This is a genomic window from Geomonas sp. Red276 (assembly GCF_054784495.1).
The window spans coordinates 1-57,454 of the sequence record NZ_BLXW01000010.1 but is presented as its reverse complement, the minus strand read 5'-3'; the positions used below and the strand labels follow the sequence as shown (position 1 = coordinate 57,454).

Here is a 57,454-nt window from a genome sequence, read left to right as displayed (position 1 = left end):
ATCACCGATCTTGTTTCCGAGATCTTCATCTAACCGCCAACTAACGACAGGGGGTATTCACAATGGCACTGTTACCCAAGACGCCAGGCGTGTACATCGAAGAGATACCGCGGTTCCCGCCCTCCATCGCCCCGGTTGAGACCGCCATCCCGGCCTTCATCGGCTACACGCAGAAGGCCGACCTCGTGACGGCGGGGGACCTGATCCTCAAGCCGACCCGGATCGCCTCGCTCGTCGAGTACGAGACCTACTTCGGACTGCCGCAGGACGAGGAACACGTCCAGGTGGCGGTCCAGCAGACGACCCAGGGAACCAGCGTGAGCCTCGACAAGGTGACCGCGACCCTGGCGGAGAACGCCCGTTCCAAGCACCTCATGTACTACTCGCTGCAGCTCTTCTTCGCCAACGGCGGCGGCCCCTGCTACATCGTCTCGGTAGGTCTCTACAAGGCGAACCTGGGGGATGCCCTGGTGGAGAGCGAGCTCTCCGCCGGCCTGGACGTGCTCGTGAAGCAGGACGAGCCGACCCTGATCGTCTTCCCCGAGGCGCAGTCGCTCTCCATCGCCGACTTCAAGACCCTGCACGATGCGGCCCTCGCCCAGTGCGAGCTCCTCAAGGACCGCTTCGTGATCATGGACGTCCACGGCGACACGATCTCGCTCTCCGATCCGGGTGCCAACCTGGTGACCGCGGTGGACAACTTCCGAAACAGCGGGGTCGGGACCAACAACCTGAAGTACGGTGCGGCCTACGCCCCCAACATCGACACCGTGCTCGATTTCGCCTTCGACGAGACCAAGACCGACGTGACCATCACCACCGACGGCACCGCCGCGAGTCCCGTCAAGCTCAACACCCTGAGCGGCGGCGCCGGGGCCAACAGCCGGGTCTACGAGGCATCCAAGGCCGCCATCCGCAACATCGCCTGCAAGATGCCCCCCTCCTCGACCATGGCCGGGATCTATGCCGCCGTGGACAACAGCCGCGGGGTCTGGAAGGCGCCGGCCAACGTCAGCGTGAGCTCGGTGGTCGGGCCGTCGATCCAGTTCTCCAACGTCCAGCAGGACCTGATGAACGTGGACGTGACGGCGGGGAAATCGGTCAACGCCATCCGCGCCTTCACCGGGAAGGGGACCCTGGTCTGGGGAGCTCGGACGCTGGCCGGCAACGACAACGAATGGCGCTACGTGAACGTCCGGCGATTCTTCATCTTCGTCGAGGAGTCGACCAAGAAGGCGACCGAGCAGTTCGTCTTCGAGCCCAACGACGCCAACACGTGGGTGCGGGTGCAGGGGATGATCGAGAACTTCCTGACCGTCCTCTGGCGGCAGGGGGCGCTGCAGGGTGTGAAGCCCGAGCATGCCTTCTACGTCGCGGTCGGGCTCGGCAAGACCATGACCGCCATCGACATCCTGGAGGGGCGGATGATCGTCGAGATCGGGATGGCCGTGGTCCGGCCCGCCGAATTCATCATCCTGCGCTTCATCCAGAAGCTGCCGGAATCCTAGCATCTCCCTCACCCCTGCCCCTCTCCCGGGGCGAGGGAATGCGGATTTACCCGCCTACGGCGGGGCGATGCCCTCTCCCCCCGGGAGAGGCTGCCCCTCGTTATACCCTCTCCCCCCGGGAGAGGGTGGCCGGAGGCCGGGTGAGGGAAGATTTTGATGTTCACCAACGATCGAACAGGAGGACACCATGGCACCAGATTATCCGTTGCCCCGATTTCACTTCCAGGTGGTATGGGGCGGCGCCAAGATCAGCTTCACCGAGGTGACCGGTCTCATCATCGAACGGGAGAAGATCGAGTACCGGCACTCAGACAGCAAGGATTTCAACAAGATCGCCATGCCGGGCCTGGTGAAGAACAACAACCTCACCATGAAACGGGGCAAGTTCGAGCGCGATTTCGACTTCAACCTCTGGTTCAACGAAGTCGCCAACGACCGCTCCGGCACCCGCCGCGACGTGACGATCACCCTCATGAACGAGAAGCACGAGCCGGTGGCGGCCTGGACGGCGACCCGCTGCTTCCCGATCAAGGTCACCGCCCCGGATCTCAAGTCCGATGCCAACGAGGCCGCCATCGAGAGCATCGAGGTCGCCCACGAAGGGCTCTCCCTGATGAGGGTCTAGGAAGGCGCCATGACCGACTACTATCCGCCGTGGGGCTTCTACTTCCGGGTGGCCTTCGGGATCAGCAAGAACAAGGACGACGTCCGTTTCCAGACGGTCAGCGGGCTGGCGGTCGAGTACGACATGGAGGAGTTCAAGGAGGGGGGCGAGAACCGCTTCTCCCACAAGCTCCCCGTCCGCACCAAGTACTCCGACCTCGTCCTTAAGCGCGGGATGCTGACCGACTCGGACGTGGTGAAGTGGTGCCTGCGGGCCTTCCGCGACCGCGACTTCGAGCCGGCCGACGTGACGGTGACGCTCATGAACGAAAAGAGCGAGCCGCTCAAGGTCTGGAAGGTGGTGCACGCGGTCCCGCGGAAATGGCAGGCAAGCGACTTGAACGCCAACGAGAGCGCGGTGGTGATCGAGACGCTGGAGCTGTCGTACCGGTACTTCACGATGGAGTGAGGGGACAGGGCGAGGGGCAGCAATCCATTATCCCCTCGCCCCCACTGGGGGAGAGGGGCAGCAATCCATTATCTCCTCGCCCCCACTGGGGGAGAGGGGCAGGGGTGAGGGCAGATTTTCAGAAGCGAGAAACCGCCCTCACCCGGCCTCCGGCCACCCTCTCCCCTAAAGGGGCGAGGGAATCTTGAGTAGGCCTTCGCCTCTCCCCTAAAGGGGCGAGGGTATATCTGAGTAGGTGTTCTCTTAGGCAGCAAAAGCTAACAGGAGGAGTCGGCGATGCCGCTGGAGATAAAGGAACTTCATATCCGGGTGGCGGTGACCTCGGGGGCCGGGTCAGCCGGTGGCGGTACCGGTGCCGCCACCGCGGCCCCGGCCGCAGGTTACGACAAGGAGTGCATCATCGCCGAGTGCGTCGAGCAGGTGCTGCAGATCCTCGAGAACAAGATGGAGCGCTGATGGCCAAGGGCAACCTCGAAAAGATGCTGATCCTCGCCTTCGAGGATTCCAAGTCGGCCGAGACCGGCGGGACAAACGACGCCAAGGACAAGTTCGAGGCGCTGATCAATCCCGAGAGCTACACCCTCGAGTACAAGGTCAAGACCGCGGACGGCCAGGGGCAGGGAACCAGCGGCGCCCAGGTGAAGTTCGAGTACACCCTCCCCGAGGAGCTCACCTTCGAGTTCCTGTTCGACAACACCGGCATCATCGACGGCAAGGCCAATCCCGACGGTGTCTCCGACGACGTCAAGCATTTCAAGGACATGCTGACCGGCTACCAGGGGAGCTCGCACGAGCCCTACCACCTGAAGCTCGTCTGGGGGGACCTCATCTTCAAGGGGAGGGCCATCGAGCTGAGCATCACCCACAAGCTCTTCAATCCCGACGGGAAGCCGATCCGGACGGTCGCCCGGGCCAAGTTCAAGAAGAGCGTGGAGGAGAAGAAGCGGGCGCAGAAGGAGAAGAACCGGTCGGCGGACCTGACCCACATCCGGAAGGTGAAGAAAGGGGACAACCTGCCGCTCATGTGCTTCCGCATTTACGGAGACGCCAAGTACTACCTGGCGGTGGCGAGGGTGAACGGGCTCGACGACTTCCGGGAGCTAACGCCGGGAATGGACCTGGCCTTTCCCCCCTTTGACAAACCGGGGACGACCGCGTGAGCAATAACTCCACCATACCGACTCCCGCCACGCCGGACGTCTGCACCATCGCGGTCCTGGTGGAAGGGACCCAGATCCCGGGCGAGCTGCACGTCCTTTCGGTGGTCACCACCAACGAGCTCAACCGGATCCCGACCGCCACCATCCAGTTGCGGGACGGCGAGGCGTCGAAAGCCACCTTCGAGGTGAGTAACGGCACCCTCTTCATCCCCGGCAAGAAGGTGGAGATCAAGCTCGGCTACCGCTCGTCCAACGACACCGTCTTTTCCGGGATCATCGTCAAGCACAGCATCAAGGTGAGAAAGGCCGGGACCGTGCTGATGGTGGAGTGCCGGGATCCCGCAGTGAAGATGACCTGCGGGGCCAAGAGCCGGTACTTCGCGGGGAAAAAGGACAGCGACATCATCGAGGAGATCATCAAGCCGTACTCCCTGAAAAAGGATGTGACCCAGACCAAGCCGGCCCTGAAGGAGGTGACCCAGTTCAACTCGACCGACTGGGATTTCATCCTCTGCCGGGCCGAGGCCAACGGTCACGTGGTGATGGTGAAGGACGGCAAGATCACCGTCGCCCCTCCGGCCACGGGGGCCGCGCCGGTGGTTACCGTCCACTACGGCACGACACTTCTGGAGCTCGATGCCGAGATCGACGCCCGGAGGCAGAGCAAGGGGATCAAGGCGCTGACCTGGGACCAGGCCGGGCAGGCGATGGTGGATGTGGACGCCAAGGAACCGGCCACTCCGGCGGCGGGGAACCTCTCCACGGGGACGCTGGCGGATGTCATCGGGGGCGATCCGCACCAGATGCCGCACGGGGGCCACCTGACCCAGCCGGAGCTGCAGGCATGGGCGGACGGGCGGCTTCTGAAGGAGCGGCTGGCCAAGGTCAGGGGGAGGGCCAGATTCCAGGGGTTCGCCAAGGTCGATCCGGGGAACATCATCGAGGTGACCGGGATCGGCGACCGCTTCCAGGGAAAGCTGTACGTCTCGGGGGTGCGGCAGACGGTGACCAACGGCAACTGGGAGACCGACGTCCAGCTCGGGCTCGATCCCGACATTTTTGCCGCCACCTACAACCTGAGGCCGGTACCGGCGGCCGGGCTGGTCCCGGGAATGAGCGGGCTGCAGGTGGGGGTGGTCACCGCGCTCAAGGGGGATCCCGATGGCGAGGACCGGATCAAGGTCAGGGTGCCGGTGATCCACAAGAAGGACGACGGGATCTGGGCGCGGATCGCAACCCTGGACGCGGGGAAGAACCGCGGCACCTTCTTCAGGCCGGAGATTCATGACGAAGTGATCGTCGGCTTTCTCTACAACGATCCGCGCTTTCCGGTGGTGCTGGGAGGGGCGAACAGCAGCGCGAAACCGTCGCCGGAGCCGCCGGATGACAACAACCACCGGAAGGGGTACGTCAGCCGGGAGAAGTTGAAGCTCACCTTTGACGACGACAAGAAGATCATCCAGCTGGAGACGCCGAAGGGGAACAAGGTGACGCTGTCGGACCAGGACAAGGGGATCATTCTCCAGGATCAGAACGGGAACAAGATCACCATGGATGACAGCGGCATCACCATCGAGAGCGCCAAGGATCTGAAGCTCAAAGCGGGGAAGGACATCAAGGTGGAGGGGATGAATCTGGATCTGAAGGCGCAGACCGGCTTCAAGGCCGCCGGCAGCGCCACCGCCGAAGTCTCCGGAGCCAGCACCACCGTCAAAGGGAGCGCCACCACCGTCATCCAAGGGGGGCTGGTGCAGATAAATTGATTTAACGTCCACACCCCTCGCCCCCACTGGGGGAGAGGGGCAGGGGTGAGGGAAGGTTTTAGGTTGGCCACTGAAGACCGCCCTCACCCGGCCTTCGGCCACCCTCTCCCCTAAAGGGGCGAGGGTAACTAACAGTCCTCGCCTCTGGCGAGGGGATGACTAACAAGTCCTCGCCTCAGGCGAGGGATATCTAAACCAGTCCTTGCTATATCCCCTCGCCCCCATTGGGGGAGAGGGTGGCCGAAGACCGGGTGAGGGAAGGTTTCAAAGGAGGCCCTGGTGAGACGGAGAACGATTCCAGAAAAGCTCCTTTCCTTTGCCCGCGACCTCAGGTCACACCAGACAGACGCGGAACAACTCCTTTGGCTCCTTCTGAGAAACCGACAGCTGGATGGCTTCAAGTTCAGACGGCAACATACGGTCGGGGAAGCAATCATCGACTACTACTGCGCGAAGGCGGCTTTCGCAATCGAGGTCGACGGCGGCCAGCACAATGAGGAAGAGAAAGCAAGGAAGGACCGGGTGCGCAGCTGGCTGCTGAATGAGAAAGGGATCTTGATTCTTCGATTCTGGAATCATGAGGTACTGAAGGAAACGACTGAGGTACTTGAACAGATCTGGAGGACGGCGGTGGAAAGGGAAAACCGCCCTCACCCGCCCTCCGGGCACCCTCTCTCCTAAAGGGGCGAGGGTATGACGTACAGTATCCCCTCGCCCCCGCTGGGGGAGAGGGTGGCCGAAGGCCGGGTGAGGGAAGATTTTTAAGGAGACCGTATATGCTTCCTGCCGCGCGGGTAACTGACATGATCGTGAGCTCGGCGACGCTCGGGGTGCCGACGCCGATTATTCCGCCGGGGGCGCCGACGGTGCTGATCGGGGGGATGCCGGCGGCACGGGTCGGGGATTCCTGCGGGGCGGACGCCATCCTCATGGGATCGACGACGGTGCTGATCGGCGGGATGCCGGCGGCACGGGTGGCGGACCCTACGGCGGCGGGCGGGGTGATCATGCCGCCGGGGGCTCTCACGGTGCTGATCGGAGGGTGACGTGATCAATCTCGATTTCCTCGGCAAGGGATGGTCCTTCCCCCCCACCTTCGACGACAAGACGGCCGGCGTCCAGATGCTGGAACAGGAGAGCGACGTCGCCTCCAGCCTGGAGATCCTGCTGACTACCGCGCAGGGGGAAAGGATCATGGCGCCGGAGTACGGCTGCAACCTCGACGAGCTGATCTTCGAGAGCCTCGACACCCGCACCAAGACGCTCATCACGGACAAGATCGAAACCTCCATCGTCTACTTCGAGCCGCGCATCGAGCTGGAAGGGGTGACGCTGGACGATTCACGGGAGCTGGAGGGGGTGGTGCTGATCGAGGTGACTTACCGCATCATCTCGACCAACACCCGCTACAACTTCGTCTTCCCCTACTACAAGCAGGAAGGGACGGACCTGAACCTCCCGGTGACGGTAAAGGTGCTGCCGGAGAATGGCTAAACGCACCCTTCTTCAGGAAGCAGCTGTCCGTATCCCCTCGCCCCCACTGGGGGAGAGGGGCAGGGGTGAGGGAAGGTTTTTACAGCCACCAAAAACCACCCTCACCCGGCCTTCGGCCACCCTCTCCCCTAAAGGGGCGAGGGTATATCAAGAGCAGGGCCTTCGGCCTAAGAGCAGAGTGAGGGAGCGCAGGGTAGATCGAAAGGGTGACGATACCAGTTAGCAAAGGACGCTATGGGCTCTCCGAGTGATTGCAGCCAAAACAGGGATCCGCTCATCCTGGTGCGCGAGGGTACCAACCGGGACCAGCGCATGCTCCCCGCCCTCTCCCCGGACTTCGCGCCGGTGGACGAGCACGGAGTCGCGAACCGGATCGTGTTCGCCCAGGCCTACGCGGACCTCCTCAACTTCTTCAACCTGGACGATACCGCCGCCGGGTCCTGGAAGCCGTTCTTCTCTACGGATCTCTCGGTCCAGCTGGCGGTGGCCGCCATCCAGGACGTCGACCTCTACCGCGCCACCGTGAAGGGGTACCTCGACTTCCTCAAGAACCTGGAGCCCGCCTCGGACCTGAACCAGGCGAAAGAGTACCTCGGCTTTCTCTTCAGTATCGCCGCCACGGTGGCGAGACAGCTCGACCTCCTCAAGGATTCGCTTCCTCCCGATAACGCCTTCCGCGCCTCTTTGCAGAACGTCATCCAGTCGCAGCTCGCCCCCGGTTTTCAGCGGCTGATCGGCTACTACAAGGCGGACCTCGCCGCGGCCCCGAACTCGCTCATCGCCTCCGTGCAGCCGGACCTCACCATCCTCGGCTCCACCACCGCCCCCTTCAGCCAGATCTTCACCGGCGGGCTCTCCAAGGATTGGATCACCGACGCCTCGTCCGACTGGAACGCCTACACGGCCGCCGTCCCCGCCGACGCCTCGGTCTTCGGCTCGGGGGCAACCGAGCTCGAGCGGATCAACCACATCGCCACCCATAACCTCTTCACCTCGGTCCTCGACCAGTTCCTCAAGACCTACGCCCGCCTGGTCAACGACGCCGGCGCCGCCCTCCAGGACACGCTCGTCAACTACCCCGGCCACCAGCCCCACTACGCCCTCTTCCTCGCCTTCCTCCGGCTCCTCGAGGAGGCGAGAAAGGTGGCCAGCAACCTGACCGCCCGCCACCTCGACTTCTACTACCGGGAGATCCTGCAGCTCAAGGAGAAGCCACCGCAGCCGGGACACGCCCACCTCGTGGTGGAGCTTGCCAAGCAGGCGACGGTCCGTGAATTCCCCCCCGGGGAGCTCTTCACCGCGGGGAAGGATGACCTGGGCACCGACGCCTTCTTCGCCAACGACGCCGACTTCGTCGCCAACCAGGGAAAGGTCACCTCCCTAAAGAGCGTCTACCGCCACAGCGCCGAGCCGGTCACCACCCTGACTCCCGCCGATCTCGACCAGGACCGGATCTTCGCCTCCCCGGCGGCCAACTCGGACGACGGGGTGGGCGCGGAGCTGACCTCCAAGGACCACTCCTGGAACCCGTTCAACAACAAGCGCTACCTGAACGGCAAGCTGGTGGACATCAAGATGCCGGACGCGGACCTCGGCTTCGCCATCGCCTCCCACTATCTCCTGATGGCCGAGGGGACCAGGATAGTGACCCTGGTCTTCGCCGGCGCGGGCGCGGCGGCATTTCCCGACGACCACAGCGAAGACCTGCTCTGCTCCTTCACCGGCCCGAAAGGGTGGATCACCGTCCCCTCCGGCTCGGCCATCTTCGCCAACGATGCGAGTAACCTCATCCTGCAGATCCTGCTGACCGGGGCGGATCCGCCGGTGGTACCGTACTCGCCGGACACCCACGGCTACAACTTCGCCACCGGCCTCCCGATCCTGCTGGTCAAGCTGAAGCACCGGGGGGCGAAGTACTTCTACCCGCTCCTTCAGGATATGCAGATCTCCAGCATCGACATCGAGGTCGACGTTTTGGGGATCAAGACGCTCACCGTCTCCAACGACTTCGGGCCGGTCGACACCTCGAAGCCGTTCCAGCCCTTCGGCCCCTCGCCGGTCCAGAACAGCTCCCTGGTGGTGGGCTGCAAGGAGCTCTTCCAGAAGGAGTTCTCCTGGGCGACCTTGAACGTCGAGTGGCAGGCGACCCCGGCCCCCTACAATGGGAAGAGTGTCACGGTGACCGGCGAGTTCCTCCAGGGCGGTGAGTGGCATACCTACAACGGCGACACCCCTTCGGTTACCGAATCCTCTTTCCTCGGCACGCCGGCGAGCTCGGGCGGCGCCCCCTTCGTCGACCTCCCCGACCTCTCGGCACCGGAGCCGTACGGCACCCCATCCCGCTTCGGCTTCGCCCGCTTGAAGCTCGATGCCGACTTCGGCCAGGCGGACTTCCAGAACGACCTGGTCGCCTACATCGTCAGTGTCACCAACACGAGCACCACCGACGATCTCGCCAAGCCGACGCCGCCGGTCGCCCCGGTCGCCACCCGGCTGACCCTCGATTACAGCGCGGTCCACTCCATAGCGCTCGACAGCTCCGACCCGACGGCCTTCGAAAGCCGCACCGGCTACTTCTTCCACCTAGCCCCCTTCGGCTATGCCGAGCAGCATCCCGTCCTCAAATCCTCGGCCGCCGCAGGCCATCCCATCCTCGACACGGCCATCTACCTCCTGCCGCAGCTCAAGCACCGAAACGAGCTCGACGAGAGCCTCCCCAAGGGGGACCCGGTCCGGCACGAGGGGGAATGCTACGTGGGGATCACCGGCCTGGTGCCGCCGCAGAACCTCTCGCTCCTCTTCGAGGTCGCCGACGGCACCGCCGATCCCCTGTCGGTCAAGCCGCACCCGCATATCCAGTGGAGCTACCTGCGCGGCAACGAATGGATCGGCTTCACGAGCGACGAGGTGCAGGACGCGACCGGCGAGCTCCTTAGGTCGGGGATCGTCACCTTCTCCGTCCCGCGGGACGCCACGAGCGACAACACGCTCCTCCCCGCCGGCCAGCACTGGGTCCGCGCCGCGGTGGCCACCAAGAGCGACGCGGTCTGCCGGCTGGTCGCGGTAGACGCCCAGGCGCTGCAGGCCACCTTCCAGGACCACGGCAACGATCCCGCCTTCCCGGCCAAGGTGCTCCCCGCGGGGACCATCACCAAGCTGGACCAGCCCGACGCCGACGTGAAGCAGATCTCCCAGCCCTTCCCCTCCTTCGGCGGTCGCGGCAAGGAGCTCCCGGCCGACTTCTACACCCGCATCTCGGAGAGGCTTCGCCACAAGGACCGCGCCATCGACCTCTGGGACTACGAGCACCTGGTGCTGGAGGCTTTCCCCCAGGTCTACAAGGTCAAGTGCCTGAACCACACCCAGTACGACCCGAGCGACAGCGGGGGGGGGACCTACCGCGAGCTGGCTCCCGGGCACGTCACCGTGGTGACCATCCCGAACCTCCGCTACCCGAGCCTGCGCGACCCGCTGAAGCCGTACACGAGCCTGGGGCTTCTCGACGACATCGCCACCTTCCTTGAGAGCCGCCTCTCCTGCTTCGTCACCCTCCACGTCAGGAACCCGCAGTTCGAGGAGGTGAAGGTGAGCTGCAAGGTCCGCTTCTACCCCGGCTACGACCAGAGTTTCTTCACCCAAAAGCTCCAGGAGGAGGTCACCCGCTTCCTCTCCCCCTGGGCCTTCAGCGGCGGCGGGAGCCCCACCTTCGGCGGCAAGGTCTACAAGGCTGTGCTGATCGACTTCATCGAGGAGCTCCCCTACGTCGACTACCTGACCGATTTCCTCCTCTTCCACAGTTTCCAGGACGAAAACGGCGCCGACCGGGTCGAGGAGGGTGACGATCTCTCCGGCTCCAAGGCGGTATCCATCCTGGTCTCCGCCGCCTCCCACGACATCGCGGTACTCAACCCGGCCGGGGACCAAGCCCCCGGCGAGATCTGCCCGAGCCTGCCATGAGCGACCTGTCCCCGACCATACCGAAAGACCCGGTGCTGACTCCCGCCGAGGATTTCTACCGCCTCCGCCTGGGAGGGATCGGCTTCATCGAAGAGATGGGGAGCCGGCTTTGGACTGACTACAACGAGCACGACCCGGGGATCACCATCCTGGAGGCGCTCTGCTACGCGATCACCGACCTGGCCTACCGGATCGGGTGGGACATGAAGGACCTCCTGACCCCGAAGACCCCGGCCACCGACCGGAGCCACCCGTACCCCAACCAGCCCTTCTTCACCGCGCGGGAGATCCTGACCGTCAACCCGGCCACCCCGGACGACTTCCGCCGCCTCTTGATCGACCTGGAGCTGGTGCGTAACGCCTGGATCTTCTGCAAGAAGTGCGCATGCGACGTGACCTTCTACGCCTGGTGCCAGCCCGACTCCCTCAGGGTCGCCTTCTGGCCCCCGCTCTCCAACATCGCCCCCAAGACGGTCTGGGCGCTCGGCATGTACGAGGCGCTCCTCGAACTGGAGGAGGACCCGCACCTGGGGGATCTCAACGACCGGAAGATCGTCGCCACCACGGTCCTCCACGACGCGGGCGGGATCCACACCACCACCTACGAGCTCCGCTTCCCCGACGAGTCGCTCACCGACCGTCCCCTCTGGGAGCTCTTCCTGGCCAGCCAAGACGCCTTCGACAACGCCAACGGCCAGTCGTTCGACCTGACGGTGACGAGCTTCAGCACGGTGAAGGGGTACGACATCTTCAGCGATCCCAACCTCGACGACCCCGCCCGCGACCTCTTCGTCCGGACCCACTGGCGAAGCGTCTTCTACGTGAGCTTCACGGTGAAGCTGCAGCCAGGGGGGGAGGAGAATCCCATCGAGAACGCCGGGTTGCGCCTTTTGGGTGACAACGCCTCGCGGGGTGCGGCCACCGCGGCGGGGCTCAAGAAGCTTTTGGAGGATAAGGGGGCGGACGGCTTCATCCAGCGCTACCGCAAAAAGGAGAAGGAGAAGAAAGCCGCGGTGGAGAGCGCCAAGGATTCGCTCCAGGCCCACCGGAACCTGGACGAGGATTACTGCCGGGTGAGGATCGTGGGGATCGAGGAGGTGGCGGTCTGCGCCGACGTGGAGCTCACTCCCGACGCCGACATCGAGCTCGTGCAGGCGCGCATCTGGTTCGAGATCGACCGCTACTTCAACCCGCCGGTCCCCTTCTACTCGATGCAGGAGCTCCTCGACGCCGGGGAACCGGTGGAGGAGATCTTCGACGGCCCCGAGCTGGAAAACGGCTTCATCCGCCAGGAAGACCTGGAGGCGGCCACCCTCAAGACGGTGCTCAGGGTCTCGGACATCATCGACCTCCTGATGGACATCGACGGGGTGGTGGCGGTCAACCACCTGCAGCTCACCCAGTACGACTCCGAGGGAAACCCGGTGAGTGGCGCCGCCGACCCGAGCTGGGTGGCGGGGAAGCCGGTATTCGACCCGGGGAAGAGTTCCGCCTCGTGGCTTCTCTTCGTCTCGCCGCAGCACCAGCCGCGGCTCTACCTGAACGCCTCCCGCTTCTTCTTCACCAAGGGGGGGCTCCCCTTCCTCCCGCGGATGGACGAGGCGCTCGACACTCTGACCCAGCTCCGCGGCGCCGCCGAGCGCCCCAAGGTGAAGAGCGCCCCCAAGGACCTCCCGATCCCGCTCGGGACCTTCCGGGAGGTGGAGGATTACTTCCCGGTGCAGTACTCCTTCCCTCTCACCTACGGCATCGGCAAGGACGGGCTCCCCACCGACGCCGACGCCAAAAGGCGCGGCCAGGCGAAACAGTTGAAAGGGTACCTGCTGGTCTTCGAGCAGATCCTGGCCGACTTCCTGGCCCAGATCGCCCACACCGGCGACCTCTTCTCCCTCGACCCCACGGTGACCGCCAGCTACTTCGTGCAGGAGCTCAGCGAGGAGCTCATCCAGGGGTACAACGCCCTCAACAACGGGCTGACGCTCGCGAAACTCCAGGGGCTGGCCGAGACCCCGACCGAGTTCCAGGAGCGCCGTAACCGCTTCCTCGACCACGTCCTGGCCCGCTTCGGGGAGCAGTTCAACGACTACGCGCTCCTTTTGACGGGCCTCGACGGGCGCAAGGTGGCGCTCGACCGCCTGATCGCCGACAAGATCGCCTTCATCGGCGCCTACCCGCAGATAAGCCACGACCGGGGCAAGGCCTTCGATTACCGGACCCCGCTGGCCGACCCGCAGCTGAACATCCCGGGGATCAAGAAGAGGGTGAGCCTGCTTCTCGGCTACCCCGACCTCACCCTCTCCTGGACGGTCACGAGCCTCGGGGGGAACAACTACGGCGTGAGCTTCCGGCTCAGGGAGCGTAGCGGCGGGCTGCTCCTCGAGGGGAACCTGACGGTGACCTCGGCCACGGCAGACGGCGTGATCCGCCTCGCCTATGACCAGCTTCTCAGGCAGCTGGTGCGGGCGGACGCCTACCGGATCGACCAGATCGGCGCCATCTTCCGCCTCTCGGTGAAGGACGCGGGGGGAAATCCCCTGGCCGACCATCCGGGGGACTTCGCCACCTACGACCAGGCGCAGGCGCTGGAGGACGAGCTTTTGGGGTGGAGCGCGGCGGAGCGGCTGATCGTGGTCGAGCACCTGCTGCTGAGGCCCAAGTTCTTCGGCGACGCCCTCTTCCCCGCCTGCGTGGAGGGAACCTGTGCTACCTGCGGCGAGGAGGATCCCTACTCCTTCCGGCTCACCTTCGTGATGCCCGGCTGGAGCGCCCCCTTCAACACGGTCATGGAGGCCCGCGGCTTCGCCGACCGCACCATCCGGCAGGAGACCCCCTCCCACCTCCTCCCCAAGATCTGCTGGGTCGGCAACGAGGGGTTCATCGCGGACCACTGCGACCCGGTGATCCTGGAGCTTGCCCGGCTGCTCGTCGAGAAGGGAAAGACCTCGGGAGGCGATCCCCCCGCCGAGGCGGATGCCTGCGCCTGCGCCCAGGCCGTCTACCAGGCCTTCAGCGAGCTCTTCAGCGCCTGGTACGCGGACAAGACCCTTACCTACTTCACGCCGTCTGCCCTCGACGCGGCGCTTTCCGCCCTCTTCGCCGCCGCCCCCGATCCGGCCTCCCTCACCTGCACCACGGAGCTTACGCCGCTCTGGGGCGACGTCCAGGCGCTCATGACCGCCCACTTCCACGACATCGTCCTGCACGGCTGGCAGTTCGAGCGCTTCGAGGACGCCTGGCAACGGTGGCTGGAGGCCAACGCGGCCATCGACTGGACGGAGGAGCATCCGGTCGAGGAGGTGACCGCTCTCCTTGCCCGCGAGTTGAAATCGGCCGCCGATCCGGCCTCGGCTCCCCAAAAGCTCGAGCAGTACGCCGTCATCATCCTGGCCGACTGCGGCACCCAGTTCCACGCCGCCCTGGAAACCGCGGCGGCCGCCGGAAATCCCCCCACCGTCCCCGACTTCACCGTCACCCTTCCGGGGGGGGCGGACGGCATCACCTTCCAGCCCGGCACGGACGTCGCCATCAAGGCGCTTTTGAAGGAGCGCTACCAGCATTACCCGGAGGTCTCCTACCGGCTCTGGGTGGTGGTGAACCTGCTGGCGGGCTTAAGAAACAGCTATCCACCCGCGACCCTGCATGACTGCGACGAAGGCAACGACAAAAATCCGGTCCGTCTGGGGACCACCGCTCTCGGAAACTGACAGAGGTGCTCGGCGATGAAACCTTCTCAAGATACCTATCCGCTCTTCGAGGTTAACCAGGTCCTCACCAGTACCCACTTAAACGAGGTATTCGCCTATCTCGACGAACAGGAGCGGTTGACGCGCGCGAACCTGGTCGGCATCGGGATCGTCTGCGGGCTGGAGATCTCGCTCGACCAGACCGCCGGGGCAGTGAAGCTCTCCCGCGGATGCGGCGTGACCTCCCAGGGGTACCTCATCGTGGAGCCGGATGACGTCACCCTGGTCTCCTTTAAGGCGTACACCCTCCCGGCCGACCTCCCGTATCCCCCCTTCATGAACGGCACCGCCCAGTTCGACCTCTGGGAACTCTTCCCGACCGCCGAACAGGGGGCGACCCTTTTGAAGGATTCCCCGGAATCGATGCAGGGGAAGGTGGTGCTCCTCTTCCTGGAGCTGAAGAAGGAGAGCCTCCGTAACTGCAGTCTCAACGACTGCGACGACCGGGGCTCCGAGGTGACCGCCACGGTCAGGCGCCTGTTGATCAACCGGAGCGACCTCGACAAGATCATCTCCCAGGCCAACCAGCTCCCCAACGCCGGCGGGGCGGAGCTGGCCGACGCGCTGACCGCCGAGCTGAACCTCCCCGACCTGAAGCTGCCACGCTTCGACGTCCCCAACACCGCGCCGGTCACCGCCCACCAGGTGCTGGCCGCCTTCCTGACGGTCTTCACCTCCAGCCAGATGGCCCACCAGACCGCGGCGGCCCTCTCGGCGGCCTACCAGGCCTTTCTCCCGCTTTTGAAGGGAAAGTATCCCTCCGACCCCTTCGCAGGCTTTCTCAACCGCTTCGGCTTTTTGGACGCGGTGCCCGCCACCACCATCCAGGTCCGCTTCCTCCCGTACTACTTCGACCTCTTTGGCGATCTTCTGGCGGCGTACTGCGAATTCCGCGGCCGGGGGATCGAGCTCCTCTGCGCCTGCTCCCCGCCCGACGGGCTCTTCCCGCGCCACCTGGCGCTCGGCCTCCTCTTCCCGAACGAGGTAGCCGCCCCGGGGATCTACCGCAACGTCTTCATCCCCTCCCCGGCCATCGGCGCCTGTGAGACCCGGAGAAAGGACCTCTTGCAGCTCTTCGACCGGCTGGTGGAGATGATCCGGGCCTTCACCGACCAGCCCCCGCTCCCCAAGCAGGCCATCAACTCCCGCGGCTTCGTCCCGGTCCGCATCACCCCGACCAGGTTCGGCTCTCTGCCGCTTTCCGAAAAGGCCATCCCCTACTACTACCTGGAGGACGGCACCCCGCCGCTGTACCAGCTCTGGAACCCGGCCCGGACCAGGATGAACCGGGCCAACCAGAACCTGGGCTTCCGCTTTGACGAGTACACCCCCGACCCGCCCGACTTCGTCACCAATCCGCTGGCCTACGACCTCGAGCCGTACAACTTCCTCCGGATCGAGGGGCACCTGGGGCTTAACTACCCGCGGGTGGTGAGCTTCCTTTTGTCGCTAAGGTCCCGCCTCCGGCTCCCCATCGACATCATCGCCCTGCGGGCGAGCGCCTTCGACGAGAACTTCCCGATCGACGCGAGCCCCGACGACTGCCATTTCCAGGACCTCGACACCCTCTACGCAACCCTCAAGGCGGAGCTCATCTGCTTTTTCTGCCGGGAGGTCCAGTACTTCTACGACCTCCCCTACGGGGACGACGCCATCACGACCCCGACCAAGCCGAAACTCCCGCTCCTCACCTCCTGCGCGCCGAACTTCCTGGTCCAGCCCCGCACCTTCGGGCGCTTCTTCGAGAGCTGGCTGGCCGGGCAGGGAGGGGTGATCCCCGATATCGACCCGGCGGTGATCATCGGCTTTCTGAACGGCCAGGGCTTCTCCGCCAACACCGGCGGCCAGAACCCCGCCGACACCATCCTCGCCTACGTCATCATCTTCATCCAGAAGCTGGCCGACCAGCTCCCGGACGACCTCCTGCAGTTCGAGCTCGCCTCCTTCCAGAAGCGCTACCAGGACCTGGTGACGGTGACCGCTGCGATCGAGCGGGTGCGCGAGCAGGCGGCCGGCGCGGTCACCGGGACCGTCAACATCCTCAACTGGGAGGAGATCGACGACCGGCTGGAGGACATCATCTTCCGCTGCCGGCTGGACGCCTTCATCGCCCTGGTCGGGGAGTTCCAGCGCCGGGTCACCCGGGTGAAGGAGAAACAGTTCCTGAGCTTCTTCCTCCAGCAGCACCCGGGAATCCAGCACAAGGGGGGCGTCCCGGTGGGGGGGACCTTCATCCTCGTCTACCACGCGGCCCCCACCCCGGCGACCGGCGCCACCGGGACGTCCGGGGGGATGGCGGGCGGGAGATCGGGATTCTTGAGTGGCGGCGGGGTCGCTCGGGGCTCCACCGTGCTCCGGCGCGCCGGCAGCAGCACTCCGCTTTCCGACGCCATCGACCGGGTCAGCGCCAACCAGAAGCTGATGTCCGATCCCAACCTCCAGTTCCTGCTGGGGACCCTCACCGGGAAGGGGCCCTCCTTCGGCACCGGTCCCATCCACACGGTGAGCCCGACCGACGTCATCATCGAGGAGGCCATCGCCGAGATCGACGACGGCACCATCATCGCCGACTTCTTCCTTCCCTACCTCGTCTGTTCCGATTGCCCGCCGATCCAGTTCGTCCTCCCGAAGGTCCCCCCGACCTTCACCCTGCAGGCCGACTGCACGAGCGCCAACGGGCAGGCCCAGGTGACGGTGAAGGCGGCCGGCGGGGTGGAGCCCTACAGCGTGAAGGTGGACGCCCAGGGATACCAGCCGCTCGACGGCGCGCTCACCCTGAACGCCGGCCCCCACACCATCACCCTGCGTGACGCCGAGGGAGTCGAGGCGGTCCCCCAGACCATCACCGTCCCGCCCCAGCTCGCCCTCGGGGAGCCCTCCTTCGACTGCGTGGGGACCGCCAACGAGTACGTGGCGAACTTCGACATCTCGGGCGGCACCCCGCCCTACACCGCAAGCCGCGGCACGGTGAGCGGGACCTCCTACGCGAGCGACGTCCTGCCGGGAGACACCGACGTCCAGGTGACCATCACCGACGCGGCAGGCTGCACGGCCGGCGCCACGCTGAGGCACTCCTGCCAGCCCACCCTCTCCTTCTCCGTGCAGATCGGCTGCACCGCGCAGAGCATGGCCGGCGTGAAGATCGTCCCGGACGGGGGGACGGCGCCCTACCAGCTGCAGATCGACAACGGGCAGCCCACCTCGCTTCCCGACTCGATCCCGCTCCAGGTCGGGAGCCACACCATCGTCCTGCGCGACGCGGCCAACAACGCCACCCCGCCCCAGACCGTGGTCATCCCTCCGGACCTCGTCCTCAGGGAGGCGAGCTTCGCCTGCGAAGGGACCGCCAGCTACCGCTCCACCATCACCATCATCGGCGGGACCCAGCCGTACTTGGTGAACGGCAACCTGATCGGCGGCGACACCTTCGTCACCGACGCCATCCCGAGCGGCAACAAGGCCACCGTCACGGTCATCGACAGCAGGAAGTGCACGACCGCCATCGACGTCCAGCACAGCTGCGAAAAGCCGTGCGACCTCCCGTGCGAGGGCCAGTCCCGCCGGTGCGCGTACCGGATGTGGATCCAGGCGCCGGACGGGTCGAACTATACGAGCTACCGGCAGGACTCGCCCCTCAAGCTCACCTTCAACGGTAAGGACATCCCGCTGCCGGACACCTCCGATCTCCTGCAGTTCACGGTCGATCAGTTGAACGGCAATTACGGCAACACGGTCAACGAGGGTATCGGGAGGCTCAACGAGGTCATCAACGCCGCCCTAGTAGCGGCCCTGGGGGACGCCGGGAAGAACCGGCTGGTGATCACGGCGCCCGACCCTGGGGTCGCCTTCCCGTTCGGCGTGATCATGATCGAGCACTTCGTCTGCGAGACCTTCGCCCTGGAGTTCAACTACTCCTTCGCCAAGCCCGACCCGGCCTACAGCCTCACGGTGCGCTACACCAACGAGGCGCCGACCGACGGCATGATCCTCACCAACCGCCGGCTGAGAAACAAGCAGACCACCGTCCCCGCCTTCTTATGCGCGGAACGAAATCTCTGCACCAACACCCCCTACCACCCGCTTTGCAGCTCCGACCCGCCCAAGGGGGCGATCAAGATCGGCAAGAGCGGTAATAACTTCGTCTTCACGGGGAGTGTGGTCGGGGGGGCCGCCATCCCGGTCACCGCCTGGGTCTGGGACGTCGTGCCGGGTGGCTCCAACGAGCCGTTCTACGAGGGAGAGAAGGTCACCGCCGGACTCGCCCAGGCAAGCGCCACCGTCCGGCTCACCATCATCACCAAGGACGGCTGCTTCGGCAGGGCCGACGCGGCCATCGGATGACTTCCCACCTGATCCGGCACCAGCGGCTGGAGGTGGAGTTCGACGGCACCGAGGAGGAAGGGCTCGTCCTGCAGCGCACCCTCCAGGACCTCTGCTGGGACTCGCTCAACCCCGCGATCGAGCGGCTCCTCGACCGGCTGGTGCCGCCGCACCTGGACGTGACGGTCGACCGGCTGGAGATCAGCACCCCTCCGCTCTCCCTGGCGGTCCTCGAACACGAGCTGATCCGCTCGGTGACCGAGGCGCTGGAAAAGTTCCTCATCCATCAAAGCCGGATGGCCGAGGACGAGATCTACCTGGAGACCACCCGGCAGCGCTCCAGGCATGAGGCGCTCGTCGAGGCCTTCCTCTACTTCCTGGTCAACGGCACCCTCCCGTGGTGGTTCCAGCTTCCCGAGGGGAAAACCCTGGAGCAGGCGGTGCTCGATTTGTGGCACCAGCCGGGGGACGAGGACCTCCCGCACCCCGCGCCCGCCATGGTGCTGAACGCCCTCTACTCGTCCAACGCCAGGGGGCGGCTGGTCCGGCAGTTCTCACCCTGTTTCCTGGACACCCTTCTCTCCCTGGTGTCGCCGCAGACCCAGCGAAACCTCTGGGAGGTCATGGAAACGGTCGAAAAGGCGGGAGGGGCAGCCGAGGCGGCAATGGTCCGCAGACGGCTCTGGATCGTGGGATTCGCCGCCGCCTCCGCCGGCCTCCAGCTGACCGTCGAGGAGCTGGCCCGCGAGGCACTCACCGCCCACCCCCCGCGCCGGGGCGGTTACGCCATGGCCCGGGCCCTCAATAAGCGCTGGCCGGAGGCGAAGGCACCCTCCCGCACGCGGAGGCGCGAGGTCCGCGAGGAGGACGTGGAGCTGGCCACCAGCCGCGCCCCCGACGATTGGCGCCGGTCGCAGCGTTACCTCGAGTCGCGCGACGATGAGCAGTTTGACGTCGAGCTCCGGGAAGGGATCTACGTCGAAAACGCCGGCATCGTCCTGTTGCACCCGTTTCTCCCGAGCCTCTTCCGGGCCCTGGATGTGGCAACGGACGGGACGCTGCTCCATCCGGAGCGAGCACTCTCCCTGATGCACTTCCTGGTGACCGGCGAGGCTAGCGCGTTCGAGTACGAGCTTTTCCTGTTCAAGCTCCTCTGCGGCCTCGACGACCTCAGCGAACCGGTCGAAGCGTACGAGCTGTCGGAAAAGGAACGGGAGGAAGGGGAAAAGGTGCTGCAGGCGGCGATCGGGCACTGGGCGGCCCTGCGCAACACCTCCCCGGATGCGCTGAGGGGGGCTTTCCTGCTGCGGCCGGGCAAGGTCACCCAGCTCCCCGACGGGGACTGGCTGCTGCGGGTCCAGTCCGAGGCGTGCGACGTCATGCTGGACGAGCTCCCGTGGACCATCTCGGCGGTGAGGCTCCCGTGGATGGAACGGATGCTCTGGGTGGAGTGGAGGTAGCAGTCCCGGTGATCCGGGAGGTGAAGCGATGAAAGGCAGCGCCGAACGATCATCCACATCCGGCTCGCCCTCGGCCGTCCGTCCGGCCGAAACGCCCTTCTTCGGCCCGGCGAGCGCGATGCCGCCGTCGGTGCAGCCCCGGCTGACGGTCAGCCAGCCCGGGGACCGGCTGGAGCGGGAAGCGCAGAGGATGGCGGAGGGGGTTGGGCGCGGTGAAACCGAGAACCGCCCTCACCCCTCCCCCTCTCCCCTAAAGGGGCGAGGGGATAAGGACTCGTCTTCCTCGGCGATGCGGGCAGGGGAGGAGAAGGCGCAGCGGGCGGGGGACGAGAGGGTTCAAAAGGCGGGAGAAGAGAAGGCCCAGAAGTCGGGGGACGAGAAGGCGCAACGCGCGGGAGGCGGGCAGGCGCCCACGGAGCCGGGCCCCGCCGTCCACAAAGTCCCCGCCGTCCACCCGGTCCACGACGCCGTCCAGCGCTTGCGCAGCGAATTCGACGAGAGCCACCACCAGGACGTCACCAACCTCGGCGAGATCCAGCGCCAGCCCGCCGGCGACAAGGGGAGCGCGGAAAGCGGGGCGGCCCTCGAATCCGCCATCACCGGCCGGCTTACCGGGGGCGCGCCGCTGCCGGCCGAAGTGCGCAAGGAGATGGAGCCGTACTTCGGCGCCGATTTCAGCTCGGTCCGCATCCACACCGACACCCAGGCGGCGGCCCTGAGCCGCCAGCTTCACGCCCGCGCCTTCGCCTACCGAAACCACATCTTCTTCGCCGACGGCCAGTTCCAGCCGGCCACCCTGGCGGGAAAAGAGCTCCTCGCCCACGAACTCACCCACACCGTCCAGCAGGGTCACGGCATCAAGCGGAAGAACTCCCCCCCGCCGGAGCGCCCCGAGGACATCCTCCACCGCGCCCCCGCCGCCAAGCCGCCCGCCCCCGAAGCGGTCACCAGCTCCGAGGTGGTCGATCTCTCCTCCGGCACCCTCACCGTTTCCGAAAAGGTCCAGGCCGAGATCGAGGCGCAAGGGGCCAAAGGGCTGGGACTCCGGGTGATCGTGAAGGGGGTGACCGAGGAGGGGGTGATCAAGGTCCGGGCGGACCGCAAGAAGAACATCGACTCCTTCGCCAAGGGATCGATGAAGCTCAAGGCGGCCTGGGCCGACCAGTTGGGTGGGCTCTACGTCAACTTCAAGCTGGTTAACAGCGAGATAAAGAACGGCTACAGCTCGCTCAAGCCGGGCGGGGGCGACACCAACGACTGGGTGAGGGGAATCCAGAAGACCGCCGAGGTGCTGGGAGGGCTCGGCCTCAAGGTCGGCAACTTCCCGACCCCGGTCAACAAGTTCGAGGGGGGAAAGGTCACCCTGGGGGTCACCGGCCTCCACGTGGAGATCGGCGGCTTCCTCGACGCCTCGGTCAACTTCGCGGTCGAGAACGTGGACAAGCCCAAGGTCGAGGCGAGCGCCGACATCAACGTCAAGGGGATCGCCAAGGGGCAGCTGAAGCTCGACAACACGAAGGAGAAGCTCGCGGGCGAGCTGTCGCTCGGGATCGAGTACAAGTCGTTCTCCGGCAACGCACTCATAAAGTACAACCCGGACGGGACGGTGGACATCGGCGGCAAGGCCTCCTACTCCGCCGACCGGCTCTCCGGCATGATCGAATTCGTCTCCACCGACCTGGAGACCGCCAACGCCTTCGCCCGCGACGCCATCAAGGCGGCGGGGGGAAAGGAAAACGTCCAGGACGCCCCGCCCCCCGCTCCGGTCCCCGCTCCCAAGCCCAACGCCAAGAAACGCGGTCTGGCCGCCACCGGCCAGCTCTCCTTCCATCTCACCGACTGGTTCGCCGGGACGGTCTGCGTGGTGGTGGACGCCAAGGGGGACGTCACCGTCATCGGCAAGGTCGCCCCTCCCGCCGAGATCCTCCTGATGAAGCAGCGGGACTGGGACATCGAGCTCATCAAGCTGGAGGCCAAGGCGTACTACGGGATCCCGGTGGTCGGCAACATCAACGTCTTCGCCAACGTCGGCCTCCACGCCATAGCGAGCCTCGGCCCCGCCAAGATCTACAACATCGAGATCCTCGGCACCTACTCGACCGACCCGGAGATCCAGAAGATGATCCAGATCTCCGGCTCCATCAACATCTCCGCCTACGCGGGGCTGAGGCTCCGGGCCGAGGGGGGGGCGGGGGTCGAGATCCTCGACCACGACATCAAGTTCGGGGTGGGGATCAACGTGGACGTGGGGGTCAAGGCCTACGTGGACGCCCGCCCGACGGTCGGCTTCCGCGACCCGGGAGTCTTCTACATCAGCGGCACCCTGGAGATGGTGGCCCAGCCGGTCCTGGGGCTCGGCGGCGACTTCTTCATCGCCCTGGTGACGCCGTGGTGGTCGCCCCTCTCGGACGACCGCTGGACCTGGCCGCTCTTCTCCAAGGAATGGCCGCTCGGCGACCCGCTCGGGATCAGCGCCGAGATGAAGGAGTACGTGCTGGGAAGCGGGAAGGTGCCGGAGATCGAGCTCAAGAAGCCGGAGTTCGACCCGGGCAAGTTCATGTCCAAGATGGTGGACAACGACATGCCGGGAAAATCCGGGAAAAAGGGGGACGGCAAGGGGGGCTTCAAGGAGGACGGCAGCGTCAAGAAGCCGGAGATCCCTCCCAAGAAGCCGGCTCCCAAGAAGGACGCCAAGCCCGCACCCAAGAAGGGGCCTCCCGCCAAGGCGGGGAAATCCGCCAAGCCCGATCCCAAGGGGGGAAAGGAGAAGGACAACGCCAAGCTCCTGCAAAACGCCTCCAAGCTTCTGGCCGGCCTCAAGGGAAAGGGGCCGTTCACCCGCACGGAGCTGAACAGCGAGCTCAACAAGATCAAGTCGCAGGCCTCCGGCGTCGACTTCGACATCCAGCAGAAGGGGAACAAGTGGAGCGTGAAACCCAAGGCCGGCGGGAAGGTCGGCAAGGGGGTCGAGCTCAACGCCAAGGATACCGGGAAGGATGGGGCCGCCGACGGCCGCACCCCGGCCCAGGTGCTGAAGGACCTCGAGGCCGCCGTCAAGGAGGCGACCCTCCTGGTGGACGACGAGGAGAAGGACAAGGGCGATATCGAGATGGCGCTGCCGGCCATCAAGACCCGCTACAAGCTCACCACCATCAAGCTCGTGGAGGCGGCCGAGGGTGAGGAGGTGATCGTCGATTCCGTCGAGGTCACCATCAACCCGACCAAGGGGACCCACAAGAAGAAGAAAAAACATCCCCACCTGAAAACTGGTGACAAGGTCCAGGTACTGTATAATGACGACTGGTCGGTGGACTTCATCAAGGTCACCAAGCAGATCAACCAGTACAAGTGGGAAGCCAGCGGCAAGATCGACAAATCACGGATCTCCCGTACACTCAATGCCAGGGATTACGGCAAGAAGTGGAGAAAGTACAATCCTTACAAGGTGGGTGATGCCTGGGAAGCGATCAGGGATCTCAACGTCTGGTCCGCCTACAAGGATGCCAGCCAGACCTTGAGCTACCGAAAGCACGCGAGGTTCAACGTGCCGGCCGGCAAGAACTGGCACCACATCCACGAGCAGGCCAACAACGGACCGCACTCGGTAGAGAACCTGGCGCTGGTCGATGCCGGTCTCAACCAGGGCTTCCTCAATGCCTACTTCACCAAGTCCTATCCGGAGACCCGGGGGGTGCCGCTTCGCCAGTACCTGAAAGGAAAGAGCCACGAGACGCACATGAAATGGGGCCGCAAGGCCATCGAAGCCGCCGGGAAGACCTTGGCCAAGAACAAGGACGAAGGGCGGGGACGCTACAATGAGATCGAGTGAGGGAACATGAACAAGATCGTCTTATTTTCCGTCGAGCTGAAGAACCTGGACGACTTCACCTTCCATCCGGGGGCCGAGGCGTTCCAGGAGAAGTACCGCAGCCACGAGGTCGAGCACACCTACTTCGCCTTCACCTTCGAGGAGAAGCTCTGGAAGGAGGCGGAAAAGGAGCTCAAAAAGGCAGGGATCCCCTACGAGAAGAGCTTCAACCTCGTCCTGGAGGATGGCGAGGTGCCCCTCCACCCGGTCCATTACCTGACGGTCCCCGCCCTCTACGACCTGGTGACCGGGGACGAGGAGGAGCCGGAACTCTCCGGGGAGGTGGCGGGCTTTCCGATCGCCCAGGACTTCCTGAGCGAGGTGGTGGTCGCCAGGGTCCAGCTCTTCGAGGAACTCGTCCGCCTCAACCCCGCCATCAAGCCGGCCCTCGACGAGGTCTTCACGGTCAAGAGGAAGGGGTACCGGATCCTGGACGGGCTCCCCGAGCTCGAGGAGCCGATGCAGATCCCCTACGCGAGCGGGGTGGCCGAGAACGAGGGGGACAGCGTCGGGACCTACTACGTGGAGGGGTGGGACGGCAGGAGCTCGATCTCCGAGGAGGCGGTCGGCTTCGTCAGGGCCAACCACCTGGTGGCCGCCCGCGTGTTCGAGGTGAGGGGGAAGAGTTACCGGCAGAACGCGCCCAACTACCTGGTCTCCGGCGAGTTCGCCGCCTTCTTGCAGAAGAAGTTCAAGGATCTCCAGCTCACCCCCATGACCCTGGGGATCCTGTGATGCCCCACCACGCCAACGCCGCCGACCTCGTCTCCGCCTGCCAATGGCTCGACGCCATCGTGACCGGCTGCCTGAAGATCCGCTTCGGCAAGGCGGAGAAGGTCAAGGTGGCGCCGCTTCTTTCTACCGGCGGCTCCTCGCTCGCCCGTTTCATCGCCACCCACAAGCCCACCGACGAGGAACTGGTGGTCCTCCTCCTCGCCCTCGTGCCGCACCTCGATCCCTCCTTCTTCAGCAGCATCATCGCCGGCTTTCTCCCGGAGGGGGGGGAATTCCCCGAGTTCGGCGGGGTGCGGGGGAAAAACCAGCGCGGGATCCTCCCGAGCGGGGAGACCGCCCAGTTCGTGGTGGCGGGAGGCGACCTCAAAAAGCGGCTCGAGGTCCAGCGGATGCTTTCCGGCGACCACTGGTTCGCCCGCCTAAGGCTCATCTGGCTCGACCGGGTCCCCGAGGGGGAGCCCGCCATGAGCGGGCAGCTGGTGATGGAGCCGGAGCTCGTGGAGTACCTGACGCTCGGGAAGGCGTCCAGGCCCGCCTTCAGCAGCGAGTTCCCCGCCGAGTACCTGGAGACCGGGATGGAATGGGAGGACCTGGTCCTGCACCCGGACACCCGGGAGAGGATCGCCGAACTGGAGCACTGGATCGCCCACCACCGCACGGTGCTCGACGAATGGGGGATGAAGCGGAAGTTCAAGCCCGGCTACCGCGCCCTCTTCCACGGCCCCCCCGGCACCGGCAAGACCCTCACCGCCACGCTCCTCGGGAAGTACACCGGGCGCGACGTCTTCAGGATCGACCTGTCACGGGTCATCTCCAAGTACATCGGGGAGACCGAGAAGAACCTGGCCCGGCTCTTCGACAAGGCGCAGCACAAGGAGTGGATCCTCTTCTTCGACGAGGCGGACGCCCTCTTCGGCAAGCGGACCGAGATCCGCGACGCCCACGACAAGTACGCCAACCAGGAGGTCGCCTACCTCCTGCAGCGGATCGAGAGCTACCCCGGGGTGGTCATCCTGTCCACCAACCAGCGCGGCAACATCGACGACGCCTTCGCCCGCCGCTTCCAGAGCATCGTCAACTTCCCCCTCCCCCGCCCGGAGGAGCGCCGCCAGATCTGGGAGCGGGCCTTCCCCTCCCAGGTCACCATCGGCGGCGACATCGACTGGGGAGAGATCGGCCGGCGCTACGAGATCACCGGGGCGGGGATCACCAACGTCACCCAGTACTGCATCGTGGAGGCGCTGGCCGACGGCTCCCGCACGGTCGATCTCCCGCGCCTGCACGCCGCCGTGCTGAGGGAGTACGTCAAGGACGGGAAGGTCGTCTGAGGAAGCCGCGCCACGCCCCCTCCCGACTGTACTATCTCCCCGACCGGAATCGACAGACCCCGTTTCCTCCCTCAACCACCCTACCTGTTCCCGCCACCACGACCTCTCACAGCACCGCTTCCCTTTTGGGGAACTCTCAACAAGATTATTCCTGAGTGCAGGATAAGAACAGACCATAGAGACACCGCGCGGAATAGCTTTGCAAGTTAAGAAATTGGTGTGCTAAGGTAGGCAAGTTCAGTAAGCAAACGCTCACATTCCGCCGTTGCTTTCAGATCCGCCGCCTTTAGCAGGCGGCCCAGCCTCGAGGTCTCCTCCGCATGGTGCTCCCCGACTCCCTGAAAAGCTTCATCAGCCGCAACCGCAACGGCCTTCACATCGCCGTCTTCGGCACCATGGTGATCATCGCCACCTGGGTGAACGTGGTACTACGCGTCGACTACGAGCGCACCGAGGAGGTGAGCCGCTTCACCCGGGAAAACGCCGGCCGGGCCCGCGCCTTCGAGGAGCACACCAGGCGCGTCCTGACCTCGGCGGACAGCGCACTTCTGTACCTGCAGCAGGAGTATCACGACCACGGCCGGGTCACGCCGAGCATGCACGACTTCATCCAATGGGCCAAGCGGGAGCCGGCCGTCAGGCAGCTCGCCGTGGTCAACTCCGCCGGCGACCTCATCGAAAGCGTCCTCAACCTCCCCAGGGACATCAACGTCGCCGACCGCGAACACTTCTGGATCCACCAGATACGGCCCGACCAGGGGCTCTTCATTTCCAAGCCCATCGTCTCCAAGGGGACCGGTGTCATCACCATCTTCATGACCCGCCGGCTCACCAACCCGGACGGGACCTTCGGCGGCATAGTCGGCATCGGGCTCAAGCCGAGCTTTTTTTCCGACTACTACGAGACGCTCGGGCTCGGCAGCGACCGGAGCATCATGCTCGTGGGGAGGGACGACCGGATAGTCCGCTGCTGGCGCTTCAACGACCGGATCCTGGCAGGGGTCGACATCTCCGCCAGCGCCCTCTTCGACGAGGCCAAGCGCCACCCCGCCGGGACCTACGAGGTCGACTCGATCATCGACGGCAAGAAGCGGCTGTCGAGCTACCGCGTCATGCAGGATTTCCCGCTGATCGTGGTGGTCGCCGAGTTGAAGGAGACCGCCCTCGCCCCCTTCGTCGCCCGCCAGCGCACCTACTACCTCACCGCCTCCCTCTTCACCCTCTTCGTGGCCGGCTTCTCGCTGATAATGTTCCTCGCCGAGCGGCGCACCCGCAGCCAGAACCAGCGGATCAAGGAGGAACTCGAGCAGCGCGAGAAGGTGGTCCGGGCCCTGAAGGAAAGCCAGGACCTCTTCTCCGAATTCCTCGACCACCTTCCCGCCATCGCCTTCGTGCAGGACCTCGGCAACAGCATCCTCTACTCCAACGCCGCCTACCACGAGTTCTCCGGCGACCTCACCCCGCTGCAGCCCCTCCCGGACCAGCTCACCCGGCCGGACGGCCGCTTCGCCTCGGGCGAGGTCACCGTCACCGATGGCGACGGCAGGCAGCGCACCTTCGACACCCGCCGGTTCCTGGTCGAACGGGGCGGGGACGCGCCGCTGATCGGCGTGATCGCGGTGGACATCAGCGGGCGCCGCCACGCCCAGAAGCTGGAGGCGATCGGCACCCTGGCCGGCGGGGTCGCCCACGACTTCAACAACATCGTTACCGCCATCGTGGGGTTCGCGTCGCTCATGCAGATGAAGCTTTCCGGGGGGGATCCCCTCAGAACCTACATCGACAACATCCTGGCCGCCTCCAACCGCGCCGCCCAGCTGACCCGCAGCCTGCTCGCCTTCGGCCGCAAGCAGGAGGCCAACCTCAAGGCGGTGGACCTGAACTCCATGTTCCTGGGGGTCGAGAAGCTCCTGCGGCGCGTGGTGAGCGAGGATATCGAGTTCGTGACCGACCTCGCCTGCCGGCCGCTGCCGGTGATGGCCGACGGCGTGCAGCTCGAGCAGGCGCTGATGAACCTGGTGGTCAACGCCCGCGACGCCATGCCCTCCGGGGGAACCCTGACCGTGCGGTCGGGGTACGTGGCCATGGACCATGGGTGGATCGAGGCCAGGAGGTTCGGAGTCCCGGGGGAATACGGGGTCATCTCGGTGACCGACACCGGCACCGGCATGGATCCGCAGACCCTCCAGAGGATCTTCGAGCCGTTCTTCACCACCAAGGGGGTCGGCAAGGGGACCGGGCTCGGGCTCTCCATGGTGTACGGCATCGTAAAGGAGCACGGGGGATACATCGACGCGGCGAGCGAGCAGGGGGGAGGGACCGTCTTCCACATCTTCCTTCCGCTCGTGAAGCAGGACGAGATCGTGGACGAGAAGGTCGCGTCGGAGCAGGTCCGGGGAGGGACGGAGACCATCCTCCTCGCGGAAGACGACTCCCAGGTGAGAAGCATGACCCGCGAGTTCCTGGAGAAGTTCGGCTACCGGGTGCTGGTGGCCGAGGACGGCCAGCAGGCGGTGGAAAGGGTCCGGGAGTGCGCCGGGGTGATCGACCTGGTGGTCCTCGACATCATCATGCCGAGGAAAAACGGCAAGGAGGCCTACGATGAGATCAGGGCCCTCGCCCCTGCGGTCAAGGTGCTCTTCACCAGCGGGTACACCGCCGACGTGATCACCCGCAAGGGACTGGCGGCCGAGAACCTGCAGTTCGTCGCCAAGCCGGTGGCACCCGAGCTTTTGCTGAGGACCGTGCGGGACCTCCTCGACGCGGCCTGAGAGGAGTTGGCCCCGCCGGTGGCGCCGCGGGGCCCGTTCCTGTTACGGGGAAACTAATCGATCAGCTGGAAGGAAACCTTGAGCGTCACCTGGTATTCGGCCACCGTGCCGTCCTCACCTATGTGCCCGCGGATCTCCTCTACTTCGAACCAGGAGAGTTTTTCCAGCGAGCTCTTAGCCTTGCCGACCGCCGCCTCGATGGCCGCCTCGACACTCTTCGGGGAGACCCCGATCACCTCCACCTTCTTGTAGATCCGATCCTTTCCGTACATGCCCCCTCCTTTTGACGAGCCGTATTGTCACTTCCCAAGGACATCCCAGTAACGATATCCCCCCTCTTCCCCATGTCAACCGGACGGCGGCGAGTGAAGGGAAAGGGGGGAAGCTGCTGTGACAGTGACGGGCTCTCTCTCACTTCGTAATGAGATCGCGAAGCGGCAGAAAGTTCTCGACAGTGAAAAAAGGATCAAGAAAATGGGTGTCGTGTCGAGGAATTAATCAGGAAGTGAGCAGATTGCGGCAGGGAGTTTAAAAGTTGCACCCCTTGGGGGAGCTTTCCGCGGGTCCCGCACCGCCTGGGGCGGGGGGAACCGCCGCCGTTTCAGGCCGTTAACCGCCCGGCACGGGCCGCACCGTCGCTGGCATGAAAATTGTTACCCGGAAAGAAACGCTTTCGGGCAACGACTGTGACTGAGGAGGGACAATTATGGAACCGATAGTGATCGTCAGTGCAACAGTTGTCGGATACTACCTTGGAGTCGCCGTCTTGGACACCCTGAAGGATCTCCGCAGGGAGAAGGGACGGTGGTTTTTCTCGACGATGGCCCCGGTAAAGGTTCGCTGCCGGGACCACGCCTACCACGCATCGCTCACTCCCCCGAAGGAGCGGTGGTAACCGGGACGGGAGAGAGGCCCCCGCATGGGCATGTCCGGCACCCTCTCTCCCGTCAGTTTCCCACCGCGGGTCCGCCATCGCCGTACTCGTAGCCGCGCCACCCGTCGGCGAAGAAGAAGGTCGCCCCCTCCCCCACCGCCCCCTGGGCCCAGATCCTGCCGCCGTGCATGGCGATCACCCGCTGCACGGTCGCCAGCCCGATGCCGTTTCCCTCGTACTCCCCGATCTTGTGCAACCGCTCGAAGGGAAGAAAGATCTTGTCCGCGTAGGACATCTCGAAGCCGATCCCGTTGTCGCGCACGAAGTAGATCGTCTCCCGCCCTTCGGTGTAACTTCCGAAGTGGACCTCGGGATGGGCGACCTTGCCGGTGTACTTCCAGGCGTTGCCGATCAGGTTTTGCAGGGCGAGGCTCGCCAGCGAAGGGTCCCAATGCCCCTCGACCCCCTCGGCAATGGTGACCTTCACCTCCCGCTCCGGATAGTGGAGCCTCAGGTTGCAGACCACCTCCCTGGCCAGCTCGCTCAGTTGCACGGTTTCGCGTTTGAGTTTCCGGCGGGTCACCCGGGAGAGCTTGAGGAGATCCTCCACCAGGTGCCCCATCCGCGAGGCGGCGGCCGAGATCTTGGTGAGGTAGCTCCTCCCCTCGTCATCGAGGAGCCCCCCGTAATCCTCCATCAGGATGTGGCTGAACGAGTTCATCGCCCGCAGAGGCGCCCCCAGCTCGTGGGTCACCGAGTACGAGAACGACTCGAGCTCGCTGTTGGTGGCCTGAAGCTCGACGGTCCGCTCCCGCACCCGCTGCTCGAGCGTGTCGTGGGCCAGGCGGAGCTCCTGCTCGATCTGCTTTCGCTCGGTGATGTCGTAGTTGATCCCGATCATCCTGGCGCCCTTGCCGTTATTCTCATCGAGGACGTACCCCGCCCCGACCAGCCAACGGACCTCGCCGTCGGCGCGGATCACCCGGAACTCGTGCTCCCAATGGTGGCGCAGGGCGACCGCGCTCTGTATGGAGGTCCTGAGATGCCCCTGGTCTTCGGGATGGACATGGCGGAAAAAGAGGTCGGTATCGCTCTCGCCGCTGCCGACCGGAAGGCCGAGGATCTGGTACTCCATCGAGCTCCAGAAGGTGCGATGGCTGGCGATGTCCCACTCCCACATCCCCATCTTCCCCCCCTCGAGGGCGGTCCGCAGCCGCACCTCGCTCCCGCGCAGGGAGGCCTCGGCCCGCTTGTGGATCAGGGCCTGGACGGTGGCGTCCGCCAGCCTGGTCATCGCCTCCACGTCCTCTTCCCGGTATCCCCCCTCGCGGTTGGCAAGGGCGATCACCCCGATGGCCCTCCCTCCATGGATGAGCGGGACGCCCAGAAACGACAGCAAGGGGGGATGTTCCGGCGGCACCCCCACGCTGGCGGGATGGCCGGCGGGGGAATTGGTGACGAGCGGCCTGCCGCTCACGATGACCTCTCCGTACAGACCGTGCAGACTCAGGGCGGCGGGGGGGGTGAGGTCCGCGGACCCGGCCAGGGGGTATGCCTCCCCGCCGGCGCCCTCCGTCTCGACGTCGTGCACCAGGCCGTCCTCCCGGACCTCGCCGATGAAGCCGAGCCGGCTCCCGGTGACTTCCTCGGCCACCCGGAGGCAGACGGTGGCCAGCTCCTGTTCGTTCGTCGAGGTCAGCGCGGCGCGGAGGATCGCCCCGATGCCGTTGAGAAGCACGTTCTGCCGGAGGATCTTCTCGTCGGCCAGCTGGTGTGCCCGCTCGCAGGAGGCCCTCTGGGTGATGTCGAGGTTGGTCGCCACCGCACCCAGGAGGCGACCGTCACGGTCGAGGACCGGCGCCGCCGAGACCAGCACGACGCCGTCGGTCCCGTCGAAGCGCCGGATCCGGTACTCGGCCGGCTGAACCGGCTTCCCGGTGACCAGGGCCCTGGCCAGCGGGTACCCCTCCACCTCGATGGCCTTGCCGGTGGCGGCGTCCCAGGAAGGGTACTGCCGGTACTCCTCCGGGCTCTCCACCAGCGGTGCCGTTCCGCACCAGATCCGGTCGGCCTCCTGGTTTTTCCCGACCAGGCGCCCCTGCTTGTCCGCAATCCAGACACCGACCGGGAGGCTGCTCAGCACCGCGTCGAGGGTACTTCGCTCCAGCTCCAGGGAGCCGGCCAGCATCCGCTGCCGCTCCTCGCTCTCCCGTAAAAGCTGCAGGGAGACGTCGCATTCGTTCGCGTGCACGGCGGCGAAGGTGGCGGCGCACGCACGCCCCTCGGCCTCGACCAGCCTGGCGCGGAGATCCTCTATTTCAGCGATCAGGTCGTCCCTTGTTCTGGTATCACATTCCATGGCATCCTCACTGCGCATGATTAAGACGACACGAATATATAATTTAAATTAATTTGGTAAGCCAAATGTGACCATTTAACTCTTTTTCCCTTGCGAGCATCTCCCCAGCTTGCTCAGAACCGGAGCCCGTCTTGACCGATACCAATAAATATTATAAGGTTGGACGGCTGGAAAGGGAGGTCACTGTATGCCCAAGAACACGAGTGTCACCCTTGGTGCTCACTATGAAAGATTCGTCTCCGAGCAGGTGGCTCAAGGCCGTTTCGGTTCGGCAAGCGAGGCGGTGCGGGCGGGGCTGAGACTGCTCGAGGAGCGAGAGACCAGGCTCGCTTTGCTGCGGCGGGCTCTTCTTGCCGGCGAGGAGAGCGGTTCTGGTGAGTATTGCCTGGCCGGTCTGATCGACGACTTGGATGCGGACGGCTCCAAGTAGTGGCCGGCTTCAGCCTCACCAAGAAGGCTGTCACCGATTTGAAGGACATCGGCCGCTATACAGAAAAGAAGTGGGGCCGCGATCAGAGAAACCGTTACCTCTCCATGCTCGACACCTGTTTTCAACAGTTGGCGAAGCATCCGGAAATCGGCAAGGATAGCGGCTATATCCGCGAGGGTTATCGAAAACTGGTGGCAGGAAGCCACCTTATCTTCTACCGGCAGTTCTCGGACGGCTCCGTCCAGGTCGTGCGTATCCTCCACAAGAGCATGGATGTCGAAAGTCGCCTGACCGAGACCTAGCTTCGCATGCCACCTCCCGTTTATCCCCCGCTTTGCACTCTCGACCAGACAACCAGTAACACCGTGGCGGCACCGGCCCAGGCACAGGTGGCCAAAAGCAGCGTGGCGGCCAAGGATGCGCGGACGCTCAGCCAGTAGACCACCAGCAGGTAGACCGCGTACGGGGCGAGCGACCACAACCCGAAAAGCGCGGTGGCCCGCAGATCGGCGGGAGTGCGCTCGCTGCCGACGATGCCGTGGGCGATCAGGGTGAAGGTGGGGAAGAGGGGAACCAGGCCGGCGATGAAATAGTTTCGGCTGCGGGAGAATAGCGCGATGACCAGCACCGCCAGGGCTCCGAAGACGCATTTGAGGATGAGACTGGGCATGGAAACCTCACAGGGAATCGGCTGTGTCTTTCCGGCGGCCATAGGGAGGCCGCCTCTCACTCACTGCACATAGCACCAGGCGGGGACATCTGTCACGGACAAAATGGTGCCCTCTATGAGCATGCATGTTGAGTATGAGCGTGATAAGAGTTATCATTATCATTATTGGCGGGCGACCTGTGCAGCTCGTCTTATGACATGGGCCTGAGCTTACCGGATGCGATATGCGGGAGGGTGCATACAAGAAGGAGGTAAGCTATGAGATCACGATACCTGCTCTATCTGTTCGGGCTGGTCATCCCGTTGGTGATGGCCGGCTGTGCAAACTACGAGGTCAACAGCAAGCGAAACGCGGTGCCGGGGCACCTGATCCGGACCGAAATGCAGGATTCCGACCGCGCCCTTGACGCGGCACAGGCGGCCGGCAAAGACAAATCGAACCCTGAGGCCTTCAAGGCGGCCAAGAAGGCCCACGACGACGCCTATGACGTCTATCGCGCCTGCCACACCGAGGAAGGGGTGGCCATGGCCCGGGTAGCGACGGCCAAGGCAAAAGAGCTGATGGCGATGACCGAGCCGGCCACCAGGGCGGCAGCGGTGGCGCCTCTGTCCGAGCCGGTGGCCGAGGCAGCCCCGATGGCCGCGCCGGTGGCAACGGCGGCACCTGCGGCCAACACCAAGAACTGCGTCTCTCTCAACATCCAGTTCGACATCGGCCGGGCTGAGATCAGGCCGGAATACCGCGACGAGGTCCGCAAGGTGGGCGCCTTCCTGCAGCGCTTCCCCACCACCACGGCCGTCATCGCCGGCTACACCGACGAGGTGGGGAGCGACGACTTCAACCTCAAGCTCTCCCAGGCACGCGCCGAAAGCGTCGTGAAGGAACTGGAAGACGACTACGGCATCGCCCCCGACCGGCTCAGCGCGAAGGGGTACGGCAAGTCCTACCCGGTGGCCAGCAACTCCACCGATCCTGGGAGGCAGCGTAACCGGCGGATCGACGCCATCATCGACTGCGCCTTCGACGTCACCGCCTTCATGGGTCCCCCCGAAACCCTCTGCATGACCCTCAACGCCCACTTCGACACCGGCAGCGCCGAACTGCGCCCCGCCGACTATGAGTCCGTCGACCGGGTCGGCGAATACCTGAAGGCACATCCCGCCGCCACCGCCGTCATCCAGGGACACACCGACAACACCGGGACCGCCGAAGAGAACATGAGGCTCTCCAAGGCGCGGGCCGAAAGCATCGTCAACTACCTGGCGGCCCATTTCTCCATCGATCCCAGCCGGCTGACCGCCGAAGGGTACGGCTCCAGCCGCAACATCGCCTACAACGGCACCGCCAACGGCCGGCAGATGAACCGGAGGATCAACGCCATCATCAACTGCGCGACCTAGCCGACGCCAAGCCGGCACACCAGAAAAGGGCACGCCACGGCGTGCCCTTTTTGTTGCTCCCCCCCTCTTCCCTCCGCCCCCTCCGACTCATCGCCCGGGGGGGCGTCCACTCAACGCCCCTCGCCTCGTCAGGGAGTTCCCAGCTTGATTCTAGTATCGCCACCCGGAACGCGCTGGCAGGCGACCCGGTACCCCTGGGAGAGTCTGGTGACCACCATGGAGATACCGCTTGATGGCAAAAAAAGGGCGGCCCTTCGCGAGATAGGGCCGCCCTTTAGTGTTTCTTCGTCACGTGCAGCTCAGGGGCTCCCCCCCGGGACTAAGGGGTGAGGAGGGCGTTGCCATCGGGCGGCAGCGTGGTGTCCACGCCGGTCGCGATCGTGAACGCCGGTGAGGAATAGAGCTTGAAGGCGCCGTTTGCCGCCGCTCCGCTGCCGTACCCCTGGACGAAGACCTTGTACTGGGCGGAGGCCATGGCGGAACTGCCGTTGGGCGGCAGGAAGGCGGTGAACGGAGCCTTCCAGAGGCCGGAATTGGCGCTGCTCAGGTTACTGAAGACGGTCATGCTGTTGATCACGGTGGAGGAGGCGGGGTTGCGGGGGACGACGGTGACCGTGGCGCTCGACCACTTGCTGAAGGCGGGAGACCTGATGGTCCCCACCACCGCCCCGGCATTGCTGAGCGAGCCGAAGATCTGTACCAGCCTGACCCCCGTCGGCTTGAGGATCACCTGTCCCGAATTGCCGGCCCGCACGATAGCCGCGGCGGGGTTGAAGTCGATGAGCAGAGTGCTCGAGGAACCTGCGGCCACCGTGAACTTGCCGTTGATCTTGAGCCCCGTCTGCTGTGCGCTCGGCGTGGTGAGGGGAACCTTGGTGGGGTCGCCGGTCATGACCACGTAGTTGCTGAGGTTAGGCTGCTGGTTGGCGGCGAGGATCAGACGGATCTGGGTGTAGGTCCCGGCAGGGAGCGTGGCCGTCCCGAGGACCTGGGGAACGAAGTGGAAGTCCATGAGGTTGACGTCGATGCCGCTACCGCCGTTGGGGGTGGCCATAACCGGGAGATTGGAGTCGGTATCGGTGAGGTTTTCCTGCCCCCCCGCACGGCCACGACCTTGACCACTTTCACGTGTACGCTGGAAAACGATCCGAAAGAGCGGGCATCGGTAAGAGCGGTGGTAACCGTTCCCGTACTGGTCCCGCCTCCGTTGTCGCCGCACCCCGAAAGCTGGACCAGGGCAAGGGCGCCCAGTACCAGCAACGCCGTGCAAAGCATCGTGATTTTTGTTCTTTTCTCCATGGCTAAGGAACCTCCTTGCGTGTTTCAGTACCGCAGCAGGGGGTGGAATATCACTGCGAAATATTTGCAAGTGTAGCGAGGCTCTTCGAAAAGGCAAGAAAATTGTTTCGCTCCAAGAAGCGCATCGTCATGCTCAGGCGTTACCTGGATCAGTTGCGGCATGGAGGACGGCAGGTGTTGGAGGGTCGACACCGTTGGGAAAAGGGGCGTGAATTCCGGTGGTGAGAGGACTCAGATCAGGCTTTTCTCCTTGAGCTCGCGGATGAGCTCGACCTGACGCTGGAACATGAAGCGGGAGATGATCGACTCCCCCTGGACGTTGGGACTGACAATGAACCGGCAGATGGCGGCATCGTTGACCTTGCTGGTCGCCACGTGCTTCCCTTCCACCTCCACCCTGTAGACCGAATTCTGCAGGAGGTCCGGCAACACCAGCCGCAGCTTGAGCTCTGCGCCATCCTGGAAGGCCTGCTCATCGACCTGGATGGAGGCGCCCCCCACCGAGACATCGAGGATCCGGCCCGGTAGCGACTGGGCGCCGAGGAGAAGTTCCGCCTCCATCGGATGCTCCAACTCGAGCCTAAGCGCGCTCCGCCGCTCGGCCATGATGTCGACGAACACGAAATTCCTGAGGGCAGCCGCCATCCTCCGGACGTTGACGTTCTGGACCTCGGCCAGGATGGCGGAATCGAAGCGGTCGCACTTGATGAAGGTGAAACCGGACTGTTCCAGGGCCACGGCCTGCTGCTGGTGGACGTCCACTTCAAGGACGCCGCGGCTGATCTCTACCAGGGAGGCCGGGTAGTTGATGGGAAGCCCCTTGTAGTAGTTGACCAGCCGGAGGTCCGCGGCCGCCTTCGCCTTGATGAGCTCATGGAAGGCCTGGGCGATCTCCAGCCGGTCATCGTCGACCGACTGCTTGATGCGGCTCCGGTAAAACCGGGAGAATTCCTCGTTCATGGGTCGTATCCTCAGTGAGGCAGGGGGCTTGCGCCCTCAGATCAGGCGGTACTTGGTCAGTACTCCCCGGATGTCGGCGCGGGAGACCGGCTTCACCACGAAATCGTTGCAGTCGCCGTCCCAGAGCGCCTCTTCCATGGCTTCAGGGGTCGTGAGCGCGGTGGTCATGATGATCACCGCCTTCCCCTGCGAATTCGCTGCCTGGTCGTGTTCCAACTGGCGCATCTGTTTGAGCGCCTGCTGGCCGTCCATCTCCGGCATGAGTATGTCGAGCAGCACCAGGTCGAAGGGCTTTCCCGCCACCAGGGCGGAACCGAAAAGCTCAACAGCCTCTCTTCCGTCGGTCGCCGTCTCGACCTCGGCGTACTCGGCAAGAAAAAACTTCAACGTCTCACGGGCCAGATCTTCATCCTCGGCGATCAAGCATCTCATAGCGACTTCCTTTCTCCTGTCCCCGGCAGTCACCGGGCCTCTCGTGACGTCGTCTCCCAAAGCCCCGGACATTCAAAGCCTCAGCGCATAGCGTTACCATGGGCGGTTCGAGATTCTTCACTCTTTTCGGCTAATTCAGCATTACCTTGAGAATTGTCGAAGAGGGGACCTGTGAGTAAGCTTTATCCCAGCCGGATTAGTCAGTATCATCCGTTTAGCCAACTTCTCCTTCCCCTTCAAGGGGAGGGCCGGGGAGAGAGAAAGGGTGGGCGTTGGGCGGGGAGAAAGCGAGGCCACGGTAAGAGTCGAGTGAGAGACCTACCGGAAAACGGAAGTGCCGGGAGACGCTTTGTTTATGGCTTGAGCGGCGGCATGGGGTGAAGTATGATTGGGGCCTTGAAGAGAATTCCAGCTCAAAGGAGAGATAGATATGAAGGTACTGATCGATCTTTGCGTGGTCCCTCTCGGGGTCGGGGTCTCCCTCTCCCCCTACATCGCCGCCTGCGAGAAGGTGCTGGCCGAGGCGGGACTTAAGACGGCGCTTCATTCCTACGGGACCAACATCGAAGGGGATTGGGACGAGGTATTCGCCGCGGTCAAGCGCTGTCACGAGGTGGTGCACGAGATGGGTGCGCCCCGGGTGACCACCACCATCAAGCTCGGCACCCGGACCGACCGCAACCAGACGATGGAAGACAAGATCCGGAGCGTTAAGGAAAAGATGTAGCAACGGGCCGGTGGCCCTATTTCGCCTCCGGCTCTTCCCTGCTCACCAGTTCGACCTCGAGGTAGAGCTCGCTCCCCGGCGGCGTTGCCGTGCGCGCCGCACGGGGACGCCGCGGGATGAACTCATCGACGTCCCCTCCGTCCCCCGGGCCGAAGTCGTAGGCGATCCCCGGGGGGGTCTCCCGCACGATGGTCGGGATCAGCGGGTGGCTTACCGCCTCCTCGGCCGGGATCCTCAGGGTGCGCCGCTCTCCCGGCCGCATTTCCGCCACCGCCCTCTCCAGCGACGGCGGAATGCTCCCCGCCCCCGGAACGTAATCAACCGGCTCCCACTCCCCGACCGGCTGCGCCTTCCCGTCGGTCGCCGTCAAACGATACAGGATCCTGACCTTTTTCCCCGGCTCGCTCAGCATAAGTCCCTCCCCGGCTCCCGTGGTGATCCTCCCGCACAGCGATTCACAAAATATAGCAAAGGGACGGGGGTTTACAAATCCGTATCCTCTCGCCCCTTTAGGGGAGAGGGGCAGGGGTGGTGGGGCCGTCAGCTCGCGCCGATCCAGGCGGCGCCGAAGACTCCGGCGGAGTCACCGAGCTTGTTTCTAAGGAGAGGGGTCTGCAGGTGATCGTGGAAGGCGTACTGCCGCACCCGCTCAAAACCGGTGCGGTAGAGTTCGTCGATGTTGGAGAGTCCACCACCCAGCACCACGGCGTCGGGATCGAGGATGGAGATCAGTCCTCCCAGGCATCTCCCGAAGTCGTCCAGGAAGGTGTCGAAGGCGGCTTGGCAGCGGCTCTCTCCGCCACGCGCCCCCTCCACGATCCGGTCCATCCTGAGCCGTTCGCCGTAACGCTCGAAGTAGGCGCGCTCGACTCCCGAGCCGCTGATCTTGGTCTCCACGCAGCCGCGGTTCCCGCAGTAGCAGGGAGCGCCCTGCGGGTCGACCGAGAAGTGCCCCCATTCGCCGGAGATGCGGTGGGGGCCTTCCCTCACCTCGCCGTCGAAGTAGATGGCGCCGCCGCAGCCGGTCCCCATGATCACCCCGAAGACGAGGCGGTACCCGGTGGCGGCCCCCATGCGGCACTCGGCCATGGTGAAGCAGTCGGCATCGTTTCTCACCTTCACCGGACGCCCGAGGAGCCTTTCCAGGTCGGCGGGGAGGGGACGCCCGATGAGGCAGACCGAGTTGGCGTTGCGCACGAGCCCGCTTACCGCGTCCACCGATCCGGGGATGCCGATCCCGACCGTGTGCGGGCTTCCCGCCGGTACCTCCGCCGCGGCGTCGACCACCATGTCGGCCACCGAGGAGATGATCGCGTGGTACCCCTCCTCGAGCGGGGTCACCCTCCGCTTGCGGACAAGGACCGAGCCGTCCGGGGCGAGGAGGACCGATTCGGTCTTGGTGCCGCCGAGGTCGATGCCGATGCTGTAGCTGTAGCTGTCCGGGGATTTCAAACGATGCCTCTTCTGGAAGGGATCCTACCGTCCGCCCCCCTTACTCGGGGGCCGGCTCCTCTTCTTTCTTTTCCTTCAAAAAGACCACCACCGCGCCGCCCCCTCCCATGTCGTTGGGGGCCTGGACGAACTCCGATACCATTCCCTTGCCGTTTTCCCGGAGCCACTTGGCGACCGCGGCCTTCAGCACCGGCTCGCCGTCGGAGTTGTACCCTTTCCCGGTAATCACCAGCACACCCTTCTGCCTCCGGTTGTAGGCGCCGCGCACGAAGCGGTCCAGGTTCTCCAGCGCCTCGTCCTTGGTGAGCCCGTGAAGGTCGAGCTGCAGGTCGACCCGGATGGCACCGCGCCGCAGCTGCCGCAGGCGGTTGACCGGAGCCGGCCGTGGCGAAGGATCCTCGTCCGGGAACTGGTCGGAGAAACGGACGTCCATCTTGAGGGCTTCGACAGCCTGCAGGAAGACCTTTTCGTCCTCCTCGTCCCGCCTGCTCCTGACCGGCGGGGAGAGCTTCGGCTTTCCCGGCGCGGGGAGAGGCTGGTCCATGCGGCGCACGCCGTCCATGGCATCGAAGAAGAGGAGCTCGTCCTCCATCTCCTGGCTGCTCTTCACCACCGGCCGAAGCTCCTTCTGCTTGACACCCTTGGCGGGCTTGACCGGCTTCACCGCGTTGGACGCGGCGGACGGCTTGGCTCCGGCCTTGGCCGCTTGCCCGTTGGGCTCGGCCTCCCCGGCGACGGCCACCCCTTTGAGGGCCTTGAACGGTGAGACCGAGAATTCCTTTTCCTTCTGCTGGGGAGTCTGTTTCTTTTTCATTGCAGTGAGCCTTCCGCCTGACATTAAACAGCACCAATGAGGCATGGTATAATACCAAGGAATCCCAGCCCATGTCAATGAAGTCTCCCAGCCAAGGCGCGTCAACCGCCTTTCGGCGAAGGAGTTTCCATGATCGAAGATGCCGGTACCGGTGGCACGGAGCGTAAGGAGGGGGCGATCGACTCCGGACTCGAGATCGCCTCCCTGCTGGTGAAGTCGGGAGTCCTTGACCAGGCGCGGCTTAAATACGCCCAAAGGGTCCGGGGGAAACTGGTCTCCCAGCGGACCCTCTTGGCCGTCATGCTCGAGCTCCGCTTCTTCTCCCGGGAACAGCTCCGGGAGACCCTCAGGAGCAACATCGTCTCGGTCAAGCTCGGGGCCCTGCTGGTGGAGCTCGGCTACCTGAAGCCCGCCGAGCTGCAGGCGGCGCTCGCCATCCAGCAGGAGACCGATAACGCCAGGATGCTGGGCGAGATCCTGGTGGAGCAGCGTATCATCGAGGAGTACACCCTGGCCGAGGCGCTCGCCTACCAGCTCGGGTTCCGCTACCTCGACGTCAATCCCGTCGACGTCGACCGCGCCCTCCTCGCCCGCGTCCCCCCCCATTTCATGGTCCAGCACTGCTTCATACCGGTCCGGCAGGAGGAGGGGAAGATCGTGGTGGCGATCGCCGATCCCCTCAACATGGAAACCAGGAAGACGGCCGAGAAGCTCTTCGGAGCCAACACCGTCTTCGCCATCGCCACCACCAAGGGGATCCGGGAAGCCTTCACCACCTTGAAACGGGGGAACCTGCAGGCGGAAGGCCCGGCCACCGACGAGCACACGGTGACCGGGATCGTGAACTCCATCTTCGAGGAGGCCCTGAATGAGCGGGCCAGCGACATCCACATCGAACCGATGCGCAACGTCCTCAGGGTCCGCTTCCGCCGCGACGGCATGCTCACCCTCTACAAGGACTTCGCCCGCGAGCTGGCGCTTCCCCTCTGCAGCCGGATCAAGGTCATGGCCGAGGCGGACATCGCCGAGCGCCGGCGCCACCAGGACGGCCGGATCTGCTACGAAAGCGCCAAAAGCGGCATCACCCTCGACATGCGGGTCTCCTTCTACGTCACCATCTACGGCGAGAAGATCGTGCTGAGACTCCTGAGCAAGAAGGGGGAGCAGCTTCTCGACCTCAAGGAGATCGGGATGCCCCCCCGCATGCTCGACCACTTCATCGACGACGCGGTCGACTGCCCGAGCGGCGTGCTGATCGTCACCGGCCCCACCGGCAGCGGAAAGACCTCCACCCTCTACAGCTGCGTCCACTACCTCAACAACCTCCACACGAGCATCGTCACCGCCGAGGAGCCGGTCGAGTACGTGATCGAGGGGATCGCCCAGTGCTCCATCAACCAGAAGATCGGGGTGACCTTCGAGGAGACCCTGCGGCACATCGTGCGCCAGGACCCGGACGTGATCGTCCTGGGGGAGATCCGCGACAACTTCTCGGCGGAGACCGCCATCCAGGCCGCCCTCACCGGCCACAAGGTGCTGACCACCTTCCACAGCGAGGACAGCGTCGGGGGACTCTTGCGGCTGATGAACATGAACATCGAGCCGTTTTTGATCGCCTCCACGGTGGTCTGCGTCCTCTCCCAAAGGCTCCTGCGGAGGGTCTGCCCGGCCTGCAGCGAGAACTATCTCCCCACCCCGAACGAATTGAGGAGGATCGGCTACAGCAACCTCGACATCCGCGGCGCCGAGTTCCTGATCGGGAAGGGGTGCGCCAAGTGCCGCTACAGCGGCTACCAGGGAAGGACCGGTGTCTTCGAGATGCTGATCCCCAACGAGCTCGTGAAGGACGCCGTCCTCAGCAAGAAGACCTCCTACGAGGTGAGGAAGATCTCCACCGAAACCACCGGGATGGTGACCCTCCTGGAATCGGGACTTTCCATGGCTTCCCGCGGTGTCGTTTCCCTGCAGGACACGGTCCGCCTGCTCCCCAGGATCGGGAAGCCAAGGCCGATCGCCGAGATCAGAAGGCTTTTGGGGGAATAGCGAGGAGAGCTAGCAGCAGGCTGTGGCACCGGAGGAAGCCATGACGACGCGCCCGTTCGTAGAGGTGATCAAGGAGCAGCTTGAATCGGAGTCCCTCAACCTGCCGATGTTCCACCCCATCGCGGTGAAGCTGCAGGGGGTGCTCGCCACCAAGGAGTTCACCATCGAACAGGTGGTCGGGCTGATCATCAAGGATCAGGCGCTCACCACCCAGATCCTGAGGCTCGCCAACTCGGCGCTCTTCAGCGGGCTCGCCAAGGTGACCACCATCACCGAGGCGGTGATCCGGCTGGGTGCCCAGGAGATCGCCAGCGTCGCGATGGTCGCCTCCCAGCAGAGCAGCTACCACAGCCTGACCATACCGGACCTGAAGGCCCAGGCCCTGGTGCTCTGGCGGCACGCCATCGGTTCGGCGATGGGAATGAGGTGGCTGAGCGACAAGATCGGCTACAAGCACATCGCCCAGGAGGCCTTCATCGCCGGGCTTTTGCACGACATCGGGAACCTGCTCATCCTGAAGGTACTGGAGGGGTTGTGGCTGGCCGAGCCGGAGAGAAAGGGGGTGTCACGGGAGCTGACCGCGGAGATCATGAGCGCCATGCACACCGAATCGGGGCACGCCCTCCTGCAGAAATGGAACCTCCCCGACCTGTACTGCAACATCGTGCGTGACCACCACAAGGAGGAGGCGGATTTTTCCGACGTGCTCCTCTGCATGATCCGGCTGGTCGATCATACCTGCCGCAAGGTCGGCATCGTCGGCCCGCCCGACCACAACCTGATGCTGGCGGCCACCGCCGAAGCCCAGGCGCTGGGGATCAAGGAGATACTGCTGGCGGAACTTGAGATCATGATAGAGGATGCGATGGAGATGGTCAGTGGCGCTGCTTGAGGTAGTCGAAGATCCCCTGCTCGAAGACCTTTTCGATCACGTGTTTCTCCCCCCGTTCATGGGCGAGGATGGCCGCCCGCACCTGCCACCCGAGAAAGGCACCCAGCACCAGGAGGCCGAGGGCCACCCTCCCCCAGTAGGCCAGGCGGCTGAGCGGCTCGTCCTTGACCACCACGCCGCGGGGTGGTAGCTGCGAAAGCTGCCAAAGCTGCAGGGCGGCCAGGTAACCGATCACCCGGTCGCGGTCGGCCTCCTCGATGAAGCGGAAACGAAAGGCGGTGCTGAAGCCCCCGTCCACCGGCTTGACGTTCACCGCCTCGCCGACCGTCTCCACCATCCGCCCCGGGTTCGGGAGGTAGACCCCGATCTCGACCAGGGTGCCGAGCTGGATCGCCTCGGGCATGGTGAACCGGATTCCGCCTCCGCTCAGGTTGGCCCTGGTCTCGACCGCCTCCCGGCGACGCTTCAGCTGGGCCCGCACCTCGTCACGGAGTTCGGCGACCTCCTCGGACTCGTCCAGCTCCGGCTCCTGGGCGGCGAACTCGAGGTTCCAGCGGGACTGGCGCCAGTGCTCCATCACCTCCTCGACCACCTGGGTCGGGGGGATCCGGTAATCGATCGGGAGGCTCACGTCCTGGCGGAAGAACTCCCGGGGCTCGAAGGGTGCCATGGCCCCGAACAGGCGCAACATGAGCCCTTGGGAGGGTGACCACCCGTCGATGTTCCCCCGGCAGCCGAGCCCCTGCGGGTTGTCGAAGATCCCGACTTGGGCGCTTCGCCCCGGCTGCAGGGTGACCAGTTGGGGGAGGAGATCGCGGGAAAGCTCGACCTCCACCAGGTCGTCGTCAAGTGAGCGGACCCGTCCCCACTCCTGGAAGGAACGGCCGTCCGCCAGGGGGACCCAGATCCTTACCCGCGTTCCCGGCTGAAAATAATCCTCGAACTCGGACGGTGTTGCCGACATGGAAGTTCTCCGTCTGCCTAAGTACCGGTGACGACGACCAGTTTACCGCAAGCCACCCGCCTGTAAACCAGCGGTTCTCACTCCTTATTAATCGGCTCTTCCCGTCGTTACTTAAATATTGATGTGGTTTGCCGCCCGTCCGAGGATGACCAAATGGCAGTCGAGGGGGCTTTCGGTCAGGCGTAGGGTGGGCACCGCCCACCCGGTCCGAATGGGAGTGGTGGGCAGGGGGGTGCCCACTCTACGGGAAGATGCGGGGGATACGGGAGAGTGGCACCGCGTCCCCTCCCCTTCAAGGGGAGGGTGCGGGTGAGGATGAGGTGGGATTAGTGCGCTTCGCTCCAGTTGGCCCCGAAGTTGAGATCCACCTTGAGCGGTACCGCCAGCTTAATCGCCCCCTCCATTTCGGTTCTGACCAGCTCCTCCATGAGGGCTCTTTCCGTCTCGGGGACCTCGAGGACAAGTTCGTCGTGGACCTGCATGATGAGGCGGCTTTCCACCCCTTGCGCTTTCATGCGCCGGGTGACCGTGATCATGGCCGCCTTGATGATGTCGGCGGCCGAGCCTTGGATGGGGTAGTTGACGGCGTTTCGCTGGGCGAAGGCACGGATATTGCCGTTCTTGCTCCCGATGTCGGGGATGGAGAGCCTGCGCCCCAAGAGGGTGGTGACGAAGCCGCAGACCTCGGCCTCCTGGATGCAGCGGTCGAGGAAGGCGCGGGCCCCGGCGTGGCGCTCGAAGTAGCTGTCGATGAAGGCCTTGGCCTGTTTTGGGGTGACCCCGAGCTCCTTGGCGAGGCTGAAGGCGCCCTGCCCGTAGATGACGCCGAAGTTGATCACCTTGGCCTGCCGCCTCATCTCCCCGGTCACGAAGGCGGGATGGATGTCGAACACCTCGCAGGCGGTACGGAGATGGATGTCCTCGCCGTTGGCGAAGGCATCGCAGAGGACCGCGTCGCCGGAGAGGTGCGCGAGAACCCTGAGCTCGATCTGCGAATAGTCGGCAGAGAGGATGACCGATCCCGGCTCGGCGACGAAGGCCTTGCGGATGCCGCGCCCCTCCTCGCCGCGCACCGGGATGTTCTGCAGGTTGGGATCGGAGGAGGAAAGTCTCCCGGTGTTGGTGACCGCCTGGTTGTACGAGGTATGCACCCGCCCGCTCACCGGATCGACCATCTTGGGGAGCGCGTCGGTGTAGGTCGATTTCAGCTTGGAGATGCTCCGGTAAAGAAGGAGGAGCTTGGCCACCTCGTGCTCCTCGGCCAGCCGCTCCAGCTCCTCGACGTTGGTCGACCAGCCGGTCTTCCCCTTGGTCTTTTTGCCGGTGCTGAGCCCCATGCGGACGAAGAGCATCTCTCCCAGCTGTTTCGGGGAGTTGATGTTGAAACTCCCGCCCGCCAGATCGTGGATACGCTTCTCCAGTTCGACCAACTGCTTTCCGAACCTGGTGGAGAGCTCCTTCATCAGCTCGAGGTCGAGCTTCACGCCGGTCAGCTCCATCTCGGCCAGGATCTCCATGAGCGGCATCTCGGTCTCGAAGAGCAGCCGCTCCATCCCGAGCTCCTTCACCTTGGGAAGGAGGATCTCGTGCAAAAGGAGGGTGGCGTCGGCATCCTCGCAGGCGTAGGGGCCGGCTCGGTCGAGATCGACCTCGCAGAAGTTCATCTGCCCCTTACCCTTGCCGGCGACCTCCGGGTAGGAGATCATCCGGTGGTCGAGGTACTCCACCGAGAGGGCGTCCAGCCCCTGGCTGCTCCGGGCCGGGTTCACCAGGTAGGCGGCCAGCATGGTGTCGCACCACATCCCCTCCATCTTCACCCCGGCCCGCCTGAGCACCTGGTAGTCGTACTTGAGGTTCTGCCCGACCTTGCGGAGGCCGGGATCGGTCAGTAGCGGCCCCAGAAGCTCGAGCGCCCGCTCCAGGGAAAGCTGCTCCGGGGCTCCCAGGTAGCGGTGGCCGACCGGGACGTAGAAGGCCTCGTGGGGCTTTAGCGAGAGCGCGAAGCCGCAGATGGAGGCCTCCATCGGGTTGAGGCTCGTGGTCTCCAGGTCGATGGCGAAGAAGGGGGCCTTCTTAAGCCGCTCCACCAGCTCGAGCAGCTCGGCGTCGGTCAGCACCACCCTGTACTGGTCGCAGGCGAGGGTCGGGGAGCTGGTGAGATCCTTCATGAGCGTGGTGAAGCCGTACTCCCGGAAGAGCTCGGTGAGCCTACGGTTGTCGGGGGGAGAGACGGCGAAATCCTCGAAGCTGTACTCGATGGGGACGTTGCAGTCGATGGTGGCCAGTGTGCGGGAGAGCCTCGCCTGGTCGGCGAATTCCCTGAGGCGCTCCCCGGTTTTCCCCTTCACCTCGTCGGCCCGCGCCAGAAGCTGGTCCAGGGAGCCGAACTCCAGCATCAGCTTCTTGGCGGTCACCTCACCTACCCCCGGCACGCCGGGGATGTTGTCGGAGGTGTCCCCCCAAAGCCCCAGCACGTCGATCACCTGGTCGGGATCCACCCCGAACTTCTCGCGCACCTCGGGAATCCCGAAGCGCTTGTCCTTCATGGTATCGAGAAGCGTCACGTGCTCGGTGACGATCTGCATCAGGTCCTTGTCGCCGGTCACCACCACGCAATCCATACCCTGCGCCTCACACTTCTTGGCGATGGTGCCGATGATGTCGTCCGCCTCGAACCCGGGGAGCTCCAGCGCCGGGATGTTGAAGGCGCGCACCATCTGCTTGATCGGCTCGATCTGGGGGGAGAGGTCGTCCGGCATGGCCGAACGGGTCGCCTTGTACTCCGGGTAGATCTCGTGACGGAAGGTCGCCCGGCCGGCGTCGAAGATGACCGCCACGTGCCCGGGCGCATGATCCTTCATCACCTTCAGGAGCATCTGGGTGAAGCCGTAGAGGGCGTTGGTGGGGAACCCCTTGGGGGAGCTCAGATGGCGGATGGCGAAATAGGCGCGGTAGATGTAGGAGGAGCCGTCCAGAAGGTACAGGGTCTCGCGTTGCTCACTCACTCGGCCACCTCGCGGGTGAAGAGCACGAAGGCCATCGACGGGCGGCGATGGGACTCGCGCATGGCGAACTGCATGCTGTCGAAACGCCATCCTTCACGGGTCCATTCATTCAAAGTTTCCTCGATCGTATCCTCGGTGACGCTGCCCAGCTCGACTACCTTGTACTGCAGCATAAACACTCCTCAAGATTGACATTCCCGCCATACTAGCCTAACGGCCGCAGGGCTTTCAAGGTAAATGATTGGGTTGCAAAACCAGCTGAAACTGCTATGATTTGGGAAACCAAAAAGGAGGTACGCGTAGGGCCAAATAGATAGAGTGCGTCGTCGTTAACAACAGGTTTAAGAGGAGTTAGCATGGCAAAGAACCAGGAAGAAACTATCGACAGATTGGCACAGCAGGTCGAGGCAGACCTCGAGATCAGTTACGAGAAGAAAGACCTGAAGGCGCAGCGGGAACTGATCAAGCAGCAACTCTACGACGGCTCTAAGAAACTGAAACACACCGTACCCAAGGGGAAACGCATCTAAGCCCACATGGCAAGGCAAGAAACAGGGAGGGGGCTCCAACCGGCCCCCTCCCTTTCAATTTTAAGGGGGACCTTTCCCCCGCGACGGAGGCAATGATGGCGATCGTACGTTACAACCCGTTGAGCGAACTCCGGACCATGCAGGACAAGATGAACCGGCTTTTGGACATGGCCTGGACCAGGGAGGTGGGAGAGGAGCTCCGGGAAGGGGTCTGGCACCCGGCCGCCGACATCTACGAGGACGACGCCACGGTGACCATCAAGGTGGAGCTTCCGGACATGGAGCTGAAACAGATCGACATCAGGATCGACGACGGGGTTTTGACCGTGAAGGGGGAAAGAAGGCACACGGAGGAGATCAAGAAGGAGAACTTCCACCGGATCGAGCGCTACTTCGGCCCCTTCCAGAGAAGCTTCGCACTGCAGGGGGGGCTCGATACCGACCACTTAAACGCCGCGTGCGAGTACGGCGTCCTCACCATTACCATCCCCAAGCTGCGGGAATAGCGGAGGGGCCTCCCCCGCCTACGCCTCGTTCATGCTGCCGGTCCGGTACCCCTGCAGATCGAGCGAGACATAGGTGAACCCGGCTGCCTTGAAGAAATCCACCACCCGGCGCCTGAGCGACGGCTCCAGCATGCGGGAAAGCTCCTCCTCGGAGAGCTCGATCCGCGCGGTCTCCAGGTGAAACCTCACCCGGTACACGGTGAAACCCTCCGCTTTCAAAAACTCCTCGCACTTCTCGACCTGCCCCAGCCGCTCCTCGGTGATCTCGGTCCCGTAGGGAAAGCGGCTGGCCAGGCAGGCATAGGCCTGCTTGCTCCAGGTGGGAAGCCCCAGCCCCTTGCTCAATTCCCGGATCTCAGCCTTGGAAAGTCCCGCCTCCAGAAGCGGTGAGCGGACCTTCAACTCGCAGGCAGCCGTGCGCCCCGGGCGATAGTCGCCGAGGTCGTCGGTGTTGCTGCCGTCGGCCACGAAGGCGAGCCCCAGCTCGCGGGCCTTGTCGGTGCAGATGCGGAAAAGTTCGCTCTTGCAGTGGTAGCAGCGGTCCTTGGGATTGTGGCTGAAACCGGGGATCTCCAGCTCGTTGGAGACCACCACCAGCTGGCGGCCACCAAGCGACTCGGCCAGCCGTTTCGACTCAGCGAACTCGGACTCCGGGTAGGTCGGCGAGGTGGCGGTCACCGCCACGACCTTTTCGCTCCCGAGGGCATCGAGGGCCGCCTTGAGAAGAAAGGTCGAATCGACCCCTCCCGAGAAGGCCACCACCAGCGACCCCATCTCCCTGAGAATTCCCTGCAGCTTTATGTACTTATCGCTCGCGCTTTCCATAGTGCTCCTGTTCTTACCATCGCCCTGAGAGAGCCGATGAAGGCCTTTCTGTACCCTCGCCCCTTTTGGGGAGAGGGTGGCCGAAGGCCGGGTGAGGGTAGGTAGACCCGTGCCCCCTCCCTCACCCTACCCCTCTCCCGGAGGGAGAGGGAACATGGGGAAAAACGATGAGCCCCCTCCTTAGGAGGAAGGGGCCGTAATTGGTCTCGAAAGGGAGAAACAAAGAAGTTAGTGAGGGGCTAGATGAAATACATGAAGCGGTGATCCTGCTCCCGCTTGATCCCCATCGCCTCGCCCCGGTCACAGAGGGTCTTGAGGGTGATGGAGTCGAAGAACTCGTTGAGCTTCGCGTTGGATTCTTCCCAGACCGTCTGGGTGACGCAGCCGCCGTCGAAGGTACACTCGCGGTTCTTCTTGCCGGCGCAGTCGACGATGAGGGTGTCCCCCTCGGTCGCCTCGATGACGGCACGCACGGTGATCTCCTCGGGAGGCTTGGCGAGGCAGTACCCCCCCTGCGGGCCGCGCTTGCTCTTCAGGATCCCGCTCTTCTTGAGCCCCTGGAAGATCTGCTCCAGGTACCTGGGCGAGATCTCCTGCCTGCGGGAGATGTCCTGGATCTGCGCCGGCTGGGTCCCGGCGTTGTAGGCGATATCGAAAAGTGCCCGCAGGCCGTAGCGGCTTTTGGTGGAAAGTCTCATGTGGTATCCCCCGATCGTGGTAGATAAGCGAGCCTACAATACCACAGATACCATGTCAACAATATTGCAATGCCTCAGGGGCCATTCTCCAGCGTGAGGGTGCGGCTTACTCGCGGGCTACCAGTAACGCTGGGGCGGCTCGATCCTCTCCAGGTGAACGATCTCGCCGTTGATGACCTGGAAGACATCACCGTACTCGTTGGTCCACTTGTCCCCCTCTTCCAGCGGGGAGGGGACCTCGCGGGAGCCCAGGTAGACCTCGGCGTCCCCGATGTAGGCGAACCACTGAAGGTTTCCGTTCATCCAGATTCTGTTTTTCAGTTCCATTGCGTCCTCCGTGGTCGTGTTTAGGGGGATCTTACTTAAAAGAGCCGGTGCCGGTCAAGCGGATCAGGTTTTTTTGTTGTTGCAGGATGCGGTTTTTGCTATTAGAGAGGGATACTTATCCATTCGGGGGCACGATAAATGAAATTCACCAAGATGCAGGGTGCTGGCAACGACTATGTGTACGTGAACTGTTTTGAGGAGAAGGTGGAAGATCCCGCGGCGGTCGCCATCAAGGTCTCCAACCGCAACTTCGGGATCGGCTCGGACGGGCTGATCCTCATCATGCCGAGCGAGGTGGCCGACGTGAGGATGCGGATGTTCAACTCCGACGGTTCCGAGAGCGAGATGTGCGGCAACGGCATCCGCTGCGTGGCCAAGTATGCCTTTGATCACGGTATCGTCAGCAAGAAGGAGATCACCGCCGAGACCGGCGCCGGCATCCTCACCCTCCAGCTCTTCACCGGGGCCGACAACAAGGTGGAGAAGGTGCGGGTCAACATGGGACCGCCGAGGCTGACCAAAAAGGAGATCCCGATGGTCGGCGAGGCCGACGAGAAGGTCATCAGCCAGCCGCTCAACATCCTCCATTCCACCTTCATGATCACCTGTGCTTCCATGGGGAACCCGCACTGCGTGATCTTCGTTGAGGACGTCGAGAACTTCCAGGTCGAGAAGTACGGTCCGCTCATCGAAAACCACGAGCTCTTCCCGCGCCGCACCAACGTCGAGTTCGTGCAGATCATCTCCCGCACCGAAGTCCGCCAGCGGACCTGGGAGCGCGGCGCCGGCGAGACGCTCGCCTGCGGGACCGGCTCGAGCGCCGTCACCGCCGCCTGCGTGCTGAACGGGCTGACCGAGAATAAGATCCTCAACCACCTCTCCGGGGGCGACCTCGAGATGGAGTGGGCCGAGGACGGCAACATCTACATGACCGGCCCCGCCGTGGAAGTCTTCAGCGGCGAGATCGCCCTCTAAGAGTTCGACACGCGTTCCCACCAAGTGGCCTCCTCCCCCGCGGGAGGGGGCCATTGTCATTGACGACGGTACGAGGAGCATCAATGAGCTGCGTAATCTGCACCAAATGGCAGGAAGAACCGGAGCAGCGGATCATCGAGCTGGACCAGACCCTGGTTTCGCTCAACCGCGACCAGTTCTTCCCCGGCTACTGCTTCGTCTACACGAAAGAGCACGTGACCGAGCTCTTCCACCTGGAGGAGGCGGTCCGCAACCAGGTGATGGCCGAGGTCACCGCCGTGGCCAAGGCGCTTTACAGCGCGTTCTCTCCCGATAAAATCAACTACGAGCTGTTGGGCAACATGGCCCCGCACATGCACTGGCACCTGGTCCCCCGCCGGTCGGGAGATCCGCTCTGGCCCCGCCCCCACTGGAGCGAGCCGCACCAGGAGCTGATCCTGACCGATGCGGAGTACCGGGAGCGGGTGGCACTGATCAGGGAACACCTGGCGAAAGGATAGAAAGCATGGCCCTTCTGGGAGCACACGTTTCCATAGCGGGGGGAATCTTCAACGCCCCCGAGCGCGGCGCAGCCAGCGGCTGCAACGTCATCCAGGTCTTCACCCAGAACTCCAACCAATGGAAAGGGAAAGCGATCTCGGCCGAGGACGCCCTCCTCTTCAAGCAAAAGCTCACCCTGCACGGCATCAAGGAAGTAATCAGCCACGACATCTACCTGGTCAACCTGGCGGCTGCCCCGGGCGACGTCCAGGACAAGAGCATCGTCGCCTTCAAGGAGGAGATGGAGCGTTGCGCGAGCCTGGGGATCGACAAGATCGTCATGCACCCCGGCTCTCACAACGGTGACGGCGAGGATGTCGGCATCCGCCGCATCTGCGAGAACTTCGACCTCCTCTTCTCTATGGTCCCCCAGTACACGGGGAAGATCCTTTTGGAGAACACCGCCGGGCAGGGGAGTAACCTCGGCTACCGCTTCGAGCACCTCGCGGCCATCATGAACGGCTGCGCCCACCAGGTGCGCTTCGGGGTCTGCTTCGACACCTGCCACGCCTTCGCCTCCGGCTACCCGATCAAGGAGCGGGAGGGGTACGAGAGGACCTTCGAAGAGTTCGACCGGATCGTCGGCATCCCTAAACTGCAGGCCTTCCACTTCAACGACTCGAAGAAGGGGCTCAATTCGAAGGTGGACCGTCACGAGCACATCGGCGAAGGAACGCTCGGTCTCGACACCTTCCGCTTCATTCTCAACGATCCCCGTTTCCTGGAGATCCCGAAGATCATCGAGACCCCCAAGGACGAAGACATGGACGTGGTCAACCTCAAGAGGCTTAGGGATCTCATCGAGGAATAAGCGGCAGCAGTCGGGGGAGGGGCCATGCGCGAGAAGGTGGAGATCGTCCAGGGCGACATCACAAAGCTGGCAGTCGATGCGATTGTCAACGCGGCCAACACGTCGCTACTTGGAGGCGGCGGCGTTGACGGAGCCATCCACCGCGCGGCAGGCCCGGAACTCCTCGCCGAGTGCCGGCACCTGAACGGCTGCCCGACCGGCGAGGCGAAGATCACCAAGGGGTACCGCCTGCCTGCCCGCCACGTGATCCATACCGTGGGACCGGTCTGGCACGGAGGGGGGAAGGGGGAACCGGAGCTGTTGAGAAACTGCTACCGTAACTCCTTCCGGCTGGCCGCGGCACATGACCTCTCCAGCATCGCCTTCCCCGCCATCAGCACCGGCGTCTACCGCTATCCCTTGGAGGACGCCTGCCGGATTGCGATGGAAGAGGCCAAGGCGGCGCTGGAGCGGTATCCTCTGATTTCACGGGTAATATTCGTGGCCTTCGCACCGGAGGCCAAGCAGGCGTACGAGCAGGCGGCAGAGGAGGTTTTCGGGTGAAGGCAGTCATCCAGCGGGTAAAGGAAGCGCGGGTCCGCGTGGACGGGAAGGTGGTCGGCGAGATCGGCATCGGCATGCTCGTCCTCTTGGGGGTCGAGACCGGCGACACCGTAAAGCAGGCCGACTGGATGGCGGACAAGATCGTCAACCTCCGGATCTTCGAGGACACCGAAGGGAAGATGAACCTGGCGCTCTCCGAGGTGGGGGGGGCGGTCCTTACCGTCTCCCAGTTCACCCTGGCGGGCAACTGCGACAAGGGGCGGCGCCCCTCCTTCGACGGCGCGGCCGCTCCCGACGAGGCCAACCGTCTCTACGAGTACTTCATGGGGAAGGTATGGGAGCTGGGGATCCCGGTCCAGAGCGGGATCTTCCAGGCCGACATGGAAGTGTCGCTCATTAACGACGGCCCGGTCACCTTCATACTGCAAAGCCCCGCGCCCCCATCCTCACCCCGCCTCTCCCCCTGAGGGGGAGGGGTAAGTTTCAAAGGAAAAGATGTTGACCGGCAGTCCTCTTAGTAAGGAAACAACTCCCCGTGGAGCTCAAAAAGATTCTCGACGCGCTCTATGAGACGCGCTCCCAGACCCATCTCGCCAACGACCCGCTCTCCTTCTGTCACCGGTACCGGACCCCCGAGGACCGGGAGGTGGCGGGGCTGATCGCGGCCCTGTTCGCCTACGGCAACGTCAAGATCATCCTCAAGAACCTGGAGAAGATCTTCTCGGTGATGGGTCCCTCGCCGCGGCTTTACGTGGAGCGGTTCGATCCCGGCCGCGGCAGGAACGATTTCGCCGGCTTCAAGCACCGCTTCAACGACGGCCGCGACCTCTGCGCCCTGTTGCTCGCCTGCCGAACCATGCTCCGCGAGGAGGGGTCGGTCGAGGGATGGATGCTCCGCTTCCACGACGAAAAGCGGGAGGACGTGACGGAAACCCTGGCCGGATTCTCGGACTCCGTCAAGGGGATGGATCTCGGGGCCGTCTTCGGTGCGGACCGGGTGCCGGAGGACTCCTACTTCCCGTTCTTCTTCCCATCTCCCGCCTCCGGCAGCGCCTGCAAGCGCCTCTGCATGTACCTGAGGTGGATGGTGCGCCCGGACGACGGCATCGATCTCGGGCTATGGAAGGGGATTTCGCCGGCCAAACTGGTCATCCCGGTCGACGCGCACATCCAGCGGATCGGTAAGTTCCTCGGGCTCACCACCCGAAAGCAGGCGGACTGGCGGATGGCACGCGAGATCACCGCGAGCCTGAAGAGGCTCGATCCGGCGGACCCGGTCAAGTACGACTTCTCCGTATGCCACCTGGGGATCTCGGAAGGGTGCGACGGCAAGGACCTCGCCAGGTGCCTCACCTGCCCGATCACCGAAATCTGCACGAAACAATAGCTGCTCTTCCTCAGCGCCTCCCCCTCGCCCCTTTAGGGAGAGGTGCGGGGGTGAGGGAAGGGATTAGTGGTGAAAAAACCTCCCTCACCCGCCCTTCAGGCACCCTCTCCCCAGAAGGGGCGAGGGTACAGGAATTTCACGGGAGGGTGGTTGTCGAAACATACTTCAAAGGAGGAAGAGATGGAACGATACGGATTCTTGGGGCTGGGTATCATGGGAACCGCCATGGCCAGGAACCTGCTGAAAGCCGGATACCCGGTGACCATATGGAACCGCTCGCAGGATAAATGCGCCGAACTGGCCGGGATGGGGGCCGAGGTGGCCGACACCCCCGGCCAGGTGACCGCTTCCTGCGGCATCACCTTCGCCATGCTCGCCGACCCGGCCGCAGCCCACGCGGTCTGCTTCGGTCCGAAAGGGGCGCTGGAGGGGATCGGCGACGGCCGCGGGTACGTCGACATGTCGACCGTCGACGCGGATACCTCCCGGGAGATCGCAGCCGCCGTCACCGGCAAGGGTGGACGTTACCTGGAGGCGCCGGTCTCCGGGAGCAAGAAACCGGCCGAGGACGGCACCCTCATCTTCCTGACCGGCGGCGACCGCAGCCTCTTCGACGAGGCCCTTCCCCTTTTGCAGAAGATGGGTAAAAAGCACCTCTTCCTCGGCGAGGCCGGGCGCGGCGCGCAGATGAAGCTGATCGTCAACATGGTGATGGGCGTCATGATGAACACCCTCTGCGAGGGGCTCGCGCTGGCCGGCAAGGCGGGACTCGCCGCCGAGGACCTGCTCGACGTGCTCGATTCCGGAGCCCTGGCCAATCCCATGTTCAAGCTCAAGGGGAGCCAGATCACCCAGAGCTCCTTCCCCCCGGCCTTCCCGCTCAAGCATATGCAAAAGGACATGCGGCTCGCCGTGGCCCTCGGGGACGAGCTCGACCAGCCCCTGCACACCGCCGCCGCGGCTAACGAAAACTTCAAGAAGGCCAAGGCGCTCGGCTTCTCGGACGAAGACTTCTGCGCGGTCTTCAAGGCGATCACCGCATGAAGAAGCTCCTTTCCTGGGGAGGGGTCGGGCTTCTGACCAGCGCACTGCTCGACCCGGTGATCTATGCCACTCTTGAGAAGCCGGTCCCTTGGGGGCGCGATGTCGCAATGGGGGTAGCGGGCATCGCCTGCCTGTACCTCCTGGTCAAGTACCGGAACCAGTTGTAAACGGGGCGTCAGTTTGACGTTGACAAAGTCGGACGGCTCCCTTATTCTTCTGCAAAACTGAATATAGAGACCGAACTTATCGAGAGTGGTGGAGGGAAAGGCCCTGTGAAGCCACAGCAACCGGTTCCGAAAGGAGCGCCAGGTGCTAAATCCTGCCGAAAGGCGAAGATGAGTGAGGGCTTTGAGCCTCTTTACCACCACAAAAGCCCCTTCTCATCACCGAGAAGGGGCTTTTTCATTTTGGTCCCCGTGCAGTTCCGCCACGTTACCGGTCTTGCTCCCCCGCGGGAGTTGCCACATACGAGAGAGTTACATGTCCATCGGCATCGTCAAAGAACAGCTCGCCACCTTCGATACCGAACTTCGTCTGGAGAGCGGTCGAATCCTCGGCCCGATCGAAATCGCCTACGAGACCTACGGCACCCTCAACCAGGCGGCCGACAACGCCATCCTGGTGACCCACGCCTGGACCGGGAGCGCACACCTGGCGGGCCGCCACAGCGAGGAGGAGAAGCGCGCCGGCTGGTGGGACGAAATCGTCGGCCCGGGGAAACTCCTCGACACCAACCGCTACTTCGTCATCTGTTCCAACGTGATAGGGTCCTGCTTCGGCTCCACCGGCCCCACCTCGACCAACCCGAAGACCGGCAAGCGGTACAACCTCGCCTTCCCGGTGATCACCGTGCGGGATATGGTGAAGGCCCAGGCGCTCCTCATGGACCGGCTCGGGATCGAGCGCCTGTTCTGCGTGCTGGGAGGGAGCATGGGAGGGATGCAGGCGCTCGAGTGGGCCACCCAGTACCCGGAGAGGGTCGCCTCGGCGGTGGTGCTCGCGACCACTCCGCGCCCCTCCGCGCAGGCGATCTCGTTGAACGCCGTCGCCCGCTGGGCGATCTTCAACGACCCGACCTGGAAGAAGGGGGAGTACCGCAAGAACCCCAAGGACGGTCTCGCGCTCGCCCGCGGCATCGGCCACATCACCTTCCTCTCGGACGAGTCGATGACCGCCAAGTTCGGCCGCCGCTTCTCCGCCCGCGACGGCCAGTTCGACTTCTTCGGGCAGTTCGAGGTGGAGCGCTACCTGAGCTACAACGGGTACAACTTCGTCGACCGCTTCGACGCCAACTCCTTCCTCTACCTCGCCAAGGCGCTCGATCTCTATGACGTGGCCGCCGGCTTCGAGTCGATGGACGAGGCCTTCGCCCCGGTCAGCGCATCGATACAGTTCTTCGCCTTCACCTCCGATTGGCTCTATCCTCCGGCGCAGACCGAGGAGATGGTGGAATCGCTCAAGCGGCTCGGCAAGGAGGTAGACTACCACCTGATCACCTCCGCCTACGGCCACGACGCCTTCCTCCTCGAGCACGAGACATTCACGCCGATGGTGCAGGAGTTCCTGGAGAAGGTGAAGTACTAGCCAGGCTCACGAGCTGAAACAAAAAGGCCTCCGATCATCGTCCAAGCCGTTTACCGATCGTGTTGATTTTTAGCAGAAGCCCCCAGGCCTCCATTAGGACAAGCCTGGGGGCTTCTCTTTTATCTAATCGCCCTCAAAGGTCAGAATTTCTGTGAGTCTGACTTTTCCCTTTGCCAGCCCCAA

Annotated in this window: 51 protein-coding genes and 1 riboswitch (1 of these 52 cut by a window edge); of the genes, 36 read left to right on the top strand and 15 right to left on the bottom strand. The window is 64.2% G+C overall.

Annotated elements, in window-relative coordinates:
* The 18 genes from ACYVL5_RS09065 to ACYVL5_RS08980 all read left to right on the top strand — a co-directional run.
* On the top strand, window positions 1-33 hold the end of the coding sequence (locus ACYVL5_RS09065) for a hypothetical protein (RefSeq protein ID WP_460595242.1). Its footprint begins 972 nt before the window's first position; the window shows 33 of its 1,005 coding nt (coding positions 973-1,005); its start codon lies off the left edge, out of view; it ends in the stop codon at window positions 31-33.
* 29 nt (window positions 34-62) lie between these two features.
* Window positions 63-1,508, top strand: coding sequence for a phage tail sheath family protein (locus tag ACYVL5_RS09060; protein ID WP_460595241.1), 1,446 nt, complete (start codon window positions 63-65; stop codon window positions 1,506-1,508).
* Window positions 1,509-1,695: 187 nt separating this feature from the next.
* A complete protein-coding gene (locus ACYVL5_RS09055) occupies window positions 1,696-2,133 on the top strand; it encodes a phage tail protein (RefSeq protein WP_460595240.1) in 438 nt (145 codons plus the stop codon).
* 9 nt (window positions 2,134-2,142) lie between these two features.
* Window positions 2,143-2,580, top strand: coding sequence for a phage tail protein (locus tag ACYVL5_RS09050; protein ID WP_460595239.1), 438 nt, complete (start codon window positions 2,143-2,145; stop codon window positions 2,578-2,580).
* 276 nt (window positions 2,581-2,856) lie between these two features.
* Window positions 2,857-3,036, top strand: a complete 180-nt coding sequence (locus ACYVL5_RS09045; RefSeq protein ID WP_460595238.1) for a DUF5908 family protein — start codon at window positions 2,857-2,859, stop codon at window positions 3,034-3,036.
* Window positions 3,036-3,740, top strand: a complete 705-nt coding sequence (locus tag ACYVL5_RS09040; RefSeq protein ID WP_460595237.1) for a CIS tube protein — start codon at window positions 3,036-3,038, stop codon at window positions 3,738-3,740. Before ACYVL5_RS09045 ends, ACYVL5_RS09040 begins: the two co-directional genes overlap by 1 nt.
* Entirely contained in the window at window positions 3,737-5,503 is a 1,767-nt protein-coding gene (gene vgrG, locus ACYVL5_RS09035; protein WP_460595236.1) for a type VI secretion system Vgr family protein, read from the top strand. Before ACYVL5_RS09040 ends, vgrG begins: the two co-directional genes overlap by 4 nt.
* A 279-nt stretch (window positions 5,504-5,782) precedes the next feature.
* Window positions 5,783-6,184 (top strand): endonuclease domain-containing protein, encoded by a 402-nt coding sequence (locus ACYVL5_RS09030; RefSeq protein WP_460595235.1) that lies wholly within the window; start codon window positions 5,783-5,785, stop codon window positions 6,182-6,184.
* A 95-nt stretch (window positions 6,185-6,279) separates the two neighbouring features.
* Window positions 6,280-6,549: a PAAR domain-containing protein gene (locus ACYVL5_RS09025; RefSeq protein ID WP_460595234.1), complete on the top strand. Its 270-nt coding sequence runs from the start codon at window positions 6,280-6,282 to the stop codon at window positions 6,547-6,549.
* 1 nt (window position 6,550) lies between these two features.
* Entirely contained in the window at window positions 6,551-6,997 is a 447-nt protein-coding gene (locus ACYVL5_RS09020; protein ID WP_460595233.1) for a GPW/gp25 family protein, read from the top strand.
* 234 nt (window positions 6,998-7,231) lie between these two features.
* Window positions 7,232-10,954 carry a baseplate J/gp47 family protein gene (locus ACYVL5_RS09015; protein ID WP_460595232.1) on the top strand — a complete coding sequence of 1,241 codons (3,723 nt, stop codon included), beginning with the start codon at window positions 7,232-7,234 and terminating at the stop codon, window positions 10,952-10,954.
* Window positions 10,951-14,658, top strand: coding sequence for a hypothetical protein (locus ACYVL5_RS09010; RefSeq protein ID WP_460595231.1), 3,708 nt, complete (start codon window positions 10,951-10,953; stop codon window positions 14,656-14,658). The genes ACYVL5_RS09015 and ACYVL5_RS09010 overlap by 4 nt, the downstream gene beginning before the upstream one ends.
* A 15-nt stretch (window positions 14,659-14,673) precedes the next feature.
* The gene (locus tag ACYVL5_RS09005) at window positions 14,674-19,038 is read left to right on the top strand and encodes a hypothetical protein (protein ID WP_460595230.1); all 4,365 of its coding nucleotides are present in this window, start codon (window positions 14,674-14,676) and stop codon (window positions 19,036-19,038) included.
* Window positions 19,035-20,477 (top strand): contractile injection system tape measure protein, encoded by a 1,443-nt coding sequence (locus ACYVL5_RS09000; RefSeq protein WP_460595229.1) that lies wholly within the window; start codon window positions 19,035-19,037, stop codon window positions 20,475-20,477. The genes ACYVL5_RS09005 and ACYVL5_RS09000 overlap by 4 nt, the downstream gene beginning before the upstream one ends.
* Window positions 20,478-20,505: 28 nt before the next feature.
* A complete protein-coding gene (locus ACYVL5_RS08995) occupies window positions 20,506-24,306 on the top strand; it encodes an eCIS core domain-containing protein (protein ID WP_460595228.1) in 3,801 nt (1,266 codons plus the stop codon).
* Window positions 24,307-24,312: 6 nt separating this feature from the next.
* Window positions 24,313-25,080: a hypothetical protein gene (locus ACYVL5_RS08990; RefSeq protein ID WP_460595227.1), complete on the top strand. Its 768-nt coding sequence runs from the start codon at window positions 24,313-24,315 to the stop codon at window positions 25,078-25,080.
* Window positions 25,080-26,408, top strand: a complete 1,329-nt coding sequence (locus ACYVL5_RS08985; protein ID WP_460595226.1) for an ATP-binding protein — start codon at window positions 25,080-25,082, stop codon at window positions 26,406-26,408. Before ACYVL5_RS08990 ends, ACYVL5_RS08985 begins: the two co-directional genes overlap by 1 nt.
* 320 nt (window positions 26,409-26,728) lie before the next feature.
* A complete protein-coding gene (locus ACYVL5_RS08980) occupies window positions 26,729-29,179 on the top strand; it encodes an ATP-binding protein (protein WP_460595225.1) in 2,451 nt (816 codons plus the stop codon).
* 53 nt (window positions 29,180-29,232) lie between these two features.
* On the opposite strand, the gene ACYVL5_RS08975 is transcribed toward ACYVL5_RS08980, so the two are convergent.
* A complete protein-coding gene (locus tag ACYVL5_RS08975; RefSeq protein WP_460595224.1) occupies window positions 29,233-29,451 on the bottom strand; it encodes a dodecin family protein in 219 nt (72 codons plus the stop codon).
* Window positions 29,452-29,885: 434 nt separating this feature from the next.
* Between ACYVL5_RS08975 and ACYVL5_RS08970 the strand changes: the two genes are divergently transcribed.
* Window positions 29,886-30,074, top strand: coding sequence for a hypothetical protein (locus tag ACYVL5_RS08970; RefSeq protein WP_460595223.1), 189 nt, complete (start codon window positions 29,886-29,888; stop codon window positions 30,072-30,074).
* Between the two features lie 52 nt (window positions 30,075-30,126).
* Here the strand turns inward: ACYVL5_RS08970 and ACYVL5_RS08965 are convergent, their stop codons facing one another.
* Window positions 30,127-32,412 (bottom strand): GAF domain-containing protein, encoded by a 2,286-nt coding sequence (locus tag ACYVL5_RS08965; protein WP_460595222.1) that lies wholly within the window; start codon window positions 32,410-32,412, stop codon window positions 30,127-30,129.
* A 187-nt stretch (window positions 32,413-32,599) separates the two neighbouring features.
* Here ACYVL5_RS08965 and ACYVL5_RS08960 point away from each other — a divergent pair, with 187 nt between their 5' ends.
* Window positions 32,600-32,842: a type II toxin-antitoxin system ParD family antitoxin gene (locus ACYVL5_RS08960; protein WP_460595221.1), complete on the top strand. Its 243-nt coding sequence runs from the start codon at window positions 32,600-32,602 to the stop codon at window positions 32,840-32,842.
* Window positions 32,842-33,144 carry a type II toxin-antitoxin system RelE/ParE family toxin gene (locus ACYVL5_RS08955; protein WP_460595220.1) on the top strand — a complete coding sequence of 101 codons (303 nt, stop codon included), beginning with the start codon at window positions 32,842-32,844 and terminating at the stop codon, window positions 33,142-33,144. The genes ACYVL5_RS08960 and ACYVL5_RS08955 overlap by 1 nt, the downstream gene beginning before the upstream one ends.
* A 20-nt stretch (window positions 33,145-33,164) precedes the next feature.
* Here ACYVL5_RS08955 and ACYVL5_RS08950 read toward each other — a convergent pair whose 3' ends face one another.
* Complete coding sequence (locus ACYVL5_RS08950) at window positions 33,165-33,512, bottom strand: GlpM family protein (protein WP_460595219.1); 348 nt, start codon at window positions 33,510-33,512, stop codon at window positions 33,165-33,167.
* A gap of 258 nt (window positions 33,513-33,770) precedes the next feature.
* On the opposite strand from ACYVL5_RS08950, the gene ACYVL5_RS08945 reads away from it, so the two are divergent.
* Window positions 33,771-34,913 carry an OmpA family protein gene (locus tag ACYVL5_RS08945; protein WP_460595218.1) on the top strand — a complete coding sequence of 381 codons (1,143 nt, stop codon included), beginning with the start codon at window positions 33,771-33,773 and terminating at the stop codon, window positions 34,911-34,913.
* A gap of 319 nt (window positions 34,914-35,232) precedes the next feature.
* Here the strand turns inward: ACYVL5_RS08945 and ACYVL5_RS08940 are convergent, their stop codons facing one another.
* The 3 genes from ACYVL5_RS08940 to ACYVL5_RS08930 form a co-directional block, all read right to left on the bottom strand.
* Window positions 35,233-35,967 (bottom strand): DUF4382 domain-containing protein, encoded by a 735-nt coding sequence (locus ACYVL5_RS08940; RefSeq protein WP_460595217.1) that lies wholly within the window; start codon window positions 35,965-35,967, stop codon window positions 35,233-35,235.
* A gap of 476 nt (window positions 35,968-36,443) precedes the next feature.
* Complete coding sequence (locus ACYVL5_RS08935) at window positions 36,444-37,172, bottom strand: PilZ domain-containing protein (RefSeq protein WP_460595216.1); 729 nt, start codon at window positions 37,170-37,172, stop codon at window positions 36,444-36,446.
* Window positions 37,173-37,208: 36 nt separating this feature from the next.
* On the bottom strand, window positions 37,209-37,604 hold the full coding sequence (locus ACYVL5_RS08930) for a response regulator (protein WP_460595215.1): 396 nt from the start codon (window positions 37,602-37,604) through the stop codon (window positions 37,209-37,211).
* A 430-nt stretch (window positions 37,605-38,034) separates the two neighbouring features.
* Between ACYVL5_RS08930 and ACYVL5_RS08925 the strand changes: the two genes are divergently transcribed.
* On the top strand, window positions 38,035-38,331 hold the full coding sequence (locus ACYVL5_RS08925) for a thiamine-binding protein (protein ID WP_460595214.1): 297 nt from the start codon (window positions 38,035-38,037) through the stop codon (window positions 38,329-38,331).
* Window positions 38,332-38,347: 16 nt separating this feature from the next.
* Here ACYVL5_RS08925 and ACYVL5_RS08920 read toward each other — a convergent pair whose 3' ends face one another.
* From ACYVL5_RS08920 to ACYVL5_RS08910, 3 genes are all read right to left on the bottom strand, one after another.
* Window positions 38,348-38,743 (bottom strand): peptidylprolyl isomerase, encoded by a 396-nt coding sequence (locus ACYVL5_RS08920; RefSeq protein WP_460595213.1) that lies wholly within the window; start codon window positions 38,741-38,743, stop codon window positions 38,348-38,350.
* Between the two features lie 128 nt (window positions 38,744-38,871).
* Complete coding sequence (locus ACYVL5_RS08915; RefSeq protein ID WP_460595212.1) at window positions 38,872-39,783, bottom strand: ROK family protein; 912 nt, start codon at window positions 39,781-39,783, stop codon at window positions 38,872-38,874.
* Window positions 39,784-39,823: 40 nt separating this feature from the next.
* A complete protein-coding gene (locus ACYVL5_RS08910; protein WP_460595211.1) occupies window positions 39,824-40,597 on the bottom strand; it encodes a Smr/MutS family protein in 774 nt (257 codons plus the stop codon).
* A 129-nt stretch (window positions 40,598-40,726) separates the two neighbouring features.
* On the opposite strand from ACYVL5_RS08910, the gene ACYVL5_RS08905 reads away from it, so the two are divergent.
* Window positions 40,727-42,640: a GspE/PulE family protein gene (locus tag ACYVL5_RS08905; protein WP_460595210.1), complete on the top strand. Its 1,914-nt coding sequence runs from the start codon at window positions 40,727-40,729 to the stop codon at window positions 42,638-42,640.
* A gap of 40 nt (window positions 42,641-42,680) precedes the next feature.
* The gene (locus ACYVL5_RS08900) at window positions 42,681-43,532 is read left to right on the top strand and encodes an HDOD domain-containing protein (protein WP_460595209.1); all 852 of its coding nucleotides are present in this window, start codon (window positions 42,681-42,683) and stop codon (window positions 43,530-43,532) included.
* On the opposite strand, the gene ACYVL5_RS08895 is transcribed toward ACYVL5_RS08900, so the two are convergent.
* From ACYVL5_RS08895 to ACYVL5_RS08885, 3 genes are all read right to left on the bottom strand, one after another.
* Window positions 43,516-44,496 carry a PilZ-like domain-containing protein gene (locus ACYVL5_RS08895; protein ID WP_460595208.1) on the bottom strand — a complete coding sequence of 327 codons (981 nt, stop codon included), beginning with the start codon at window positions 44,494-44,496 and terminating at the stop codon, window positions 43,516-43,518. The two genes, ACYVL5_RS08900 and ACYVL5_RS08895, sit on opposite strands and share 17 nt — an antisense overlap.
* 326 nt (window positions 44,497-44,822) lie before the next feature.
* A complete protein-coding gene (gene polA / locus ACYVL5_RS08890; RefSeq protein ID WP_460595207.1) occupies window positions 44,823-47,501 on the bottom strand; it encodes a DNA polymerase I in 2,679 nt (892 codons plus the stop codon).
* The gene (locus ACYVL5_RS08885; RefSeq protein ID WP_460595206.1) at window positions 47,498-47,674 is read right to left on the bottom strand and encodes a DUF4177 domain-containing protein; all 177 of its coding nucleotides are present in this window, start codon (window positions 47,672-47,674) and stop codon (window positions 47,498-47,500) included. Before ACYVL5_RS08885 ends, polA begins: the two co-directional genes overlap by 4 nt.
* A 183-nt stretch (window positions 47,675-47,857) precedes the next feature.
* Between ACYVL5_RS08885 and ACYVL5_RS08880 the strand changes: the two genes are divergently transcribed.
* Window positions 47,858-48,031: a hypothetical protein gene (locus ACYVL5_RS08880; protein WP_250676914.1), complete on the top strand. Its 174-nt coding sequence runs from the start codon at window positions 47,858-47,860 to the stop codon at window positions 48,029-48,031.
* A 95-nt stretch (window positions 48,032-48,126) separates the two neighbouring features.
* Window positions 48,127-48,537, top strand: coding sequence for an Hsp20/alpha crystallin family protein (locus ACYVL5_RS08875; RefSeq protein ID WP_460595205.1), 411 nt, complete (start codon window positions 48,127-48,129; stop codon window positions 48,535-48,537).
* Window positions 48,538-48,555: 18 nt separating this feature from the next.
* Here ACYVL5_RS08875 and larE read toward each other — a convergent pair whose 3' ends face one another.
* The 3 genes from larE to ACYVL5_RS08860 form a co-directional block, all read right to left on the bottom strand.
* Window positions 48,556-49,362: an ATP-dependent sacrificial sulfur transferase LarE gene (gene larE / locus ACYVL5_RS08870; protein WP_460595204.1), complete on the bottom strand. Its 807-nt coding sequence runs from the start codon at window positions 49,360-49,362 to the stop codon at window positions 48,556-48,558.
* Between the two features lie 239 nt (window positions 49,363-49,601).
* On the bottom strand, window positions 49,602-50,060 hold the full coding sequence (locus ACYVL5_RS08865; protein ID WP_250676916.1) for an RrF2 family transcriptional regulator: 459 nt from the start codon (window positions 50,058-50,060) through the stop codon (window positions 49,602-49,604).
* 117 nt (window positions 50,061-50,177) lie between these two features.
* Complete coding sequence (locus tag ACYVL5_RS08860; protein WP_460595203.1) at window positions 50,178-50,387, bottom strand: hypothetical protein; 210 nt, start codon at window positions 50,385-50,387, stop codon at window positions 50,178-50,180.
* Between the two features lie 138 nt (window positions 50,388-50,525).
* Between ACYVL5_RS08860 and dapF the strand changes: the two genes are divergently transcribed.
* From dapF to metX, 9 genes are all read left to right on the top strand, one after another.
* Window positions 50,526-51,362: a diaminopimelate epimerase gene (gene dapF, locus ACYVL5_RS08855; protein ID WP_460595202.1), complete on the top strand. Its 837-nt coding sequence runs from the start codon at window positions 50,526-50,528 to the stop codon at window positions 51,360-51,362.
* 83 nt (window positions 51,363-51,445) lie between these two features.
* Window positions 51,446-51,862 carry an HIT family protein gene (locus ACYVL5_RS08850; RefSeq protein ID WP_460595201.1) on the top strand — a complete coding sequence of 139 codons (417 nt, stop codon included), beginning with the start codon at window positions 51,446-51,448 and terminating at the stop codon, window positions 51,860-51,862.
* A gap of 5 nt (window positions 51,863-51,867) precedes the next feature.
* Window positions 51,868-52,713: a deoxyribonuclease IV gene (locus tag ACYVL5_RS08845; protein ID WP_460595200.1), complete on the top strand. Its 846-nt coding sequence runs from the start codon at window positions 51,868-51,870 to the stop codon at window positions 52,711-52,713.
* Between the two features lie 24 nt (window positions 52,714-52,737).
* A complete protein-coding gene (locus ACYVL5_RS08840; RefSeq protein ID WP_460595199.1) occupies window positions 52,738-53,256 on the top strand; it encodes a macro domain-containing protein in 519 nt (172 codons plus the stop codon).
* Window positions 53,253-53,723 carry a D-aminoacyl-tRNA deacylase gene (gene dtd / locus ACYVL5_RS08835; protein ID WP_460595198.1) on the top strand — a complete coding sequence of 157 codons (471 nt, stop codon included), beginning with the start codon at window positions 53,253-53,255 and terminating at the stop codon, window positions 53,721-53,723. Before ACYVL5_RS08840 ends, dtd begins: the two co-directional genes overlap by 4 nt.
* A gap of 68 nt (window positions 53,724-53,791) precedes the next feature.
* A complete protein-coding gene (locus tag ACYVL5_RS08830) occupies window positions 53,792-54,643 on the top strand; it encodes a DUF2400 domain-containing protein (RefSeq protein ID WP_460595197.1) in 852 nt (283 codons plus the stop codon).
* Window positions 54,644-54,823: 180 nt separating this feature from the next.
* Window positions 54,824-55,687: an NAD(P)-dependent oxidoreductase gene (locus ACYVL5_RS08825; protein WP_460595196.1), complete on the top strand. Its 864-nt coding sequence runs from the start codon at window positions 54,824-54,826 to the stop codon at window positions 55,685-55,687.
* The gene (locus tag ACYVL5_RS08820) at window positions 55,684-55,854 is read left to right on the top strand and encodes a hypothetical protein (RefSeq protein ID WP_460595195.1); all 171 of its coding nucleotides are present in this window, start codon (window positions 55,684-55,686) and stop codon (window positions 55,852-55,854) included. Before ACYVL5_RS08825 ends, ACYVL5_RS08820 begins: the two co-directional genes overlap by 4 nt.
* Before the next feature lie 73 nt (window positions 55,855-55,927).
* A riboswitch (SAM riboswitch) is annotated at window positions 55,928-56,029 on the top strand.
* Window positions 56,030-56,167: 138 nt separating this feature from the next.
* On the top strand, window positions 56,168-57,271 hold the full coding sequence (gene metX, locus ACYVL5_RS08815) for a homoserine O-acetyltransferase family protein (RefSeq protein WP_460595194.1): 1,104 nt from the start codon (window positions 56,168-56,170) through the stop codon (window positions 57,269-57,271).
* The last annotated feature ends 183 nt before the right edge of the window (window positions 57,272-57,454 follow it).

Coding starts and splice junctions, on each gene's coding strand:
- ACYVL5_RS08860 (WP_460595203.1), bottom strand. CDS start 50,387: ATGGAACTGAAAAACAGAATCTGGATGAACGGAAACCTTCAGTGGTTC.
- dapF (WP_460595202.1), top strand. CDS start 50,526: ATGAAATTCACCAAGATGCAGGGTGCTGGCAACGACTATGTGTACGTG.
- ACYVL5_RS09045 (WP_460595238.1), top strand. CDS start 2,857: ATGCCGCTGGAGATAAAGGAACTTCATATCCGGGTGGCGGTGACCTCG.
- ACYVL5_RS09040 (WP_460595237.1), top strand. CDS start 3,036: ATGGCCAAGGGCAACCTCGAAAAGATGCTGATCCTCGCCTTCGAGGAT.
- ACYVL5_RS08905 (WP_460595210.1), top strand. CDS start 40,727: ATGATCGAAGATGCCGGTACCGGTGGCACGGAGCGTAAGGAGGGGGCG.
- ACYVL5_RS08895 (WP_460595208.1), bottom strand. CDS start 44,496: ATGTCGGCAACACCGTCCGAGTTCGAGGATTATTTTCAGCCGGGAACG.
- ACYVL5_RS08875 (WP_460595205.1), top strand. CDS start 48,127: ATGGCGATCGTACGTTACAACCCGTTGAGCGAACTCCGGACCATGCAG.
- ACYVL5_RS09005 (WP_460595230.1), top strand. CDS start 14,674: ATGAAACCTTCTCAAGATACCTATCCGCTCTTCGAGGTTAACCAGGTC.
- ACYVL5_RS08865 (WP_250676916.1), bottom strand. CDS start 50,060: ATGAGACTTTCCACCAAAAGCCGCTACGGCCTGCGGGCACTTTTCGAT.
- ACYVL5_RS08880 (WP_250676914.1), top strand. CDS start 47,858: ATGGCAAAGAACCAGGAAGAAACTATCGACAGATTGGCACAGCAGGTC.
- ACYVL5_RS08960 (WP_460595221.1), top strand. CDS start 32,600: ATGCCCAAGAACACGAGTGTCACCCTTGGTGCTCACTATGAAAGATTC.
- metX (WP_460595194.1), top strand. CDS start 56,168: ATGTCCATCGGCATCGTCAAAGAACAGCTCGCCACCTTCGATACCGAA.
- ACYVL5_RS08930 (WP_460595215.1), bottom strand. CDS start 37,604: ATGAGATGCTTGATCGCCGAGGATGAAGATCTGGCCCGTGAGACGTTG.
- ACYVL5_RS08945 (WP_460595218.1), top strand. CDS start 33,771: ATGAGATCACGATACCTGCTCTATCTGTTCGGGCTGGTCATCCCGTTG.
- ACYVL5_RS08850 (WP_460595201.1), top strand. CDS start 51,446: ATGAGCTGCGTAATCTGCACCAAATGGCAGGAAGAACCGGAGCAGCGG.
- ACYVL5_RS08950 (WP_460595219.1), bottom strand. CDS start 33,512: ATGCCCAGTCTCATCCTCAAATGCGTCTTCGGAGCCCTGGCGGTGCTG.
- ACYVL5_RS08900 (WP_460595209.1), top strand. CDS start 42,681: ATGACGACGCGCCCGTTCGTAGAGGTGATCAAGGAGCAGCTTGAATCG.
- ACYVL5_RS08985 (WP_460595226.1), top strand. CDS start 25,080: ATGCCCCACCACGCCAACGCCGCCGACCTCGTCTCCGCCTGCCAATGG.
- ACYVL5_RS08820 (WP_460595195.1), top strand. CDS start 55,684: ATGAAGAAGCTCCTTTCCTGGGGAGGGGTCGGGCTTCTGACCAGCGCA.
- ACYVL5_RS08940 (WP_460595217.1), bottom strand. CDS start 35,967: ATGGCCACCCCCAACGGCGGTAGCGGCATCGACGTCAACCTCATGGAC.
- ACYVL5_RS09050 (WP_460595239.1), top strand. CDS start 2,143: ATGACCGACTACTATCCGCCGTGGGGCTTCTACTTCCGGGTGGCCTTC.
- ACYVL5_RS09025 (WP_460595234.1), top strand. CDS start 6,280: ATGCTTCCTGCCGCGCGGGTAACTGACATGATCGTGAGCTCGGCGACG.
- larE (WP_460595204.1), bottom strand. CDS start 49,362: ATGGAAAGCGCGAGCGATAAGTACATAAAGCTGCAGGGAATTCTCAGG.
- ACYVL5_RS08995 (WP_460595228.1), top strand. CDS start 20,506: ATGAAAGGCAGCGCCGAACGATCATCCACATCCGGCTCGCCCTCGGCC.
- ACYVL5_RS08975 (WP_460595224.1), bottom strand. CDS start 29,451: ATGTACGGAAAGGATCGGATCTACAAGAAGGTGGAGGTGATCGGGGTC.
- ACYVL5_RS09010 (WP_460595231.1), top strand. CDS start 10,951: ATGAGCGACCTGTCCCCGACCATACCGAAAGACCCGGTGCTGACTCCC.
- ACYVL5_RS08885 (WP_460595206.1), bottom strand. CDS start 47,674: ATGCTGCAGTACAAGGTAGTCGAGCTGGGCAGCGTCACCGAGGATACG.
- ACYVL5_RS08980 (WP_460595225.1), top strand. CDS start 26,729: ATGGTGCTCCCCGACTCCCTGAAAAGCTTCATCAGCCGCAACCGCAAC.
- ACYVL5_RS08970 (WP_460595223.1), top strand. CDS start 29,886: ATGGAACCGATAGTGATCGTCAGTGCAACAGTTGTCGGATACTACCTT.
- ACYVL5_RS08910 (WP_460595211.1), bottom strand. CDS start 40,597: ATGAAAAAGAAACAGACTCCCCAGCAGAAGGAAAAGGAATTCTCGGTC.
- ACYVL5_RS08925 (WP_460595214.1), top strand. CDS start 38,035: ATGAAGGTACTGATCGATCTTTGCGTGGTCCCTCTCGGGGTCGGGGTC.
- ACYVL5_RS09000 (WP_460595229.1), top strand. CDS start 19,035: ATGACTTCCCACCTGATCCGGCACCAGCGGCTGGAGGTGGAGTTCGAC.
- ACYVL5_RS09055 (WP_460595240.1), top strand. CDS start 1,696: ATGGCACCAGATTATCCGTTGCCCCGATTTCACTTCCAGGTGGTATGG.
- ACYVL5_RS08920 (WP_460595213.1), bottom strand. CDS start 38,743: ATGCTGAGCGAGCCGGGGAAAAAGGTCAGGATCCTGTATCGTTTGACG.
- ACYVL5_RS08935 (WP_460595216.1), bottom strand. CDS start 37,172: ATGAACGAGGAATTCTCCCGGTTTTACCGGAGCCGCATCAAGCAGTCG.
- ACYVL5_RS09060 (WP_460595241.1), top strand. CDS start 63: ATGGCACTGTTACCCAAGACGCCAGGCGTGTACATCGAAGAGATACCG.
- ACYVL5_RS08825 (WP_460595196.1), top strand. CDS start 54,824: ATGGAACGATACGGATTCTTGGGGCTGGGTATCATGGGAACCGCCATG.
- ACYVL5_RS09015 (WP_460595232.1), top strand. CDS start 7,232: ATGGGCTCTCCGAGTGATTGCAGCCAAAACAGGGATCCGCTCATCCTG.
- ACYVL5_RS08845 (WP_460595200.1), top strand. CDS start 51,868: ATGGCCCTTCTGGGAGCACACGTTTCCATAGCGGGGGGAATCTTCAAC.
- ACYVL5_RS08840 (WP_460595199.1), top strand. CDS start 52,738: ATGCGCGAGAAGGTGGAGATCGTCCAGGGCGACATCACAAAGCTGGCA.
- ACYVL5_RS08990 (WP_460595227.1), top strand. CDS start 24,313: ATGAACAAGATCGTCTTATTTTCCGTCGAGCTGAAGAACCTGGACGAC.
- ACYVL5_RS08965 (WP_460595222.1), bottom strand. CDS start 32,412: ATGGAATGTGATACCAGAACAAGGGACGACCTGATCGCTGAAATAGAG.